Genomic DNA, 54152 nt, shown 5'->3' with positions numbered 1-54152 from the left:
GGGCGGCCAGGGCGGTTCGCTGTTTGGGTGAGGTGATGACGACCGGTGCGGCGTCGCTCGTGATCTCCAGGCGGCCGAGCACGCCGAAACGCAGACCAGGCGACGGTGTCATGTTGCCGTCCCGGAATTCCGTTTCCTGAAGGTGAACTCCTGAGAGGTCAGGAGACTGAGGGCATGGGACACGTGGTCAGGAGCCTTTCCCCCGTCGGCGATGAGCCGGTTCGTGTGGGCCGGCGCACCGGCACGATTGACGAACCCCCGTCATGCCCGGCGCGCCCGTGGACGACCTCAAGGGGAGCATAAACTGGTCTAGGCGGTATGTGTCAACCTGTGTTTGAGGATCCTTCGGCCGCCTCAAACAACAGTTGGGAGGTGTGGGGTGCAGGAAGAACGTCCTCGGACGCTGGCCGACAAGCTCAACCACCTGTTCGCGACCATTCACCCGGGCGGGCGGGGGCCGTACTCGAACACCGAGGTCGCGGCGGGAATCACCGCGAACGGCGGAGCGATCACGGACGCCTACGTCGGGCTCCTGCGCAGCGGCAAGCGCAGCAACCCGACCTACAACCACCTCAAGGGCCTGGCCGAGTTCTTCGGCGTCAGCGTCAACTACTTCTTCGACGACGAGGTCGCCGCGCGGATCGACTCCGAGCTCGAACTCGTGGTCGCGATGCGCGACAACGACGTGCAGCAGATCGCCCTGCGCAGCAAGGACCTGACGCCGCAGAACCGTACGGCGATCCTCACCATCATCGACCAGATCCGGCAGATGCAGGGTCTGCCTCCTTCCACGTAGGGGGCGGGCCGTTGGGGTGGAGACTGCGCAGGACCTGCTCGGCCAAGTTGCGCGAGCTCGACCTTCCGTCGCCCTTGACCGTGCCGGGCCTGCGCGCCCATCTGGAGGAGACCAGGCGACGGCCGATCACCCTCATGCCCCTGCGCGGGCTCGAACTCGGCGGCCCCTGCGGCATCTGGGTCGCGACCCAGGAGACCGACTTCATCCTCTACCGCGACAACACCTCGCCGGTGCATCAGTCGCACATCATCCTGCACGAACTCTCGCATCTCATCTTCGAGCACTCGCACGGCCTCGAAGGCGACTACCGCCAACTGCTGCTGCCGAACCTCGGGACCGCCGCGATCCAGCACATCCTGGGCCGGTCGGCCTACGCCGTACGCGAGGAGCGGGAGGCGGAGACGCTGGCGTCCCTGCTGGCCCAGCGCATCACCCAGACGCCGGAGAACGCGGGCGGCCGGGATGCGGCGCAGGATCGAACACTGCGCGACCTCCTCGAATGACCCGGACCTCCCCTGAACGACCCGGATCACCTTGAACGGCCCGGACCTCCAGAACGACCCGGACAATTCCCCGAATGACGCGGACAGAGCGGACCCACTGTTCTTGATCTTCCTGCATCTCGCCATCGCCGTGCTCTGCTGGCTCGTCCTGGCACTGAAGACGGCCGACCTGGTCAGGCAACCACGGAACCCGGGTCTGCGCTGCCTGGTCGTGGTCTGCCTGGGCCTGAGCATCGCCCTGACGGTGGGGCTCGCGCCGGTCTACTCCTGGATCGACCGGCTGGCCCAGATCCCGAACGTGGCCAAGCTGATCCAGCACCTCGCCACCATCAGCGCCTGTGGCGCCGTCAGCGTCATGCTCGTCCACCTCGACCGCGATCGGCCCGGCGCACCCACGCGGGCACGGTGGCGGATGGCCCTCGCCGGTGGCGTCGCGATCGTGATGGCGGTGCTGTTCTCCCTCGCCCCCGTGGACGTTTCCGAGACGGTGCTCTTCGCCGAGCGCTACTCGACGGCGCCGTTCATTCCGGCCTACATGTCCCTGTTCCTCGCCATGATCGCGCTGGCCTGCGCGGACATCGCGGTCTCGACCTGGAGACACGGGCGGCGGGCGCGGCAGGGGGCGACTCCCTACGTGCGGGTCAGCGTCCGGCTGGTCTCCGCCGCCGCGTTCTCCGGAGTCGTCTACTGCCTCTTCAAGGGGCTCTACGTCGCCGTCCGGTTCTTCGGGTTCTCCCCGTCGACAGGGGAGAACACCGTCTCGACGCCGCTGGCGCTAACGGCCGTCATCCTCGGCGCCACCGGCCTGGCCCTGCCCAAGGCGGGTACGGCGATCGAGGCGTTCCGCAGGCGGCTCGGATTCCTGCGCGCCTACCGGCGGCTGTATCCGTTGTGGTCCGCCCTGCGGGCCGCCACGCCGGAGATAGCCCTGCACCGGCCGCGCGGGCGGGAGCCGTTCGCCATCCTCGACATCGAGTACCGGCTGTACCGCCGCGTCATCGAGATCAACGACGGGCTGCTCGCCCAGGGCCTCGCCGACCAGCCCGCCCAGCCGGACCGATCGCTGGACGACGAGATCAGACGGCTCCTCGTGATCGCCGACGCCTGCCGCTGAACGAGGACCGCGCTGAACGAGGACCGCCCTGAACAAGGATCGCGAACGGGCGGCGATCAGGGCCGCCGGTCGGGGTGCCGGCGGACGCGGTTCGCCTCGCGGGCGAGGGCCCAGGCATCCGCGACCGGGCCGACGTGGCCGAGCTTGTCGGGGTTGATCACCGTACGGATGGTCTGGACCTGCCCGTCGAGTACGTCGAGAACGAGGACGGTGAGCACCTTGCCGTCCCGGTCGCGGAAGATCGCGCCCGGCTGGCCGTTCACCTCGTGGGGCTCCACGACGATGCCGATCGCGACGAACGGCGCGACGAAGGCGGCGAGCACCCGCGCCACGTTGTCGGAGCCGACGATCTCCCTGGCGATCTGCGGGGCCTTGCCGCCGCCGTCGGCGACCATCCGGACGTCGGCGGCGAGCAGCTCCCGCAGCCCGTCGACGTCGCCCTCCCTGAAGGCGTCGAAGAAGCGCCCGGCCAGCTCGTCGCGTTCCCTGCGGTCGGCCTCGAACCTGGGCCGTCCCGCGTCCATGTGGCGGCGGGCCCGCACCGCGAGCTGGCGGCACGCGGCCTCGGACCGCCCCACGGCCGACGCGATCTCCGGGAAGCCGAACCCGAACACCTCCCGCAGCACGAAGACCGCCCGCTCCGGCGGGGTCAGCCGTTCGAGCAGCAGCAGCGCGGCCATCGACAGCGAGTCGGCCAGCTCGGCCGAGCGCTCCGGGTCGTCGTACGGGTCGCTCAGCAGCGGCTCGGGGAACCACGGCCCGACGTACTCCTCCCGCCGTACGCGGGCCGACCGCAGCACGTCGATCGAGATCCGGGTCACCACCGACGAGAGGAACGCCTTGACCGACCTGGGCTCCTCCGATGCGCCCTCGTAACGCAGCCAGGTCTCCTGGACCGCGTCCTCGGCCTCGGTCACGCTGCCCAGGATCCGGTACGCGATCGCGAACAGCAGCGGGCGCAGCCCCTCGAACTCCTCCGTCCGGCTCATGCGCGCCCCCCGATCCCACCGGTCACGAACTCCCCCATGGCCGCCACTTCCTGACTCCCGAGTCGGGCTCCCCTACCTGAGACGAGACAGCGCGGCCGTCTGTGACAAGGGCGGGACGGCCGTGTCCGCCCGCCACCCTCCAGGACGCTCCGCGGTCCGGAGCCGCCGAGCGGGCAGACCCGCGTCAGACCGCTCCCGGCCGCTGTCACAGCCCGCCGGGGCCACCTCGTCTCCAGAGGTGTCATCACCGACCCCAAAGGGAGATCACCATGGAAGCCCGGCTGAACCACCTCACCAACCCGCTCTCGGCGAAGCTCCTGAAGCACCTGGTCTCCGCGGGCAGGATCGTGTCGGACTCGGCTCTGCCCGCCGCGACGCAGCAACTGGCGGCGCTGCGGGTCAGCCAGATCAACGGCTGCGCCGTCTGCGTCGACATGCACACCAAGGACGCCGCGCACGCGGGGGAAACGTCGGTGCGGCTCAACCTGGTCGCGGTCTGGCGGGAGGCGACGGTCTTCACCGAGGCCGAGCGGGCCGCGCTGGAGCTGGCCGAGCAGGGCACCCGCGTCGCCGACGGCGCCGGGGGCGTCAGTGACGAGGTCTGGGCGAACGCCGCCGAGCACTACGACGAGGACCAGCTCACCGCCCTCGTGCTCCTCGTCGCCTTGATGAACGCCGTCAACCGGCTGAACGTCATCACCCAGCAGCCCGCCGGCGACTACCAGCCCGGCCAGTTCCAGGCGGCCCACTCCGCACACCACTGAAGGGTCTCACGGACGTGCGGCCCGCCCGCCGCCGGGTCGTACCGCGCGGCCGGGGGTCCTACTCGTGGGGGAGCAGGTAACGCCACGACAGCGCGATGGGCTCGCCGGTCGACGTCCGATAGACGTGCCAGGATCCGTCACCCGGGATCAGCCGGGCGATCGCGTGCGCCTTGCGGCCCTTGTAGTCCTCGCGGTTCGCGCTCGCCGAGTGCCCCTGCGTCTCGGGTGGCAGGGGCACGCCCTCCGGCAGGGGCTCGGCGTTCGCCGCAGGGGTCGTGACCCGCTCGGCGGACAGCCGAACGCGGTCGGCGGAGTAGCTCCGGCCCCGCGCGGCGACGCGGTCGGCCAGGCCGGCGAGGCGATCGCGGGCGGTGACGATCGCGGCGTCGTAGCGGTCCGCGCCGGCGTCCAGGTACGGCACGTGCACCTCACGCATCCCGCCGCCGTCGTCGACGCCGAGAACCGTCGTGGGCATGTCATGGACCCGCACCGATCCCGGCCGCGGCGAAGCGGTGGCGGGCTGCCCTGCCAGGTCGTGGTCCAGGGCCTCGACCAGGGTTTCGACCTCGGCAGGTGGCAGGCGCAGCTCGTACGCGGCGTCCACGACGGCCAGGCCGTCGGCATAGACCACCAGCCTCGGAGGGCGGACGGCCGGCAGGCCGGGGGCCACCCGACCACCCACACGCAGCCACTCGGCGACAGGACGCCGCGCGGGGCCGGACGAGACCGGCTCGGGAGCGGGCCGGCCCGTCCGCTCCGGACTCGTCCCGGTCCCGGCCTCCTGAACTCCCGGTCCGCCGCACGCCGCGAGCGCCAGCACCAGTACGACGACCCAACTCCATCTCATACCCCAGAAGACGATCACCGTCGGGGCCCGGTTCACCCGTCGGGTCACGACGCCGTGCTCTGGACGTCCCTACGTGCTCAACGTGCCATGCCGCCCCTGAACGTCACGGCCGGAGCAGGGCGCGGACGGCCCGCTCGGCCTCCGGGGGAGCGGTGGCGATGACCGCGTCCAGCGTGGTGCGGGCTGGTCGCCGGCTCCCTCGCGGTGTCGGCGGTCGGCTTCCTCCTGTTGGCGCTGCTCGACCAGGAAGCGGGCCTGCCCCTCCTGATCGCCGGCATCGTCGTCGTGTACGTCGGCCAGGGCCCGATCATGGCGTTGGGCACCGACCTCGTCGTGGGCTCCGCTCCTCCCGAGAAGGCCGGGTCCGCCGCCGCCATGTCGGAAACGAGCACCGAACTCGGCCTCGCCCTGGGCGTCGCCGCCCTGGGGAGCGTCGGGGCCGCCGTCTACCGGCACACCGTGCCCGGCGCCCTTCCCGCCGACCTGCCGCCGGAGACGGCCTCCGCCGTCCGCGACTCGATCGAGGCCGCCGTCGCCGCCACCGCGCACCTTCCGCCCGCCCTGGCGCAAGCAGTCATGAGCTCCGCCAGGGCGGCCTTCTCCTCCGGCCTCAATCTCGTCGCCGGGATCGGGGCGGCCGTCACCCTGGTCCTGGTCGTTCTCGCTCTGGCACTCCTCCGCACGCGGACCCCCGTTCCCGAGCCCGGCCCTGCCGAAGCTCTCGACCAGGGCGTCGGACCCGCCCAAGAGCCGCGTGATCAAACCCGGTGAACGCCTGGCAGGGCCCGTTCGGCAACCGGCCAGGACCGGTGTGCTCGCTTCGGCGGCCGGCGAGGGCGCCAGGTCTGTGCGGCGAGCAGGAGGCCACGTCGTACGGCTCGACGCATGAACGCGAGAGCCTCCGCTCGTTTACGGCCTGGGGCTCGGGGCAGTGGCCCGTCCATGGCTACCCTCCTCTGGATCATCGCTGTCATCCTCGTCGTCTCCGGCATCTACGTACTCCTGGCCCGTCGCGACCTCCTTTGGGGCATCGTTCTGATCGTCGTCGGGCTGCTGGTCGGTCCCGGCGGGGTGAGCATCTTCAACGTCTGACCCCCACCCAGGCCCCGGCCGCCTTCCTCCAAGTGCGGCCGAGGACCTGGCGCCCAACCCGCTCGGCGTGGAGGGCTGCGCCAGAGGGCATACGGCTGACGCCGGTCATGGAGAGGTGGTGAAAGCCTTCGACAGGCCGGTCACGTCCAGGACCCTGCGCAACATGCCGTGTACGTGGGTCAGCTCCATGTGACCGCCCGCCGCGAGGAGGCAGCTCTGCGCGTGGAGCAGGGCCTCCAGCCCGTTGGAGTCGCAGAATTCGAGGCCTGCGGTGTCGATGGTGAGGCACGTGCAGCCCTTCTCCAGGGCGGTGTCCACGAGCGGTTGGAGAAGCGGCGAGGAGGAGAGGTCGAGATCGCCGTCCAGAATCAGCGCACCGGCAGGGGCATGGACGACCAGGCGTAGGTCCAGTGTGTTCATCGAAGACATCACCTCGTGATGTGGCGTCGCGTACGGGTGTGTCCCCGTACGGACCGAACCACCCCTACAGGCTACGCCTCGGCGTTCCTCACCATGGAAGCTCTACCGCGCGGATCGTTTACTTCGGGCACGCCGGGTAGTGGACCCGCGAAAAGGCTCCCCAAAGGGAAAGGAAACCGCCTGGAGCTGACCGATATGCAGGTGTTCAATTCTCTGAAAAAGAGGACATCATGATCATCGTTGGGATAATCCTCTTGCTGCTGGGGTGGCTGCTAGGCATCTCGGTGCTGTACACCATCGGTGTCATCGCCATCGTCATCGGCCTGGTCCTGCTCCTCCTGGGCTTCATCGGCCATCCAGTCGCCGGCCGACGGCACTGGTTCTGACGATCAGGCCCGACCCGGGCCCGGCCTCCCCGATCGACGCGCGAAGCCGCCCCTACCCCGGTAGGGGCCGGGACAGGAGGTCTCCCCCTGTCCCGCCCCCGCCCCGCCCCTCTGCCTGCGGCCGACGAAGAGCGGTTGGACTACCTACCTGAGGGTCGTCGCTCGCGCCTTGGCCGCGTTCTTGGACGACGTCTTACCGGTCATGGGAAGGCAGGGCGGCGTCTGGAAGACGACGCCGTCCAGGAAGTTGCCGATCGCCGGGTTGCCGCCGGCGGCCGACACCGACTCGAAGGCGAAGCGGGTGACGGTCTGGCCGGCAGGGACGACGTACGTGCCGGTGTAGTGGCCCCAGGCGGTGTTGCCGTCGGAGATGTCGGGGGAGGAGGCCCCGTCCGGGGTTTGCGCGGTGGTGGCGCCCGGCGCGCCGATGAGGACGCGCATCACGTCGGTCCCCGCCCTGCCTCGGTGGTACAGCGACCAGGTCATCACGGTTCCTGGAACGGTGGGGACGTCCTGGTAGAGCGTGGAGACCTCGTTGGCGTTGAGTTCGGCGAACTGCTGGCCGTCCGCGGCCGGGACGCCGCTGGAGCTGTTCCAGAACTCCAGCTTGCGGTCGGAGGCGGTGGTGTGCCAGCCGACACTGGGGTTGGTGGAGGCGTCGGGGATGTTCCAGTCGTACCGGTTCACGGCGGGTGCCTCGAAGCTGCCGTTGACCAGGTTGATGGGCTTGCGGGTGCAGGTGACCGTGACGGTGACCGTGGCGGTGCTGGTGCCGCAGGCGGTCTCGATGGTGTACGTGAAGGTGTCGGTGCCGGCGCGGTCCTTGTCGGGCGTGTAGACCAGTTTGTCGCCGGAGATCTTCACGGTGCCGTGGGCGGGCTGGGTGACCCTGCTGATCGTCGGGGCCGTCCCGGTGTCGTTGGCCAGCACGGGCACGGTGACGGCGGTGTCCTCCGTGGTGGTGGCGGTGTCGTCGGCGGCCCTGGTGGGTGAGATCGACTGCCCGTCGACGATCTGGATCGCGGGCGCGGCGGTGTTGTTGCCGAGCTGGCCGGGAGCGGCGACGACGCTGCTGATCCCGCTCGGCCGGATGGTCATGCTGCGCCCGACGGTGCCCTGCCTGACCTGGAAGGTGATGACCGTCGGCGCCGGGTCGGTCTTGGTGCCCGGCGACTGGACGCTCAGGGTGTTGCCGCTGAGGGCGCCGTTCCGCACCTGCCCCACCACCTGGGCGTTGGCCAGCAGGGACGACAGGTCCCACATGGTGGTGTAGGTGCGGACGAGCAGCGGCCACTGGGCCGTGCGGTGCGTCAGCGTGAGGGTGAAGGTGCCGCCCGGCGCGATCTGGCCGCCCCACAGGGAGGGGGAGGTGGTGACCGAGATGGAACCGCTGCCCAGGCGCATGCCGAGCGCGTTCTTCCAGTAGTACTCGACCGGGTAGTTGGCCTGTCCCTGCCGGACGCAGGGCGTGCCCGCGGCTTGGTGGACCGGCTTGCGCGGGGTGGCGTCGGCGACCGCCCGCGTCTGGGACGCGGCGGGGGCCGCCGCGAGCAGGGGGATCATGAGGGCGCCGGTGAGGGCTGCCGCCGCCAGGGCCTTGACCCGGGTGGGAAGGCCGCGCGGGGGACGTGGTGTGGGGTTCAACTAGCCATCCTCGCTGTGAGTAGTTGGCAAATAACTATCTGTAGTCATCGGGGGAACGCAAGAGATTTCGCGAGTCGCTATCAAGCGCCTGGCGGTACGGCGGTCAGGAGCGGGGAAGGAGCGGCCCGAGGGGACCGAGGTCGATGTTGAGGTCGGCCGGAGTCAGGTCGAAGCGCTCGCACAGCTCCGCCATGGCCTCCTCCAGACGCATCAGCGTCAGGCCCAGCACCTCCACCTGCTCGTCCGACAGGTCCCCCTGCTCCATCCGCCGGATGGACTGGCGTTCCACGAGCTGGCGGATGAGTTCGACGAGTGTCAGGACGAGGCGGGACAGGTCCCGCTCCACGGCCTCGCGGTCGGCCTCGATGTGCAGCCGCCTCGACGGCACGCGGTCCGCCCGGCGGGCGCTCTCCACGTTCCTGATCTCATTCACCGCGACGCGCGCCCACGATCGTGTCGGACTCCCGCACGGACATGACCAGGGCGCGCAGGGAGATGCGGACGAGGTCGATGTCGGCGATCGACAGCACGAGGTCGCCGCTGACGACCACACCGCCCGCGAGCAGCCGATCCAGCAGGTCCACAAGTGCCACCCGCTCGGAGGGCAGACGGCCCTCACGGGCGAGCACGCCGCCGCGCGGCTCAGGGTACGTCATCACGCGCCTCGCTCTCCGCGCTCTCCAACGGCTCGACCGGCGTGGTGAAGGAGTAGGGCGCCCACGGACCCGTCAGCTCGACGTCGACGCCCTCCCCGCGCAGTTCCTGGACGAGTCGTCCGAGCTCCTGGGATCGTGCCGCGTCGACCAGGTAGGCGCCGTTGAGGACCATCCACTCCGCGCGGCCGGTGAGCTGCGGGTCCTGGGCACGGTGGCGGCAGCTCGCCACGGCGACGGCGCTCAACGTGTCATGGATCCGTTCGGCCCGCGCGACCGCCTGGCGCCAGGCTTCCTCGCGAGTCTGGAGGCTGGCCTGCCGCCTCTTCAGGTACGCCGTGCCCGGACTGCTCGCAGCGGCCGTCTCCTCCGCCGAGGGCGCCGCCGATGGGGCGACGAACACCTTGACCCCCCATTCGTCGTGACCGGCGATGCGGGACAGCACCTCGACGAAGTCGTCATGCCGCCGCTCCAGAAGCTCTCGGACCTGTGCTTCGTCGCGGTAGACCGTGACCAGCCGAACCGGAGCGGTCGGCGCCCTCTCCGCCACCGCCTCCACCACCCGGTGGTGGGCGCGGGCGGTCTCACCGAGCCAGTCGAGGTCCTCCAGCGACTCCCGCAGCGGCTCCTCGCCGAACTCCGTCAGCGAAACGGCGCTCACGTACGCCGCGAGACCGGCGTGGGAGATGGCCCGCACCGGCCCGCCCGCCACCCCGGTCAGGCCCTCCAACGGCGGGGCGTCCCGCGCCAGGGCGACCGCGTAGAGGTAGGTGCCCACCACGTCATTCATCGGGCCGCTCCTCCCACCGGGGCTTCCTGACGCGTTCCGGCTGCTCCGGCTCGCGGGGCCGCGTCCTGGCGCTCTCCACTCTCCCCGGCAGCGCGCGGCGCGTGCCCTCCGCGGTGGCGAGCTCCCTGCGGAGCCTGCGGTTCTCCTCCAGCAGTTCCTGGTTCTTCCCGGTCAGCCAGGGGTCGTGCTCCCACCAGTCGATGCCCATCTCCCTGGCCGTGTCGACCGATGCGATGATCAACCGGAGCTTGATGGTCAGCAGCTCGATGTCCAGGAGGTTCACGCGGATGTCACCCGCGATCACGATCCCCCGGTCGAGGACCCGCTCCAGAATGTCGCCAAGGTTCGCCGGCTCCCGGCTGGTGGGACCGTAGGAGTGGCGAATCATCGGGCTCGATTCGGTCATGTCGCCGTTGCCTCACGCGTTGTCGCTGCTCCCGCGCCTGTAGCGCCGCTTTCTCTGGTAGGCGATCAGATTTCCCTCCCTGTCCAGCTCGGCCTGGTAGAGCGCGAGGATGTCGCCGGACGAGGGGATGCGACGATCCTCGACCACCTCGACGTCGACCATCCAGCCGTTCTCGACCGCCTGCACCCGTGTGGCGCCTTCCACCTCCCTGGCGGTCAGGTCGGAGATGTGCCGCAGCCCGGCCGCTCCGGCGGCCATCGCCGACAGGACGCGGGTGCCCACGCCGGCCCGCTCCTTGCGCTCCGCCTCGTCGCGTCTGGCAGGCACACGATCATCCCCTCTCCTGTCCGCCGGTCACCGTGCCGGCACCCACGGGACCCGATCGGCCGGTCATCTGCCGGAGGAGCAGCTCCATCTCGCGGGCCGCGTCCTCCTCCGACATCGCGCCGACGGCCTTGAGTCGTTCGATCTCCTCCAACCGGTGCCGGACCACGACCGGGTCCCGCACCTCGCGCTCGACCTGTTCCCGGATCAGCTCGCCCAGCTTGACCACGCCCTTGACGGGAGCCGCCGGCCAGCCGAAGAGCAGGCTGATCAGCCCCATCAGACACCTCCCCGCGCGGACGCCACGAAGTCGTACGCGGCCATCGGGCCCAGCAGACGGAAGTCCACCCGTCCCGCCCACCGCCCGGCGAAGTCCGCCACGACCTGCTCGAGCTCGGCCTGCCGGTCCTTCTCCATGAGAAGCGCCAGGTGGATGGCGTCCTCCTCGTGGGAGGGCGCCCGCACGGCGGCGAGCACGCTCACCGGCTCCACCGCCTCGAGGACCGCGTCCGTGTCGGCCTCGCGCTTGGCGGCGATCGCATCGTCGACCAGTTCCCCGAGTTCCACCCGCAGGTCTCGGGCCGCTTCTTCGCCCACCTCGCGGATCTGGTCGCGAAGTTTCGCGGCCTCGGGGTACTCGTCGAGCACCTCCCACAGCACGGCCTCCTCGACGTAACGGCCCTTGACGACGTACTGGGCCCGTCCCTCCATCTCCTGCAGCGCGTGGAGGAACTCGTCGTGATGAGGGGCGAGCAGCTCGTCGACGACCGCCTCCGGGCTCGATACGACCGAGCCGAACCGCAACGGCAGCACGGGGACCTCGGCCGCCGTGGCATCCAGCAGCTCTTCGTGCCCGAGGAGGTCCTCGGGGGTGCCGAGCGGGCGGTCGAGCGCGACGTCGCTCACCAGAGCGGCGATCTCGCCGTGTGGGATGGACGTGACCTTGGCCTTCGCGCCGTCGCCGACGCCTTGAGCGTCCTCGGCCACCTCGACATCCTCCGGGACGAGGCCGTAGACGTACACGCCGACGGCTGGTTCGGTGGCGGCACCCATGTCAGCGCTCCTCTCTCTCCTGCCACCGCGCTTCCCGGCGTTCCTCTCCGCGGTCGCCGACGAGGTCGTGCAGCTTCTCTCCGGCCGCCTCGAGCACGCCTTGAGCGATGTCCTTGCTCCTGCTGCCGATCTGTCCCTGTTTCGCGGCCTGCACCATCTCGGGAACGCCTGGCGGCTTCGACTCGGCGAGGTCCAGCCGGTTCACGGCCTCGGCGAAGCGCAGGTAGGTGTCCACGCTGGCGACGACGATGCGCGCGTCGATGGTCAGAATCTCGATGCCGACGAGCGAAGCTCTGACATACGCATCGATGACGAGCCCCTTGTCCAGGATCGTGTCGATGACGTCGGCCAGACTCGATGCAGATGGGCCTCTGGCCACTCCCCCCGCCGCGGGTTGGACAGTCATGCCTCTCCCTCTTCCTCATGATCTGTCGCCGGCGGTGTCCTGTCATTACCGCCGTTCTGTCATGACCGCCGGGCGACCGGCCTGCGACGTACCGGTCGTGACGTGGGTCCCTCCGCGTGGACCGGCCGTTCCGGCCGCTCTTCGCGTTCCATCCGCGGACGGCGCTCCCGGGCGGTCTCTTCCTCTCCCCCTTCCGCTTCCGGTTCCTCCTCTGCCATCGCCTGCGGCTCTTCCTCCTCAGGCTCCTCTTCTTCCTCGGCTTCTTCGCCCTCTTCCGCCGGCACTTCCTGCTCTTCGGCCCGCTCCTCCTTCAGAGCGGTCTCGTGGTCCTTGACGACCTCGCCATCGTGGATCTCGCCGCGCCAGCCGTCGTCCACCGCCTCGTCCGGGTGCATCATGGTCGCGGTCATCACGTGCCGCGCGAAGTGCTTGAGCTCCAGGCGCGCCCGCCTGCCCTGGGCCCGCCACAGGTTGCCGACATGCTCGACGACGCCCTGCGGGTGATACTCGAGTACGAGCACGACCCGGGTCAGCTCAGGCGCGAGCTCGTGGAAGGTCACGGCGCCGTCGACACGGCCCTTGGCGCCCTTGGACCGCCAGATGATCCGCTGGTCGGGCACCTGCTCGACGATCGTCGACTCCCACGTCCGCCGGGAGAAGAAGACGCGCGCCTGCCACATGAGTTTCTCGTCGGAGGACTGCTCCACCATCTCGACCTTCTTCATGAAGTTCGGGAACTGCTGGAACCGCGTCCACTGGTTGTAGACGACCCGCACCGGGGCGCCGATGTCGACCTCTTCGACGATGTTGGTGAGCTTGAGCTTCTTGGCCTTGTCCTTGCCCTTCTTCCCGCCACCGGTCAGCAGTTGCCGGCCGCGCTCGAAGAGCCCGCGGGCCACTCCCTTGACGGCTCCCGTGACGGCGTCCTTCGATACCGACCCGCCGCCCGGCTTCCCGGTGAGCGCGGACACGAGGCCCGTTCCGGTTCCCTCCGCGTAGTCGGTCAACCGGCCGGTGACGCCCTCGACCTTGTCCGCCAGGGACACCAGCGACCGTTCCGCCACGGCCTGGGCCAGGTTTCGCAACTCGTTCGTCAAGTGCTGCGTCGGCAACTCCCGGACCAGCTCCCGGACCGGGCCGGCCTTCGTTTCCTGAGTCACCCGACTCACCTCCGGTTCCTGCCGGCCAGGCGCGACTCTCGCAGGGTCTTGACCGCCTCTTCGCGCATACTCCCGCGGGAAGGCTTCCGCTCGGGTGCCTCCTCCTCGTAAGGCTCTTCTCGTGCGTACTTCTCGCGTGTCTCCCTCTCTCCCTCGTCTCCGGCTCTCTGCCTGGGGACGGAGGGAGCGCGCAACGACTCCGCGCGATCGTGGAGTTTCGAGCTGAGAGTGTCGATCTGCTTGCTCGTCGCGGCGACGGCGGCCGCCTTGCCGACCTCCAAGAGGTCGCCGCGGAGACGCCCGACGATGTTCTCGATCTCGGGCGACGTGCCGAGCACCTTCATTCCCTGCTCAAGCAGGCCGCCATCGCCCTGTCGCCGCATCTTCCCCGCCACGCCTGCCGCGACCAGAGCGGTCGCCAACCGCAGCTTGTGACGCCGGCCGAGGTAGTACCCGGCGATGATGGCCAGTGCCACGCGGATGCTGTCTTTCATGATTGGTGCTCCTCGCTCTCCTGCCTCGCCCGTCCCGGCGGCACGCCGTGCGGGGAGAAACCTGGGCAGGAGTGCTGCTTGTGGAGAGATCAACCAGAGCCCTGTGAGCCCTGCAACCAAGTACCGCCTCTACCCGTCAATCCGGACAAACAAACACATATCGGTCATCCTGGATACAGGTCAGGCGCTGCCGCCCTCCTGGTCCCGCGCCGCCCGGGCGCGTAACGGCCCGTTGCCCGGGCAGTGAGGATTTGTCGATCCCCGGACTCCGGACAACACGCAGTGACAAGGAGGCCGATATGGCTCGGAACGAAAAGATCAAGGGCAAGGCCGAAGAGGTCGAGGGCAGGGCCAAGGAACGTCTCGGTGAGGCCACCGGCAACGAATCCCTGCAGGCCAGAGGGCATGGGAAAAAGGTCAAGGGCAATCTCAGGCAGGCAAAGGAGAAGGTGAAGGACGCCTTCGAGAAGAAGTGATCCGGCTGCCGTACAGGCCGTGGGGGGGGGGGGGGGGGGGGGGGGGGGGGGGGGGGGGGGGGGGGGGGGGGGGGGGGGGGGGGGGGGGGGGGGGGGCGGGGGGGGGGCCCCCCGGGGCGGTGCCCCCGGCCGGGGCGACGGCCCGGGCCGGCCCCCCGCCGCCCCCCCCGGCCTCCCCAAACCCCCGCCCGGCCCCCCCCCCACGGCCTGTTCAAGATGAGCGGGTCGGATGGGCCGGTCGCGGGCTGAGCGGCGTGGCTTCTGGGGGCTCGGCGTCGATTAGGCCTTCGGTGCAGGGGGAAGTCCATGTTCGTGTCCCCCCGGCAGTCGGCGGGAGGGGGACATGTCGTGGCCGGGATCGACGAGCAGCCGGTGCCCGCGACCCCTGTGCGGGCCGGTCGCCGGGCCAGGGCCGGGCGGTTGATCGTTTCTTGGCTGTCCACCACCGACCACAAGGTGGTCGGGTATCTCTACCTCACGACCAGCTTCACGTTCTTCCTCCTGGCCGGTGTCATGGCGATGGTGATCCGCGCCGAGTTGCTCGGTCCGGGGCTGCAGGTGGTCACGCGGGAGCAGTTCAACCAGCTCTTCAGCATCCATGGCACGATCATGCTGCTGCTGTTCGCGACGCCGCTCTTCGCCGGGTTCGCCAACTTCGTCATGCCCCTGCAGATCGGCGCCCCGGATGTCGCCTTCCCCCGGCTGAACATGGTGGGTTACTGGTTGTTCCTGTTCGGCGGGCTCATCGTGGTCAGCGGCTTCCTGGTGCCCGGCGGGGCCGCCCCCTTCGGCTGGACCGCCTACACTCCGCTGTCGACGCTCGAGTTCACCCCCAGCCCCGGCATCGGCGGGGACCTGTGGGTGATGGGGCTGGCACTCAGCGGGCTGGGCACCATCCTCGCCTCCGTCAACTTCATCACCACCATCATCTGCATGCGAGCGCCGGGCATGACCATGTTCCGGATGCCGATCTTCACCTGGAACACCCTGCTGACCAGCATGATGGTGCTGCTGGCGTTCCCGGTGCTGGCGGCGGCGCTGCTGGTGCTGGAGTCGGACCGCAAGCTCGGCACCCATGTCTTCGACGCGGCCAGCGGTGGCGCGATCCTGTGGCAGCACCTGTTCTGGTTCTTCGGCCACCCCGAGGTGTACATCATCGCGCTGCCGTTCTTCGGCATCGTGACCGAGGTGATCCCGGTGTTCAGCAGAAAACCGCTGTTCGGCTACCTCGGGATGATCGGCGCCACCATCGCGATCGCCGGGCTGTCCATGACCGTGTGGGCCCACCACATGTTCGTCACCGGGCAGGTGCTGCTGCCGTTCTTCTCGCTCCTGACGTTCCTCATCGCGGTGCCGACCGGGGTGAAGTTCTTCAACTGGACCGGCACCATGTGGCGCGGGCACCTGTCCTTCGAGACGCCGATGCTGTTCTCCGTCGGCTTTCTCGTGACCTTCCTGCTCGGCGGGCTGACCGGCGTCATCCTCGCCTCACCGCCGCTGGACTTCCACATCAGCGACACCTATTTCGTCGTCGCCCACTTCCACTACACGGTCTTCGGCACCGTGGTGTTCGCGATGTTCGCCGGGTTCTACTTCTGGTGGCCGAAGATGACCGGCAGGATTCTGGGCGACAGGCTGGGCAAGCTGCACTTCTGGGCGCTGTTCATCGGATTCCACACGACGTTTCTCATCCAGCACTGGCTCGGCATGGTCGGCTTCCCGCGCCGGTACGCCGACTACAGCCCGGCCGACGGATTCACCACGCTCAACGCGATCTCGTCGAGTGGCGCGTTCCTGCTCGGGGCCTCGACCCTGGTGTTCCTCCACAACGTCTACCGGACCTACCGCCACGCCCCCGCGGTGACCGTGGACGACCCGTGGGGCTTCGGGAACTCCCTGGAATGGGCCACGTCCTGCCCGCCGCCGCGGCACAACTTCACCTCGCTGCCCCGCATCGGCTCCGAGCGCCCGGCCTTCGACCTGCACCATCCCCACACCCGCGGACCACAACTGTCCGCGGAGCCACAGGCGGAGATCCCGCCGACGTGACCGGCCGCCGCGACGCCGGAACCCGGCCGCACGTCCCGTGGCCGGGGCGGCGCCGCCGCCCCGGCCCGGACCGTCAGTCCTCGACCCACCCGTGCTTGCGGGCGAGAACGAGGAGGTTGTCCGCGAGCCGTACGATCTGCCCGCCCGTCAGGTCGGGCAGGCCGCTGAGCAGCGTCTCGATCAGCTCCTGGCGGAACTCCTCCGGTGCGAGCACGTCGCACATCCCGTCGTCGTCGTCCGCGTGCGCGGACGCGTGAACGGGCGTGTGCACGGGCACCGGCGTCACCACGGCGGGGGAGCCGGCCCCCTGCGTCAGGCGTACGTCGTACGCCTTGAGGCCCCGATCGCTCTCCAGGACCTCGAACTCGACCCGGGTGCCGGCCGTGAAGGCGGCCTTGTCGTCGAGCAGATCGTTCGCGTGGACGAAGACATCCTGCCCGCCGTGATCAGGGACGATGAACCCGAAGCCGCGAATATCGTCGAATCGCAGCATTCTTCCAGATTGCGCCACAACAACCCCCAGCCAAACCAACTCACCAGAACCAACGCGTTTTGCGGCGGAACGGGCCGGTGTCGCGAGCATTGCGGCCACCCGGCCGATCCCGATGGTATCCCCATCCGCCCACCTCGTGTCACACCTCTGCGCCCGGCCGGAACGGCCGGAACGGGCGTGCGCCCGGCCGGAACGGGCGGGGCCGCCGGGCAGGACGTAGGGTCCATCTCAGCAACCGGGTCCGGCCGCGACCAGGCCGCACGGTGAGATGGGAGCCTGAATGTCCGTCACCCCAGCGCACCTTCGCACCCTCGCGAGCCGCGCCGAGGCGCTGACCGCCGAGGTCCGGGCCCTGTGCGAGAGCGTCCCCGCGGGATCGCCCGAGAGCGAGCCGCTCGCCGAGGCGCGGCAGGCGGCGCAGTGGCTGGCCAGGGGCGCGGAGGACCTGGAGCGGGCCGCCGCCGACCTGGCCAGGTCCCAGGTGCGGCCGTGCGGGATGCCGTGGAGCGTCTGTCCCGAGCACGGCAACACGCTCTCCTCCGCCGCGGGCGTCTCCACCTGCCGGGTGTGCGGCCGAACCTGGAACTACACCCGGATGGGCGGGCCGTGCCAGGAGCCGGTGACCTGGAAGGTGATCGACCGGGCGGGCACCGAGACGCGGATGTGCGACGGGCACGTGCTCGGCGCCCGCGCCGCCGCCCAGGGCGCCACCTTCGTCCGCCTCGACCCGGCCGCCCCGCACCCATGACCCCGGGGCGGGGCGGCACACCGCCGGTCACCGGGCCGGCGCGTACTCCCCGATCAGGGCGACGAACTGGGCGGGCGTCACCGTACGGATGCGCACCAGGCGGTCCTGCCACTTGCCGTACAACGTCACCATGTCGGCCACGCCCCCGGTCATGGGCATGACGAGACGCCCGCCCTCGGCGAGCTGGGCGACCAGCGGTCCCGGCACCTTCGGCGCGGCGGCCGAGACGATCACCGCGTCGAACGGCGCCCGTTCCGGCAGCCCGGCGGTGCCGTCGCCGACGACCACCTCCACGTTCCGCACGCCCGCCGCCGCCAGGTTGGCCCGCGCGTGCTCGGCCAGGTCGGCGAGCCGCTCCACGGAGTACACCCGGCGGGCCATGCGCGCCAGCAGCGCGGTCTGGTAGCCGTAGCCGGTGCCGACCTCCAGGACGCTCTCACCGCCCGCCAGCCGCAGCGCGTCGATCATCTGGGCGACCAGGGACGGCTGGGAGGTGGGCAGCCCGTGCCCGATCGGGATCGGCTGGTCGAACCGGGCGCGCGCCGCCGAGCGCGCGGGCACGAACAGGTCGCGCCCGATCGCCGCTATCGCGCCCAGCAGACGGGGGTCGCTCACCCCCATCCGCCGGGCGGCCTCCACCAGGTTCCCCGCCATCGGGTTCCCCCAGACGTGCCGTTCAGGCCGTTCAGGGGGTGAGCTCGACGCGGCGCCGGCCCCGGCCCTCCGTACGCGGGACGCGTACGGTCAGGACGCCGTCGCGCAGCGTGGCCTCAGCATTGTCCGTGTCCACGTCGGAGGGGAGCGAGGCGTAGTAGGAGAACTGCCCGCTGTGGCGGCGCAGGACGTCCCCCCGCTGCTCCTCCGAGATGTGACCGCTGATGCTGATGCGACGGTCGTCGAGGTCGATGCTGACGTCGTCCTTCTTGATGCCCGGCAGCTCGGCCCTGATCAGGTACGCGTCGCGCTCCTCGTCCATCTCCACCGCGGGCACCCAGTTCTTGCGCCCCTGCGCGGCCTGCTCGAACAGCGAACCCATCCGGTTCCACATGCGCTCGAACTCCTCGAACGGGTCCTGCCACCACGTCGCGTCGCCGCCCCGGCGGCGCTGCTGCGCCTCGTTCCTGCGCTTGCGTACTGGAAGATGCATGATCGACCTCCCTCTGTCCAGCGCGGTCCCTCTACCCCGAATCAACGGCTATCCACCAGCGGATTCCGGGGCGCCCCGCCCCTTGATCGACCCGCCTCCGGCGCCCACCATCGAGCCAGGAACCCCCCCACGAGGAAGGACCGTCATGATCCGCCGCGCACTCCTGGCCACGATCCTCGGCCTGGCCGCCGTCACCGCCGTGACCACCGGCCCCGCGCAGGCCCGCGCCTGCCAGCTCGGCTACACCTGCGTCACCACCTACTACAGCGACTCCGCGCACACCGCCGTGGTCGGCGGCAAGTTCGAGGACTGCGAGGGGAACGCGTCCACGTGGGGCGTGCGCAGCGGCTACTCGACCTTCGACGAGAGCCCCTGCTGATCCCCTGAGGCCGGGCGCGGGCGTGTTTGGGCAGGTCGTGACGGGCAGGGGGGCGGGGTGACCGTCACGCTCGCGCTGGCGGGCGACACGATGCTCGGCAGGGGTGTCGCCGACCTGCTGGCGCGGTCCGCCGACCTGGAGGCGTACGTCTCGGACGGCGTCCGCGCGTACCTCTCCGAGGCCGACGTCACGCTGCTGAACCTCGAATGCTGCCTGTCCGATCGCGGCAGCCCGTGGCCCGCGCCCGGCAAGCTCTTCCACTTCCGCGCCCCGCCGCGGGCCGCCGGACTGCTGGCCGGGCTGGGCGTGGACTGTGTCACGCTGGCCAACAACCACGCGCTCGACTACGGCCGCGACGCCCTGCTGGACACCCGCGCCCACCTCGCGCGGGCCGGGATCCGCGCGGCGGGCGCGGGCCCCGACCTGGAGCGGGCGCGCGAGCCGGTCGTCCTCGACGTACGCGGGCTGCGGCTGGCCGTCGTCTCCGTCACCGACCACCCGGCCGGCTACGCGGCCACGCGCGAACGGCCCGGCGTGGCCCACGCCGACCTGTCCTCGGGGGTGCCGCCGTGGCTGACGGACACGATCGCCCGGGCGCGTACGACGGCCGACGCCGTGGTGGTCAGCCCTCATTGGGGCCCGAACATGACGACAGAGCCGCCGCCGTACGTCCGGGCCGCGGCGACCGTCCTGGCCGACGCCGGGGCCACGCTCGTCGCCGGCCACTCCGCGCACGTGCCGCACGGGGTCGCGCCGCCCGTCCTGTTCGACCTGGGCGACTTCCTCGACGACTACGCCGTGGACCCGGAGCTGCGCAACGACCTGTCGCTGCTGTTCCTGGTGACCCTGGACGCGCTCGGCCCGGTACGGCTGCGGGCGGTGCCGCTCAAGCTCGACTACTGCCGTACGGTCCTGGCCCGCGGTGCGGACCGCGCCTGGATGGGCAGCCGCTTCATCGGCGCGTCCGCCCAGCTCGGCACCCCGGTCACCTGGCAGAACGGCGTGCTCACCGCGGACCTGCGGTGACCGGCCCGTCCTACGTCGCGCTCCCGGACGGCTCGGGGTCGCGGGGACGGACGAGCCCGTGCAGCACCGACGCCAGGCAGGCCGTCATGGCCTCGTCGCCGACCTCGGCGGGGTCGGCGCCGTGTTCGAGGGTCAGGCCGTGGCGCAGCGCCTGGACGGTGAGCGCCGCCTGCGGGACGGGGATCGTGAACTCGACGCCGAACTCCCTGGCCGTGTCGTCCAGCAGCATGGCCATCTGGTCGCGTATCGGGCGGCGGACCCCGGCGTACGCGGCCCGTACGTCGGCGTCGTCGGCCGCGTGCAGCGCCAGCTCGATCATCAGCCGGCCCCAGGGCAGCCGCTCGACGATCCGCCGGGCCAGGACCTGGGCGAACCCGTCGGCCGTCGCCGGATGGCCCGCGGCGTCGCGTCCCGCGAGTTCGGCGGAGACCAGGGCCAGGCGGGCGGCGTCGTGCTCGCGAACGAGGTCGGCGAGCAGGGCGTGCTTGCTGTCGAAGTTCGAGTAGACCGCGCCCTTGGTGAACCCGGCCTCGCGGGCGATCTGGGCGAGCGTGGCGGCCCGGTAGCCGCGTTCGGCGAACACCCGCGCCGCCGCGTCGAGCAGCCGGCGGCGCACGTCGTGCCGGGGCACCCGTGGTATCGGAGCGCCCGGCCCGGGCCCTCCCGGATGACTCATCGCCCTACCCCCGTGCCGTCCGGCCGGCGATACCGTCAGAACCCGGTACCACCAGAACTCGGTACTAAAGGTATCGCAGGCGCCGTCACGCGGCCGCCTCCGACTGGGTGTGCCCGTGGCGGGCCTTGGCGCGGGCGAGCGTCCGGATCGACCACCAGCCCCAGGCGAGGCTCACGGGGGCGCCGAGGGCGAAGTCGGCGATGCCCAGCAGCCAGATCTCGTTCGCCAGGTAGAGCGGGACCATGACGGTCAGGCGCGCGCAGCACACCAGCGCCGCCGCCGCCGTCACCACGACGTGCGCCCGGTAGGGGGCGCCGGTGACCCGCCCCACGGCCCGCCGCCAGGACGACGGCAGGAACGACAGCCCGGCCCGGTCGATGAACCGCGTGACGGGCCTGCCCAGCAGCACCGACCCGCCGAGCACGGCCGCCGTCGCGCCGACCCGGACCAGCTTCAGCGCGAAGAAGTTCCTGGCCTCCCCGGTCAGCAGGGCCACCGCCACGGCCAGCCCGACCATGCCCGTGGCCGTGAGGACGACGCGAACCCCGTCGCCGCGCAGCAGGCGCACCCCCACCAGGACGGCCGCGGCCCCCATCGCCGCCGCCCCTCCCGCGCCGAGCCCCGCCCAGGAGTATCCGGCCAGGAAGCCCAGGACCGGCACCGCCGTGTCGACCACGGGCGCGACCCACCGCCGCTCCCCGCCCTGACCCTCATCGGTATCCATGACATGCGACGATACCAACGGCATCCAATACCTCCGGTATCCTACGGATGTCGCGATCCTCCACCGCCGCGAGAAACCACCGCACCGGCCCTCTTTGAGCCTGGGGTTGACTTTCGGCAGTGGGAGCCCGCGACGGGCGTGGATAACGTGGCCCGGCATGAGGGGAAGGGCAAGGCGCGTCGGTGACGTCCTGGTGGTGGCGGGGCTGGGGTCGCCGGTGCTGTGGGCCGGGTTCGTGTCCGGCGGCGACCACCGGCTCGCCTGGTGGCAGGGACCGGCGCTCCTGGCTGGGATCGCCGCTGGGGTGGCGTCGGCGCGGGTGAAGGCGTGGGCGGCCATGCCGGTCGGGGTCGCGCTGTGGGTGGCGGCGGTGGTGGCCGGGAACCCGTTCGTGGCGTTCGCGGCGATGGCGGTGCTGGCGTATCTGGGCGGCGTACGGGACGGGCGGCGCGGGGCGTCCGCGACGGCGGCGGGGAGCGCAGGGGTGGGCGTGGCCGTGCCGGTGCTGACCGGCGACGCGGGCACGTGGTTCGTGGCGGCGGCGGGCGTCCTGCTGGGCGCGGTCGTGCCGTGGCTGGCCGGCCGCGCCCGGCGCCAGTACGCGGCGATGGCCCGCGAGGGCTGGCAGCGGGCCGAGGAACTGGAACGGGCCCAGCGGGTGATCGCCGAACAGGCGCGGGCGCGCGAACGCACCCGGATCGCTGGAGACATGCACGACCTGCTCGGCCACGAGCTGAGCCTGGTCGCGCTGCGCATCGGCGGGCTGGAGGTGGCGCCCGGCCTCCCGGAGCCCTACCGGGAGGCCACCGGCGAGGCGCGCCGGGCCGTGACCGCCGCCTCGCAGCGCCTCCAGGACATCGTGAGCCTGCTGCACCAGGACGCCGAGCCCACCACCGAGGACGTGCCGGACCTGGTGGCCAGGGCCGAGGCGGCGGGTCTGCCGGTGGAGCTGCGTACGGAAGGGGACGGGCCGCCCCCGGAGGCCATGGCGGAGCGCGCCCTGCGGCGGGTCGTCCAGGAGGGCCTGACGAACGCGGCCAGACACGCCCCCGGCGCCCCCGTGAGCATCGTGGTCGAGCACCGTGCGGACGAGAGCGCGGTCACGGTGACCACGCACACCCCGCCCCGGCCCGGAGAACGCGGAGATGATGGTGGGGCTGGGCCGGTGAGTCCCGGCGGTGGGAACGGGCTGGCCGGGTTGGGGGAGCGGGTGCGCTTGTGCGGGGGGAGGCTGTGGGCCGGGGCGACGGCCGACGGGTTCGAGGTGCGCGCCAGGGTGCCCCGTGAGCCGTGCCGCCCCCTCGGTGACGAGCCGGACCGGCCTCCGGTGTCGGTGTCGGTGTCGGGGTCGGTGTCTGCGTCTGCGTCTGCGTCTGCGTCGGTGTCGGTGTCGGCGTCGCGGCTGGGCAGGGCGCGTCGCCGGGCGCACCGCAGCCGGTTCGCCGCCCTCACCACCGCCGTGGCGGCGACGGCCACGGTCACGGCGCTGGTGCTGGGCTTCATGGTCTACGACTCGGTCACCTCGGCGCTGTCCCCCGCCGTCTTCCACGGCCTGCGGTTAGGGGAGGCGCAGGCGGTGGTGGACGCCGCCCTGCCCGCCCGTACCCGCCTGGACGCCGCGCCGCCCGGCGAGCCGCCGAGGCCTTACGGAGCCCGCTGCCGCTTCTACGGCGCCCACGCCGATCCGTTCGACGGCGTCCGTGGCGAGCTGTTCCGGCTGTGCTTCCGTGACGGCCGCCTGGTCGCCAAGGATTTCCTGCCCAGCGCCCCGGACGCGTGATGTGCGACCCCGCGAAGGAGGTGTGAACGTGCTGCGAGTGGTCCTGGCCGACGACGAGGCGGCCGTCCGCGCCGGGGTGCGGCTGATCCTCTCGGCCGACCCGGACATCGAGGTGGTCGCCGAGGCCGCCGACGGCCGCGCCCTGATCGAGTCCGTCCGCGCGCACCGCCCCCACGTCGCGCTCGTCGACATCCGCATGCCCCGCCTCGACGGCCTGACCGCGACGGCCGAACTGCGTTCTGTCGCCCCGGCCACCGCCGTGCTGATCATGACGACGTTCGGGTCGGACGCCTACATCGCCCGCGCGCTGGGCGACGGCGCGGCCGGGTTCCTGCTCAAGACTGGTGACCCGCGTGAGTTCGCGCTGGGCGTACGGGCCGTGGCCGAGGGCGGGGCCTACCTCTCGCCCGCCGTGGCCGCCCGGGTGATCAGGGAGTTGACCGGCGGCCACCTGGCCAGGACGGTGGCGGCCCGCGACCGCGTCGCCGCGCTGACGCAGCGCGAACGGGACGTCCTGGCCCTGATCGGCCTGGGCCTGTCCAACGCCGAGATCGCCCGCCGCCTGCACCTGGCCGAAGGCAGCGTGAAGACCTGCACCAGCACGATCCTGGGCCGCCTCGGGGTGGCCAACCGTGTCCAGGCCGCCGTGATCGCCCACGACGCCGGGCTGGTGCCGCGCGAGTGACCCCGCCGCAGACTGACCCCGCCGCACCGGGGGATCACCGCCGATCGGCCGGGCCCGAGGCGAAGCCGGGCGCCTCCAGCAGCGGTCGCGACCAGGTTAGGCCGCGCAGCCGCAGCACCAGCGTCGTCACCGGCCCACGCAGCGCCAGCACCAGCATCGGGGCCAGCAGCCCGCCCAGCAGCAGCCCGCCGATCACGTCGTGCGGGTAGTGGACCCCGACGAACACCCGCGAGCCCCCTCCCAGCAAGGCCAGCCCCACCGCGTACGGCGCCAGCGCCCGCCAGGCCAGCACCAGCCCGGCCGCCGCCGCGGCCACCAGCGTGGCGTGGTTGCTGGGCCACGACCAGTCGCCGTAGGCGGGGCACGGCACGATCGTGGTCACCCCGCCCAGTCCCCGGCACGGCCGGTCCTCCCGCACCACCGCCTTGGCCAGCTCGCTGACCACGTAGCAGGCGACCACGGCGACCGGCGCGAGCAGCGCCGCGGCCATCCCCTCGGCCCGCGCCCGGCGGGCCCGCCACCACGCCGCCGCCATCAGCGCGGCGAACACCACCAGCACCCCGTCCGTCCCCGCCTCCGCCAGCGACCGCACCCACCCGGGCGCGGCGGCGGCGATCTCCACGACGTCCCGATACAGCCCGTCGTCCACCGCACTCTCCTCGTCTCTCCTGATCAACGGCCCTGCAAAGGTAGAAATCAGGAGGTGCGGCACACGGTCCCCGATCGTCGCCGGCCACCCTTGACTTTCGTCAATGGGCGGAGGCCGTGGTACGGGGAGCCCGAGCAGTCCGCCCGTCAGGTCCAGGTCGCGCCCGCGGGCTCCTTGACGGTGGCGTTGATGCGGTTGAAGAAGTTCGTGATGGAGATCGTCAGGATGATGGCCGAGAGCTGCTTCTCGTCGAAGTGGCCGGCGACCTCGTCCCAGAGGGCGTCCGGTACGGCGTCACCCGGCCGGTCGGCCACGCGGGTGACGGCCTCGGTCAGCTCCAGCGCGGCCCGTTCGACGTCGCTGTAGAACGGCGCCTCCCGCCAGGCCGCCACGTTGCCCACCCGCTCGTCCGACTCGCCCGACTTCTTGAGGTTGAGCACGTGCGCGTGCACACAGGCGCTGCACCCGTTGATCTGGCTGGCGCGCAGGGCGATGATCTCCAGCAGCTCCTGGGGGACGCCGCCCTGGTAGATGGACTTGTAGATGGTCTGGATGCCCTTCACCGTGTCGGGGAGGACGAAAGCGGGGTTCTTCATCCGTGCTTCCATGCCGATGGTCCCTTCCTTCCTGCTGTCTCGCTGACCTGGTTCTCAGCATGCGAGGCGGGATTGATACATTCGCGATGCGTCCGCTATGGGCGTTCTGTGGGGCCTGGAGGAGACGGGGTTGGACGTACGGTTCGCGGTCCTGGGGCCGGTTCGGGTCACGGCCGGAGACCGCGAGCTGACCGGTCTGGCGCCCCGGCACCGGGCGGTGCTGGCGTACCTGCTGCTGCATTCCGGCGCCGTGCTCAGCGCCGATCAGCTCATCGACGCGTTGTGGGGGCCGACGCCGCCCGACACCGCGCGCGCCCAGATCCAGGCCGCCGTCACCGCGATCCGCCGGGTGCTGCGCGAGGTGGGGGCGGAGCGGCTGCTCGCGACCCGGGCGGGTGGGTACGTGATCGACCCGCCCTGGCTCGACCTGCGCGAGTTCACCGGCCGGATGGCCGCGGTCCAGGACAGCGCGCACGGGGACGTCGCGGCCGTCAATGGGGACCTTCACGAAAGCCCGCAAGGAGACGGTCAGGCGAGCGCGAGCGTCGCCGACCCCGGCACCGCCGCGCGGCGGATACGCGAGGCGCTCGCCCTGTGGCAGGGCCGCCCGCTCGCGGACGTGCACGCCGACTACATGGAAAGCGCCCGCACCCGGCTCGAACAGCGGCGGCTGTCCGCCGTCGAACGCCTGGCCGACGCCGAGCTGTCACTGGGCCGCCACGCCGAGCTGATCGACGAGCTGTCCGCGCACGTGGCCGCCCACCCTCTGCGGGAGCGGCTGGCGGGCCGCCTCATGCTCGCCCTGCACCGCGCCGGACAGCAGGCCGAGGCACTGTCGGTGGCCAGGTCGCTGCGCGAGGCGCTGGTGGAGCAGCAGGGGCTCGACCCCGGGCGCGAGTTCGCCGCGCTGGAGCAGGCCATCCTGCGCGACGACCCCGCCCTCCAGGCGCCCCGGCCACAGCCCCAGGCCCAGGCCGAGGCGCGGCAACCGGCCCGCCGGGCGAACTTCCTGCCGTACGACATCCCCGACTTCGCCGGTCGCGCGGCCGAACTGGAACGCATCGCCGCGCACCGGCCCGACGTGCCGATCCTGGCGATCGACGGGATGGCCGGCATCGGCAAGACGGCCCTGGTGATCCACGCCGCCCACCGGCTGGCCGACCGCTACCCCGACGGGCAGCTCTTCGTCGACCTCCAGGCGCACACCGCCGGGCACGAGCCGGTCGAGCCGGGCACCGCCCTGGAGACGTTGCTGCGCCAGCTCGGGGTGCCGGCCGAGCGCGTCCCCGCCTCCGACGCGGCGCGGGCGGCGCTGTGGCGGGCCGAGCTGGCCGGTCGCCGCGCGGTGGTCGTGCTGGACAACGCGTCCGGCACCGCCCACGTACGGCCCTTGCTGCCCGGCGCCCCCGGCAGCCTCGTCCTGATCACCAGCCGCCACCGCCTGATCGACCTCGACGGGGCCCACGCGGTCTCCATCGACGTGCTCCCGGCCAGGGACGGCGTCGGGCTGTTCGCCTCGATCGTGGGGGAGCGGGCCGAGGCCGAGCCGGACGCCGTCCTCGACGTGCTGCAACTGTGCGGGTTCCTGCCGCTGGCCGTACGCATCGCCGCCGCGCGGCTGCGGCACCGCCCGCGCTGGAGCGTCGCCTACCTGGCCGGCCGGCTGCGTGACGAGCGCCGGCGGCTGGCCGAGCTGTCCACGCCCGACCGGGGGGTGGGGGCCGCGTTCTCGCTCTCGTACGCGCATCTGGACGCCGACCGGCGGCGTATGTTCCGGCTGCTGGGCCTGCACCCGGGCCGCGACCTCGACACCCACGCCGCCGCCGCGCTGGCCGGGATCCCCGCCGACGAGGCGGAGACGCTGCTGGAGGACCTGCTGGACGCCCACGTCCTGATGCAGCACGTGCCCGGCCGCTATACCTTCCACGACCTGCTGCGCGAGCACGCGCGCGGCACGGCGGCGGCAGAGGAGAGCGCCGAGTCGCGGCGCGAGGCGCTCACCCGGCTCTTCGACCACTACCGGCACACCGCCGTCGCCGCGACCGGCCTGCTCTATCCCTTCGGCAGACTCCGCAGGCCCGACCTTCCCGGCACGGCGCCGGAGCCCCCGCCGTTCGAGGACGCCGCGGGGGCCGTCGCGTGGCTGGACGCCGAGCGGGCCAACCTTGTCGCCGCGGGCGGGCACGCGGCCGGTGACGGCTGGCCGGCGCACGCCGGTCACCTCGCCACCACCCTGCACCCCTACCTCGACGACCACGCCCACCACGCCGACGCGGTCACCCTGCACACCAAGGCGCTGGCCGCCGCCCGCGGCCGGGGCGACCGGGCCGCCGAGGCGCTGGCGCTGCTCGACCTGGCGTGGACGTACTGGCGGCAGGGACGCTACGACGAGGCGTACGAGACCTGCCGCCCAGCGCTCGACCTGTGCCGCGAGGCCGGTGACCCGCTCGGCCAGTCGCGGGCGCACAACACGCTCGGCAACGTGTGCCTGCGCCAGCACGCGTACGAACGGGCCGACCACCATCTCGGCCAGGCGCTCGCCCTCAGCCGCGAGATCGGCAACCGGGTGGGGGAGGCGTACGCGCTGAGCAACCTCGGCATCAGCCACGAGCGGCAGGACCGCCACACCGAGGCGCTCGACCACCAGCTCCGCGCCCTCGACCTGCACCGTTCGCTGGGCAGCCGCAACGGCGAGGCGCGCGTGCTCGACCTCCTCGGCCGGGTCCACCAGCGGCTGGGCCGCTACGAGCAGGCCCGCGAGCACCACCGGCAGGCCCTCGACCTCTGCCGTGAGCTGGGGAACCGCGGCGACGAGCCCGCGCCGCTGAACGGGCTGGGCGAGGCCGCCCGCGCCCTCGGCGACCACGGCCGGGCCGCCGCCTGCCACGAGGAGGCCCTCGCCGTCGCGCGCGAGCTGGGCGACCGGCCGGAGGAGGCCCGCGCCCACGAAGGGCTGGCGCGCGTCCACCGCGACCGCGGTGACAGTGGCGACCGTGAGCAGGCCCGCGAGCACGCAGAACGCGCCCTCGACCTCTTCACCGGGCTCGGCGTGCCCGACGCGGACGGCATCGAGGAGTTCCTGGCCAAGCTCGCCTGAGCCGGGTCTCCCGCTGCGACGGGTGGGCGCGCGTGCCCGCCCGCCGCGAACTTCGCCGTCGTATTCCCTTCGCCGGCCGGCTTTTTGCGGTAGACAGTGGTGTGCCTTTCCCGGCCGGAGCCGGTGACGCCCCCTCGGCGTGATCACCGGCGCTCCGGCCGACGGGCCGCCGCCGTACGGGAGCGTCAATGACGACGCCGTTCTCGCCATGGGGCCGCCGCTGACGGGCCTTGCCCCGGCACGACCGCAAGCGGTTTTTCCCGGCATGACAGGGCATCGGGCGGCCAGGAACGCGGGCCACGACAATTCCCTCCGTGACGGCGACGCCGGCCCGCGCGTCCGACTCGTCGGGGTGCCCGGCGGATCATACTACGACTCCCGGCGGCCAATGGCTGAAGTGCCGTCACCTGCTTTGAATTGGAATTCAAAAGAGCGGATTCATCGGCCTCGGCGGCCGGACGATCATCAAGCCCGCCCCAATAAGGGAAGCCGGAAGGCCGGACGCGGGCGGCGAAGGCGCCACGCGCACCCGCCGGGAGGCGCCTACGACCGCCGAGCGGACTGACTCGCAGGTTAGGCGCGTCCGCCCGGCCTCGGACGATACGGCTCCCCACGCCCGGCCCGCCGCCGGGGAGAAGGTCTGATGGGCCGATGAATGCCAACCCCCGACAACTGCCAGAACTGCGCCGGATAGCCTTATGCCGTCCTAGTCCTGGACCGGCTCGTGAAGCTCCTTTGTACGGGCACGGGGCCGGGAGGAGGTGCATCATCTGCTGAATCGGGCTACAGTACCTGCAACCTGACGTAAATGGAGCACCCTTATGGCGAAGCGCATTGTTGAGTCCTTTCTCGATGACCTCGACGGCAGTGATGCCGACGGCACGACAAGGTTCGCTCTCGATGGCACGAACTACGAGATCGACCTCTCGGGGCCGAACAGGGAGAAGCTGGAGAAGGCTCTCGCCCCGTTTATCACCAAGGCGCGCGCGGTCCGGGCCGAGCGCACCGTGCGTGGCCGTCGTGGCCTCTCGTCCAGGACGGTGAGCCGTGAGCGGGCCACTGAGATCCGGAGGTGGGCCAAGGCCCAGGGCCTGCCGGTCAGCGAGCGCGGCCGCATCGCCGCCACCGTCGTGGAGCAGTACGAGGCCGCTCACTGATCGAGCGGACCCCGGAAGGGGCTCGCCTGTCGTCACCGCGGTCGCGGGGTACACCCGTCACCCCGCACCGCCAAGCTGAACCACGCACACCCGTCGCCAGGACTGAGTCGTCAGGGCGAAGATCACACCATCGAGTGACGCGCCGCCGTGAGCGCGGCCACCACACAGAGCGGCATGCGTTTCCCGCTCTCCGCGCCGATCGCCGCCCGGACCCTGCGGAACGTCCAGCCACTGGACCTCGCACTCGCGGTCGCACTGGCCTGCCGCTGACCTCCGGGACCCTGACGAAACCGCTATTTCGACAATCCGCTCCTCGACGTCGGCCTCATGGCCGGTGCGCTGCGCCTGGTACGCGAGACCGCTCCGGACGTCGTGCTCATGGACCTCCGGGTGCCGGGGATGAACGGCATCGAGGCCGTACGCCGGATCTCCGCCGCGGGCGCCACCCGGGCCATCATGATCACCACGTTCGACCTGGACGCCTACGTGTACGACGCGCTGGCCGCGGGCGCGTCGGGATTCCTCCTGAAGGACGTCACGGCCGCCGAGCTGACCACCGCCGTGCGGGTGGTGGCCCGGGGTGACGCCCTGCTCGCGCCCGGCGACACCCCCACAGGCTGATCGCCCGGTTCGCCCGACCGGGGTCGCCCGCGCCGAGCGCGTACGAGCGGTTGACCGCGCGGGAGCTCGAAGTTCTGCGCCTGCTGGCGCGCGGCCTGTCCAACACCGAGATCGCCGCCGCCCTCGTGGTCACCGAGCACACGGTCAAGAACCACGTCACCCGCGTGCTGGCCAAGCTCGGCCTGCGCGACCGGGCTCAGGCCATCGTGCACGCCTACGAGACGGGCCTGGTCGCTCCGGCGGCCGGGCCCGCCGGGTCCGTTCTCATGGGCGATCCGCGAGGCGCAGATAGTGCTCGATCGCGGCGCTGACCCGGTCGAGGTCGCCGGTGGCGAGCAGGTCGAGGAGCGCGCCGCGAAGCACGGCCAGGGCGAGCGTGCGTTCCGCAGCCGCCGCCGTCGTGGCGGGGCCCTCGGGCTGGGCCGTGGCCAGCAGCGCGAGCCAGTCCTCGACCGTCTGCCGGGCGAACCGCGCCCACGGGCCGTCCGGCTCGACCATCGAGCGCGCGTACGCCTCGACCCAGAGCTTCAGCAGCGGCCGGGTGGGCTCTCCTGAGAGCCAGTGCCAGATGGTGCGTACGGTCGTGGCCAGGTCGGCCCGTTCCCCGAGGTCCTGGGCCTGGGCCCGGGTGCGGGCGAGGAAGTCCAGCTCGTCGCTGCGCGCTCGGGCCAGCAAGGCCCTGATCAGCTCCTCCTTCGAGCCGAAGAGGAACAGCAGCACGCGCGGGCTGGAGCCGATGGCGGTCGCCAGCGGCCGCAGGGACAGCCCCACCAGCCCCTGCTCCAGAACGTAGCGGTAGGCGCGTTCGAGGAGTTCGTGCTTGCGGGCGGACGAGGGTCGCGCGGTCTGGCTCATGAGGCTACTCTGGCACTGAAACGACTGTTTCAGTGCCCGGGGCACCGAGACCCGCGCCACAGGGAGGGCCTATGAGCGAGAGTCCGATCAAGTCAGCGACGGAGACGGAGACGGCGGTGATCCGCCGCCTGGGACGGCCGGGCGACCTCGGCTGGGTGGTGATGGCCCACGGCGAGATCTACGTCGCCGAGTTCGGCTGGGACTCCTCCTTCGAGGCGCTCGTCGCCCGCATCGTCGCCGACTATGCGACCGGTCACGACCCGGCCCGCGAGGCCGCCTGGATCGCCGAGCTGGACGGCCGCCGCGTCGGCTGCGTGTTCTGCGTCGACGCAGGTCAGGCGACGGCCCAGTTGCGGATTCTGCTGGTCGACCCGGCGGCGCGGGGGCACCGGGTCGGCGCGCGGCTGGTGGACGAGTGCCTCGCCTTCGCCCGCCGGTCCGGCTACGAACGCATGAGGCTGTGGACCAACCACCCGCTCTTCGCCGCCCGCAAGATCTATCTCGCGCGGGGGTTCCGCCAGGTCGAGGAGGAACGGCACCACAGCTTCGGCGTGGACCTCGTCGGCCAGGTCCTCGAGCTGGACCTGCGCGCGGCGGTGACCGCGACCGGCGACGCGTTCGGCGACCAGGTCGGCGACCAGGTCGGCGACCAGGTCGGCGACCCGCTCGCGGAAGGCGCCCGGTGACCTCGGCCATCGGCCTCGACCGGTTCGCCGAGATCCTGGCGTCGCCCGGCCACGCGCCCGAGCAGAGCTGGCGGCCGTGCCTGGTGCGGCTGGCGGCCGGTGAGCACCCCCGGTTCAGCGCGCTGTGCCGCGACCACGGCATCGCGCTCCTCGACACCATCGGCCGCCAGCTCGACGAGCTTGCCGGGCTGGGCTCACCGGACGGCGAACGGTCACGGCCTGGCGAGGCGGACCTGGCGGCGTACGGATGCTGGGCCTACCTGCCCTGGACCGCGCAGGTCGCGCACCTGCTGCCCCCCGACGAGTACCTCCAGGTCGTGACCGACCGCAACCGCGACAAGATCACCCGCGCCGAGCAGCGGCTCCTGCGCACCAAGCGCGTCGGCGTGCTCGGGCTGTCGGTGGGCGCGGAGGCGGCGGTCGTGATCGCCCAGGAACACCTGTGCGGGCACCTCGTGCTGGCCGACTTCGACCGGCTGGAGCTGTCCAACCTCAACCGGATCGGGGCCGGGCACGCCGACATCGGCCTGCCCAAGACGCGTATCGCCGCCCGCCGCATCGCCGCGATCGATCCGTACCTGGAGGTCAGCCTGGTCGAGGACGAGATCACCAGGGACAACGCCGAGCACTTCCTGCACGGCCTCGACCTCCTGGTGGAGGAGTGCGACAGCGCCGCGGCCAAGTACGACACCCGCACGGCCGCCCGCGAACTCGGCCTGAACGTGGTCTACGCGGCCGACGAGCGCGGGTTCCTCAGCGTGGAGCCCTACGCCACCCACCCCGGCCTGCCCCCGTTCCACGGGCTGGTCGGCCCCGACCTCGCGGCCTCGGCCGACCGCCTCACCGCCCTGGTCGAGTGGCTGGGCGGCTCGTCGGCCCTGTCCGAACGCTCCAGGCGCTCGGTCGGCCTCATTGGCGGCGAGCTGTCCGGATATCCCCAGCTCGCCGGTGAAGCCCGCTACGCCGCCGGGCAGGTCGCCCACGTCGCCCGCCGCCTCCTCCTGGGCGAACACCTCCCGCCCTTCCACGGCCACCTGGACCTGACCGGGCTCATCACCTGACTGGGCTCGTCACCTGGCCTCCGGCCGGTTCTGGGGGTGAGACGCGGGCGGCCGCCCGTGCGCCGTCGCCCGGACCGGCCCGGCGGCGGCGCGGGCGGGCAGGCGCAGGACGAACCGGGCCCCGCGGGGGCTGTCCTGCAGGGTCAGGCTGCCGCCGTGGGCCTGGGCGATCTGCCGGGCGATCGGCAGGCCGAGCCCGGTGCCGCCCGGGTCCCTGACGCGGGACGCCTCCAGGCGGGTGAACCGCTGGAAGACGACCTCCCGCTGCTCGGGGGCGATGCCTTCGCCGTCGTCGCGTACCTCCAGCACCGCGACGCCGGGCTCCAGCGTCAGGGTGACGGTGACGGTCGAGACGGCGTGCCGTTCGGCGTTGTCCAGCAGGTTGTTCAGCAGCCGGGTCAGCGCGGTCCGCGAGCCGTCGGCCAGCACGCCGGGCGTGAGGCGGTGGCGCAGCTCTGTCGTGGCGGTGCGGCGTTCCAGCTCGCCGGCCACCAGTTCGGTCAGGTCGATCGTCTCGTGGCGGTCGGTGACGCCGGCGTCCAGCCGGGCCACCTGGAGCAGGTCGCCGATCAGGGCCTGCATGCGTCCCACGCTGTCGAGCAGCGCGTCGGCGGTACGGGGCCAGTCAGTCTCCCTCGGGTCCATCAGCGCGTCCTCCAGGCGGGTGCGCATGGCGGTCAGCGGGCTGCGCAGGTCGTGGGAGGCGTCGGAGGCGAACCGGAGCTGCTTGTCCACGGCCGATTGGGCGCGTTCCAGCGTCCGGTTCGCGGTCTCGGCCAGGTTCCGCAGCTCGTCGCGGTATTTCGGCACGGGCACCCGGTGTGACAGGTCGCTGGAGGCGGTGATCTGGGAGAGGTTGCCGCTGATGGCGTCCACCGGCTGCAGCGTCTTGCCCACCAGGCGGTAGCCGCCCGCCGCGGTCGCGGCGACCAGCAGCGCGCAGCCGCCGACGAGCGGGAAGATCAGTGCCGGGCCGACGTACCAGGGGACGGCGGGGACGGCCAGGTCGAGCTGCCACACGCCGTTCTGACGGTGGAAGGGGTAGGCGACCACGATCATGCACCCGTGGGGGAAGACCCGCTCGTCACAGGAGACAGTGGTGTAGTAGGCGTCGGGATCGGGGCGCACGTTCGTCATCGGTGGTCTGTCCGCCATGTCGGGGGTGGCGGCGACCATGGTGCCGTTCTGGTCGAACACCTGGATCGCCCGCCCCGGGGCGCTCTCGCTCAGATCGGGGACGTGCCGGCGCGTCTGAGCGCCCAAGGTTGTCGCCTCGACGAAGAGCCGGTCGGAGCGGGCGTTGGTGGTCGCCTGCCGGACCATGACCACGATGAACACGGCCATGGCGGCGCACAGCAGCGCCACGACGGCGCTCGCCAGCACGGCCAGGCGGGTCCTGATCGAGCAGCGTTGCCACCAGCTCACTCTGATCACCCCCCGTCGTGATCAGAAGCACCGAGGTACTCCCACCTCGATCCTTGCCGGTTCCGGGAAGAGCAACTACCAAAAAGTGGCAAACGTCAGTTTTGCTGAATGAAAGTCCCATGACATGGCATGCCGCCGGGCTCGGGCCGGGTGGCCGCCATCAGCTCGGCCCGCAGCCCGGCGTCGGTGATGGCGACGATCGCGGTGTCGGCCGTGGACGCCCGCAGCCGCGCGTCGTGGTCGGGGAAGATCGCGTCTTCCTTGGACCGGTAGTGGCGGAAGAACGTGCTGCGGCTCATCCCCGCGCGGGCCGCGATGGGATCGAGATCAAGGACAGGACCTGACCGGAACTTGGCAGGACCTCTGTCAGGGCGCAGAGGTCACCGAACCGGGCCCGTTCATCACAACCTGCTGTGAAGTCCCGCGAGACGGACAGATACAAACCCACCATATGGTACGAGTGGGGTACGTGCCGTGCACGGTACTCGTTCCCCCACCTGGGCGTGCGGGCGCCGGCGCGGGCACGAAGTCTCTGTCCGGAAAGCTTTGTCGTAGAGCAGTCAGGAAATCAGGTAAATGCGGATCTTGGTCCTCGGCGGTGATGGGTATCTCGGGTGGCCCACCGCACTGCATCTCTCTCAGTGCGGTCACGACGTCGCCGTCGCCGACAACTTCGTCCGACGGCAGTACGACTTCGAACTCGGCATGGACAGCCTCGTGCCGATCGAGTCGCTGCAAACCAGAGTCTCGACGTGGCAGGACCTGACCGGCAAGACCATCAAGGTCTACGTGGGCGACCTGACGGAAGCCGACTTCACCTACGAGATGATCCGCGACTTCGGTCCGGAGGCGGTGGTGCACTTCGCCGAGCAGCGGGCCGCGCCCTACTCCATGATCGACCGCAAGCACGCGGTGTACACGCAGGTCAACAACGTGGTGGGCACGCTGAACCTGCTGTACGCGATCGCCGAGATCGACCCGGAGATCCACCTGGTCAAGCTCGGCACCATGGGCGAGTACGGCACGCCCAACATCGACATCGAGGAGGGGTGGCTGGAGGTCGAGCACAAGGGCCGTACGGACCGCATGCTCTACCCCAAGCGGCCCGGCTCCTTCTACCACCTGTCGAAGGTGCACGACAGCCACAACATGGAGTTCGCCTGCCGGATCTGGGGCCTGCGCGCGACAGACCTCAACCAGGGCGTCGTGTACGGCCAGCAGACCGCCGAGACCATGCTCGACGACCGGCTGGCCACCAGGTTCGACTACGACGCGGTGTTCGGCACGGTGCTCAACCGCTTCGTCGTCCAGGCGGTGCTCGGCCACCCCCTCACCGTCTACGGCACGGGCGGCCAGACCCGGGGCATCATCGACATCCGCGACACCGTCCGCTGCATCCAGCTCGCCTGCGAGAACCCGGCCGAGCGCGGCGAGTTCCGGGTGTTCAACCAGATGACCGAGTCCCTGTCGGTCGCCGACATCGCCGCGACGGTCGCCAAGAGCTACCCCGGCGAGGTGAGCGTCCACAACCTCGACAACCCGCGGGTCGAGAAGGAGGAGCACTACTACAAGGTGGTCCACAGCGGCCTGGTCGAGCTGGGTCTCGAGCCGCACCTGCTCTCCGACACGCTGATCACCTCGCTGTTCGACGTGGCCAAGCGCTACTCTGACCGGGTCGATCTGAACGCCATGCAGCCTCGGGTGAACTGGCGGGGAGCCCTGGACGGAGTGACACGGTGAGCGCTGCGGAGGGTGCCGCGGAGGGCGCGTTCGCCCGTGCCACGGGCCGCAGCGCGGAGCGCGAGGACGGCGGCCCCGACAAGCCCCGCTACCGCCGCTACCAGCACGACCTGATCGCCCCGCACTGCGGGCGCAGCGTGCTGGAGGTGGGGGCCGGGCTGGGGGAGTTCGCGAGCCAGTTCACCGGCCTCGACCGGCTCGTGGTCACCGACGTCGACCCCGACGCCGTCGAGGTGATGAGGGCCCGCTTCGCGGGGCGCGGCGAGGTCGAGGCGGCGCAGTTCGACCTGGCCCACGGCTCCAGCCTGGAGCGCCCGGTCGAGACCGCGATCGCGATCAACGTGCTGGAGCACTTCGAGGACGACGCGGCCGTGCTCACCCTGCTCGCCCGCTCCGTCGTCCCCGGCGGCACCATCGTCCTGTGGGTACCCGCCTACCAGAGCCTGTACGGCGAGTTCGACCGCAAGGTCGGGCACTTCCGCCGCTACACGCCCGCCACGCTCACCGACGCCGCCCGGCGCGCCGGGCTGGGCGTCGAGCTGGCCCGCCCCGTCAACCTGCTGGGCGGGCTCGCCTGGTGGGCCGCGGTGCGCATGGGCAAGGCGGGCTCTCCCAAGGCCGGGGCGGTGGGCCTCTACGACCGGGTCGTCGTCCCGGTCACCCGGGTGCTCGACCGGGTGCTCCCGGTGCCCTTCGGCCAGTCGGTCCTGGGCGTCGTCCGGGTGCCCGGCCGTTCGGGGCGTTCGGCGTCGTGATCCGTCTCCGCAGTCTCCTGAAGAGCGCGATGGGGCGTATTTTCGGGCGGTACGCGATCGGCTCGGTGGTGGCGGCCGTGGTGAGCGAGCTGACCCTGCTGACGACCTACGGGCTGGAGCTGCTCAGCCCGCAGGCCGCGTCGGTCGCCGCCTGGGCGCTCGGCGCCGTCGTGAACTACGTGCTCAACCGGTGGTGGGCCTGGCAACTGCGCGGGCGGCCCAAGGCGCTGCGGGAGCTGCTGCCGTACTGGCTGGCCGCGGTGGCCGGGCTGCTCGTCTCCTCCTGGGCGACCGGGGTCGCCGACCGGATGGGGCAGCAGATCTTCACGACGGACGGCCCCCGCGTGGTGTTCGTGGGGGCCGTCTTCCTCGGGGTCTACGGCGTGCTGTTCATCGCGAAGTTCGTCCTGTTCCACTACTTCGTCTTCGCCGGCACCGGCACGGGTTCCGCCCCTGCCCCGGCGGACGCAGGCGCGGGTGAGGACGAGGAGGCGCGGCGGCGTTCGCGCAGCCAGGTCCCGACCACGACCCGCGTGTAGCGGTAGCCGTAGACGAGGTTCCCGCCCTTCTTGGTCGTGCCGGCGGCGCGCAGTCGCATCGTCGCCGGCACCTCCATCACCCGGAAGCCGTGCGAGATCACGCCGATCAGCAGCTCGGACGCCTGGTACTGGGGCTGGGCGAGCGTCACCGCCCCGGTGACCTCCGCGCGCATCGCGCGCAGGCCGAAGGAGGTGTCGGTGATCCGCTGCCCGGTCATCCGGCTGATCAGCCACGCGAACACGTGCACGCCGAGGCGGCGGACCTTGTCGTGGGTCTCCTGCCGGCCCAGGATGCGGGAGCCGGTGGCGAAGTCGGCCTCGCCGCGTACGACCGGGGCGAGCACGCGCGTGATGTCGGCGGGGTCGTACTGGCCGTCGGCGTCCGTCGTCACGACGTAGCGCGCGCCGCCCTGGCGGGCGAGGCGGTAGCCCAGCCGCAGCGCGGCGCCCTGCCCGCGGTTCACCGGCACGTCGCAGACCATGGCCCCGGCCGCGCGCGCCTCGGCCGCCGTCCGGTCGGTGGAGCCGTCGACGACCACGATGGTCGCGGTCTCCATCCCGTCGATCACCGCCGGGATCCCGGCCAGCGCCTCGCCGATGCCGTTCTCCTCGTTGTAGGCGGCGATGACGATCGCGACGGGCGGCAGGTCCGAGCCGTACTGGGCGGCGAACTCCACCATCGCGGCGGTGTCGGGGTCCGCCAAAGTCTCCGGGCCTGTCATGCGGCATCCTCCGTTGGGTCTCTTCGGTCCGCAGGCGATTCTGCGGGGGACGGCGCGAAGTCGGGCCAGACCGTGGCCAGGCCCGAGGTCAGGTCGTGGCGGGGCCGGTAGCCCAGCGCGCGCGCCGCCGAGATGTCGAGCACCACCGCCGGCATCTCGCCCTGCTTCGCGGGCACGTGCTCGACGGGGATGGGCGCCCCGGTGACCTTCCTGGCCGCCTCGATCAGCTCGTTCACGCTCACGGACGTGCCCGAGCCGACGATCAGGGGCCCGTTGTGCCCCTGGTGCCAGGCGGTCGACACGGCCTGGACGACGTCGTCGACGTGGACGTAGTCGCGCAACTGGGCGCCGTCGCCGTACACCTCGACGCCGTCGCCCGCCGCGGCGGCCCGCATCAGCCTCGGGACGAAGCTGTCCTTGTGCAGCATGCCCGGCCCGTACACGTTGGCGAAGCGCAGCGCGCTCGTGAGCATGCCGTACACCCCGGAATAGGCGCTGAGCAGCATCTCCGCCGCCGCCTTGGTCGCGCCGTACGGCGTCAGCGGGCGCAGCGCGAGGCTCTCGGAGATCCGGGCGCCGCCCACGTCGCCGGTCACGGCGTTCGTCGAGGCCAGCACGAAACGGGGCACCTCGTGCCGCCTGGCGAGCTCCAGCAGCCCCGCGGTGGCCTCGACGTTGACCTCGTACGTCCCCGCCGGGTCCGCCACCGAGCGGAGCACCGAGGTGACCGCGGCGAGGTGAACCACCCCGTCCAGCCCGGCCGAGACGGCGCTCTCGCGCACCTGGGGATCACGCAGGTCGCCCACGACCGACCGCACCGCCGGATCCGGGTGGGCGTTCAGGTCGACCACCGTCACCTCGGCCTTCTCGGCGAGCAACGTCGCGACCAACCGCCTCCCGATGAAGCCCGCGCCACCCGTGACGAGTACGCGCGCTCCAGCCAACTCCGGCATGCCCGGTCTCCCTTCCTTCACGTCCCAGCGACCCTACCGCCACGGGACGAACCTCTCTCATCGGACTCAGGAGACCCACAGCTCATTTCCAGGCAACGTTCTGCAGTTCATGCGTAAGCTACGGTCTTGTTGTCTCGCGGACGGCCCCTACGGCGAAGAGACACGCGCACCCGGTCAGAAGGAGAAGAGTGAGCTCGGCCCTGGTGATAGCCCCCCTGCTGGCGGCCGGGCTCGTGCTGGCCGTGCTCGCCCAGCGCAGGGGATGGGCGCCCCCGCTGTGGGCGGCGCTGTGCGCCGGGGCCGTGCTGCGGATCGCGGCCATGGCCTGGGCCGTGGCCGACCAGAGCCAGCCGTACGACTTCGCCAACGACTTCCCCGAAGCGGCCGGCAAGGTGCTCGACGGGCTGAACCCGACGATGCACATGCGCGAGGGCGGCTGGCACTTCCTGCCGTTCCTCGCCTACGTGCTGGCGGGTCAGATGGGGCTGGGCGAACTGCTGGGGCTCTCCTGGGGGGTGAGCGGCCGAATCGTCCCCGTCCTGGCCGACCTGGCGCTGATCCCGCTGGTGGCCAGGCTCGCCGACGAGCGCGGGGCGCTGCGTGCGTTCCAGTACGCGTGCGTGCCCCTCGGCATCATGGTGAGCGGCATCCACGGCCAGTTCCCGCCGATCACGCTGGCGCTGGGGGTGGGCGCGCTGGTCGCCGCCCGCGCCGGTCGCGCCCACTGGGCCGGGCTGCTCATCGGCCTCTCGGTGACCTGCGCCAACTGGTCGGTGCTGCTCGTTCCCGGCGTGCTGCTGGCCGCCCGGGCGGGCGACGCCGGTCGGCCGGGCACTGCGCGTCCGGCAGGGGCTGCGCGGCCGGCGGGGACCGCGTGGCGGCAACGCCTGGTGGTGCTCGGCTGGACGGCGGCCGTTCCCGGGGCGTTCCTGGTCAGCAGCACGGTGTTCCTGGACACCCCGGTCACCGGGCTCGTCGAGCTGGGGAAGGCCGTCATGTCCACCCGTCCCGTGGTGGGCGACTGGGGTTGGACGGCCGTGGCGACGGGCGGCACCATGACGGTCTCGCCGGCCCTCGGCCAGATCGGCCTGCCGGTGCTGCTCATCGGGCTGCTCGCGGCAGGATGGTGGTGGCGGAAGGCCGATCCGGTCGCGCTGACCGCGGTCCTGATCCTCGTCTTCCTCGTCGTGACGTACCGGCTCGGGGCCCAATACCTGATGTGGCCGGTGCCGTACCTCATCGCGCGCCCGCCCCGTTTCGTGTGGCCGGCGATCACGGCGGCCAGCGCCTGGGCCGCCGCCGGTTACCTGCACGCCGAGACGCTCCTCGGGATGACGTGGTGGCAGTTCCACACCTTCTGGTCCCTGTCCTCCCTGCTGGTCATCGCGCTGCTGGTCGCCGCGCTGCCGTCGAGGGAGGCGGCGGCTCGCGGCCCTCTCCGCCGCGACCCCGCCCCCGTGGAGCGGCCGCCGAACGCGGCGAGAACAGAATCTACATTGTAAAGGCCGCGCGCTTCGATCCTGGTGAACCCTGACCCGTCCGTCTTGCGTCAGGCGGGCTCCTCCTGTCCCCTGGAGGGGGCGGGCCTCACCAAGGGCGGTCCGGGCGGGCGGGGTCGGCTCGTCCGCCGGGCCTCTTCCGCCGGGAAGGGGAGCGGGGTGGGCGAGACAGTACGGTGGCCGGAGGGCAAGCTCGTGCTGGGGATGGTCCACCTCCAGCCGCTGCCCGGCACGCCCTACCACCGGGAGGGCAGCCTTCAGGAGATCGTCGAGACGGCCGTCGAGTCGGCGCGCGCCCTGCGGGACGGGGGCGCCGGCGGCTGCCTGGTGCAGACGGTCGACCGGGTGTACTCCACGGGCGAGGACGTGGATCCGGCCCGGCTGGCCGCGCTCACGCTGGTCGTCCGTGCCGTCGTCGCGGCGACCGGGCCGGAGTTCCTGGTCGGCGTGCAGGTGATGCGGAACGCGGTGCGCGCCTCGCTGGCGGTGGCGAAGGTGACGGGGGCGGGCTTCGTACGGGTGGGCGCGCTCGTCGGGGCGACGCTGACCTCGCACGGCCTGGTGCAGCCTGACCCGCTGGCGGTGATGGAGTACCGGCGCAAGATCGGCGCGTGGGACGTCCGGATCATCGCCGACATCGAGTCCATGCACTTCACCTGGCTGGGCGGCGGGAAGCCGGTGGCGGAGGTGGCCGCGGCGGCCCGCCGGGCGGGGGCGGACGCGGTGGCCGTGTCCAGCCCGCGCGAGGAGGTGGCCCTCGACCTGGTCGCCCAGGTGCGTACGGCGGTGCCGGGCCTGCCGATCCTGCTGGCCGGGCACACGAACCACGACAACGCGGCACGGCTGCTGGGCTCCCCTCAGGGCGCCGACGGCGCGTTCGTCGGCACCTGCCTGGAACGCGCCGGGTGGGGCAGCCCGATCGACGCCGGCTTGGTGGAGACGTACCTGCGGGCGGTGCGCGGGCGGCCCGGCGGCTGAAGGAGACCGGCTGAAGGAGGCGGCGATGGCGTACGTGCTGGAGGAGATGGCGGCGCAGGTCGACGCGCTCGGCGGCGACGTACGCGCCCTGCACGGCCCCGTGCTGGCCGCGGCGCGGCGGATCGCCGCCGGGTGGGCGAAAGTCGAGCACGTCTACGTGACGGGCAGCGGCGACTCCCACCACGCCGCCCTCGCGGCGGAGATGGCCTTCACGGAGCTGGCGGGCGTCGTCTGCCTGCCGCTGAGCGCGCTGCGCCTGCTGAAGTACGGCCTGCCACGCGCGGAGACGGCCCGCGCCGCGCTGGTGGTGGGGGTGTCGGCGTCGGGCGGTCACCCGCTGGTCGCCGAGGCGCTCCGGCAGGCGGACGCCCGCGGCGCCCGCACGCTGGCGGTCACCTCGACGGCGGGTTCGCCGGTGACGGGGGCGGCCGAGGCGGCGCTGGTGACGCCGTTGCCGAGCCTGCGTCCCTGCCCAGGGCTGCGGACCTACCAGGCCAGCCTGCTGGCGCTGCTGCTGTCGGCGGTCGAGCTGGGCCGGGTGCGCGGCCGCGCCGCGCCTGGCCGGGACGACCTGGCCCGCGAGCTGCGAGAAGTGGCGGGAGCCGTGGAGGAGACGGCCGCCGCCACATGGCCGCGGGCCGGGCACGTGGCCGAGCTGATCGCGGCGGCGCCGGTGACCATGGTGCTGGGCAGCGGGCCGGGGCTCGGCGGCGCGCTGTTCGCCGCGGCCAAGCTCGTCGAGGCGGCGGGGGCGTTCGCGACGGGGCAGGACCTGGAGGAGTGGGAGCACGTCGAGGCGCTGGCGCGCCCCTCCGGCCTGCCGACGCTGGTGATCGCCGCGCCGGGACGCAGCCGTGCCCGCGCCGTCCAGGTGGCGGCGCGGGCACGCGAACGCGGCCGGCCCGTCGTGGTCGTCGCCGACGACCGTGACGGGCCGGCCGCGTTCGCCGACCTGGTGTTGCCGCTTCGCGGCACGGTCCGGGAGGAGTTCTCGGCGTTGCGGTCGAGCGTGTTCGCCGGCGCGGTGGCGTTCGAGCTGGCGTCCCGGCTGGGCGTGGCGCCCTTCTCGACGCGTACGGCCTGAGCCCGGCAGGGCGTCAGGGCCGCACGTGCGCCACCTCGACGCCGAGCAGGTCGGCGACCGCGCGCAGGTCGGCCAGGCGGTGCCCGGTGCCCAGCGCCCAGTGGTGGGAGATGCCGGTGGCGCTCCACTCGTCGGTCCACTCGCCCGGGTCGCAGCCGAAGTCCACCCGGGAGGTCGTGTTGCCGATCTGCAGCAGCGGCCCCTCCACCACCTCGCCCTCCGAGACGACGAAGCCGTAGCTGCCGTCGCGGGACTGGCGCAGCCCGAACGCGGTCACCGGCCCGCGCGTCACGTCGAACTCCACCGACACGCCCCACCCGCGCTTGCCGTGGTAGACGCCCAGCCCGCGCAGCAGCGGCTTGCGGGAGCTGATCGCCAGGTGGGCGGGGCCGTCATGGCCCATCTCCACGTGGCCGCGGGCGAAGTCGAGCGCCTGCAACTCGGTGAACGAGCCGCCGCCGCCCAGCCGGTCCATGATGAGCATGGCCAGCGAGGTGCGCAGCTCGTACTCCCCGGCGGCCGGGACGCCCCGCGCGGTGAGCAGGGACGAGCCGAGGATCATGCCCGCCCCGAGCCGCTCGTGGATCTCGCCGTCCAGGCCCCGGTGGTAGTAGGCCAGGCTGTCCAGCGCGAAGTCCTCGACCAGGCGGTCCAGCCCGACCGACACGCGGGCGGCCCATTCGAGGTCCTCCTCGTTGACCGAGTCGGCCAGCTCGAACACCTCACGGGTCAGCGCGACCCGCTCGGCGGTCTCGGCGCCGGTGACCTTCTCCGTGCGGACCCGCAGGTCGTCGAACTCCAGCACCTCGACGTGCCCGCCGAGGTTCGCGCTGACCAGGGTCAGGTCGGTGGAGACGTCCAGCATGCCGGGGTAGAGGTGGCCCATCAGACCGTGCCGCCCGTGCCGGAGCGCGGAGCGTACGCCCGCGGCCCGCACCCAGCGGCCGATGCGCTCCCATGCCCGCTCGTCCTCCAGGTAGCCGGAGACCGAGCGGAACGGGATGCCGGAGCGGGTGAAGGCGTTGGCCATCTCCGGCAGCGGGCAGGCGCCGCAGTAGGCCAGCCACTGTCCGGTGTCGAACGTGGCGTGGTCCATCGACTCCGTGGGCTGCAGGTTGATCAGGAGCACGGGGGCGCCGCTGCGCTGGGCGATCGGCACGAGCATGGTCGCCGTCATGTACGTCGTCAGGAACCCGACGATCAGATCGCAGCCGGCGGCCCGCAGCTTCTCGGCCGCCTCGGCCCCTTCCTGGGCGTCGGAGATGAAACCGACGTCCACGACCTCCGCGTCCAGTTCGCGCATACGCTCGGACACGCGGTCGGCCGAGCGCTGGAGCTGGGGGAGGAGGTCGGGGAACTGCGGCCAGTAGGCTCCCAGCCCTCCGGCGACCAGCCCCACTTTGGTGCGGCGCGGGGTGATGCGGGGGAACGTGCTCATGATGTCCTTCCTAGCGGGCTTCGACCTCGATGATGCGCGTGTAGTCGTTGGCGCCGTTCGACGCGAGCGCCACGATGCGCACGGCGTCGGTGGTGACCGGCGCGAAGTCCGAACGCGCGGTGCCGGCGGTGTTGCCGCGCACCTGGGCCACCGTCTGCCACTGGCCGCCGACCTGGACCTGCACGTCCCAGTCGCGCAGGCCGTGCCGGGAGGCGGGGTAGCGCTCGGTGTCCAGGGTATACAGGTCCACCCTGGACACCTGCCGGGCGTTCCCGAGCGCGATGGCCACGGTGTCCGGCCAGGCCCTGGCGGTGGCGTCGTTCCAGCCGTTGCCGCCGGCCCAGCCGTTGGAGGAGCGGTCGCCGTCGACGATGCTGCACGGAGGGTAGTTGGCGTTGGTGTGCTGGGAGGAGGCGGTGACGGGGCGGCGCAGGGCGAGGTTGCCGCCGTTGTCGAGCCCGTCCACGGGCACCACCTCGACCGGCACCTTCAGCGTGCTTCCCGACGCGCTGAGGCGCAGGTCGTACGTGCCCTGCTCGGTGCCGGGCGGCACGGCCACGAGCAGCTTGGCGCGGACCTCGTAGCCGGGCGGCAGGTAGCTGGTCAGCATGGGGCGGGAGGCCGTCAGCGGCGGGTCCACCGCCACCTGCATGGTCGCGTAGGCGGCCTTCTTGGCGTCGCTGCGCAGGCCGATCTGGAGCGTGGCCGGGCAGGCGGGGTCGACGCCGATCGGGGCGACCAGCTTGTCCGCTCCGGCGATCGGGGCGTACGAGCCGGTCCCCTTGGAGCGGCCCGACTCGACCTTGACCGACAGGGCCGGGGGTGACGGCTCGGGGTCGCGGGCGGCGGTGGTGGCGCCGGCGGACGTCGCGGCGGTGAGCGTGGAGGTGACGGTGACGGCGGCGGCCAGCGCGGCGGCGAGAGTACGCATGATCCCGTTCCTTTCTAGAGCGCGTGCAGGCCGGGGGCGCCGTCGAGGCTGACCAGGGAGGCCCGGGTCGAGACGGGGGCGCCGGGGCGGTCGACGTACGGGACGATCTTGAAGTCGGAACGCCACTGGTCGCGGGTGACCTCGCAGGAGACGTAACCGCGCTGGTAGCTGGAGAAGCGCAGGTGCGGGTTGGTCGCGTCGGTGCCGCCCGGGGGCACGCCGGTGCTGGCGTTGCCGTTGCCGCCGCTGCTGATCGAGGTGCACACGAACTCCACGCCGACGACGGGCGTGGCGGAATCGTCGAAGTTCGTCCTCAGCTCGCCGGCGAGGTTGTAGTGGATGTCGCCGGTGAGCACCACGGGGTTGCTGACCTGGCGGTCGACCATGCCGGTGAGCAGGCGGTCCTTGGCGGCCTTGTAGCCGTCCCACAGGTCCATGCTGAGCCGCTGGGCCGGGCCCGCGTCGTAGTCGAGCTGCATCATGGCGATCTGCTGGGCGAGCACGTTCCACTTGGCGCGGGAGGCGCCGAGGCCGTCGAGCAGCCAGGTCTCCTGCTCGGCGCCGAGCATCTGCCTGGAGGGCTCCAGCCGGTCGGCGCAGTCGATCTGCTGGCCGTCGCCGCAGACCTGGTCGTCGCGGTACTGGCGGGTGTCGAGCACGTTGAACTCGGCCAGGTCGCCGAAGGTGAACCGGCGGTAGATGCGGGCGTCGGGGCCCTCGATCGTGGGGACGCGGACGGGCATGTTCTCCCAGAACGCCCGGAAGGCGTTGGCCCGGATGACCAGGTAGTCCTGCTCGGTCACGTCGCCGCCGGGGCCGAAGCGGCCGGCCCAGTTGTCGAGCACCTCGTGGTCGTCCCAGGTGACGATCCAGGGGGCGCTCTGGTGGGCGGCCTGCAGGTCGGGGTCGCTCTTGTAGAGGCCGTACTGGACGCGGTAGCGGTCGAGCGTGTCGCACTGCACCCGGAACTGCTCGGGCACGGGGGTGTTGCGGGTGCCGCCCATCGGGACGATGCCGTACTCGTAGATGTAGTCGCCCAGGTGGAAGACCACGTCGGGGCGCTCGTCGGCGAGGTGGCGGTAGGCGGTGTAGTAGCCGTCCTGCCACGACGCGCACGAGGCGAAGGCCAGGCGCAGCGCGTCGGGGCTGGTGCGCGGCGCGGGCGCGGTCTTGGTGCGGCCGACGGGGCTGATCTCGCCGCCGGTGCGGAAGCGGTAGTAGTACTCGCGGCCCGGGCGCAGGCCCTTGGCGTCCACGTGCACCGAGTGGCCGTACTCGGGGGTGGCCCAGGTGGAGCCGTGGCGGACGCGGCGGGTGAAGTTCTCGTCCTCGGAGATCTCCCAGTCGACGCGGAACTTGGCGAACGGCAGCCCGCCGAGCGGCTCCAGCGGCTTGGGCGCCAGGCGGGTCCAGAGGATCACGCGGTCGGATAACGGGTCACCGGAGGCGACGCCGAGCTGGAAGGGGTTGTCGGCCATGGTCGCGGCCCGCGCGGGAGCGGTCCACGGGTCGGCCAGGTCGGTGGTGAAGGCGAGCGCGAAGGCGGCGCCGCCCAGACCGAGAAGACCTCGGCGGGAGAGTTCAGGCATGCTGCTTCCCATGTAGGGGGACGAAAGCCCTCACTTTCTAGCAAGCAGCCAAGCTCTTAACAAGATGCAAGTTACAAATCACGCTTCCAGACGTTACAAGTCTGCGACACGGACGTCCGCGTGGTGGTCGCGCAGTCGCTGCAGCAGTTCCGCGGGGGCGTTGGCGTCGACCACGATCACGTCGAAGTCGTCGAGCGGGGCCACCCGGTGCAGCGCCACGCGGGCCAGCTTGGAGCCGTCGACGGCCAGCACCCGCCGCGACGCCGCGCGCAGCATGGCCCGCTTGACCAGCACGATCTCCTGCTCCTGGTGGTAGGCGTACTGGTCGGAGACGGCCGAGGTGGAGACCACCACGAGGTCGGTGTTCATGGCCTCGACGGCGTCGACGCAGCCGAGGCCGAGGAACGAGTCGTGCGTGGGGCGGTACTCGCCGCCGAGCGCGATCAGCCGGACGTCGGGGCGGCCGGCCAGCAGCCTGATCGCCTCCAGGAAGTTCGTCACCACGGTCAGCGGGCCGAGTTCGTCCAGGTGGCGGGCGACGGCCAGGGCGGTCGTGGAGTCGTCGAGCATCACCGAGCTGCCCGGCTCGATCAGCCCCGCCACGACCCGGGCGATGGCGTCCTTCTCGGCCGTGTGCGCCCTGAGCCGGTAGGCGATGTTGCTCTCCCACACGTTGCTGGCCTGGGCCGTCGCACCGCCTCTGACCTTGCGCACCATGCCCTGGCGCTCCAGCTCGTCGAGGTCGCGGTGGACGGTCATCAGGCTCACGCCGAAGGTCTCGGCGAGCTCGGTGACGGAGGCGGAGCCCTGCCGCACGATGTGCTCGGTCATGCTCTGCCACCGCACTGACCTGCTGGAGGTATGCTGACGCGAATTCACCAAAGTCTCCACCTTGCCGGACGGCTGCGCATCCTACCCTTGACACCCCGGTCGGGCGACTCATACCCTCCCGGCAACCACCTTTTTAACACATTTGTTTGTTAACTTAACGATCGATTAAAACGTTCGCATTGGTGCCGGGCCTGGTCAGCATGGCCGTGTCAGGCACCATCGGGCGGGATCTCAGCCTTCCGCACGATGAGGAGACAGCGACATGACCGACCTGTTGCACAACGCCAGGGTCAGCCGCGGCCAGTTCCTGCGCATGATGGGCGGTCTGGCCGTGGCCACGCTGGCCACGGCCTGCTCCACCAGGCCGGAGACCACCGCCACCACCGGCGGCAGCGGCGGCGGCGCCACGACCGACCTCAAGTTCATCGGCGTGGCCGACCAGAAGACCCCGATGGACGAGCTGACGGCGGCCTACCAGAAGGTCAAGGCGTCCGTCCGCGTCACGGTGTCCTACGCCCCCACCGACCAGGTGCAGACCTCGCTGCGCACCCAGCTCGGCGCGGGCAACGCCCCCGACCTGCACGTCGTCTACCCCGGCAGCGGCAGCGCCATGTCGATGTCCGAGATCGCCAAGGCGGGCCTGCTGGCCGACCTGTCCGCGCAGCCGTGGACCCAGACGATCCCCACCGGGTTCAAGCCCGCCTTCCAGCTCGACGGCAAGACCTACCTCTACTCGGCCGGGTCCTCGGTGATCGGCGCCGTCTACAACAAGAAGGTGTTCGAGAAGGCCGGCATCGCCGCGCCGCCCACCACGTGGAGCGAGTTCCTCGACGTGTGCGACAAGCTGAAGAAGTCGGGCGTGGTGCCGATCGCGCTGGGTGCCCAGACGCCGTGGGTCACCCAGCTCATCACGTACGCGCTGGTGCCCTCCACCGTCTACGCCAAGGACCCCACGTTCGACGACAAGCAGGCCGCCGGGCAGACGAGCTTCGCCCAGTCGGGCTGGCGCCAGGCCATGGAGATGTACCTGGAGCTGCAGAAGCGCGGCTTCTTCAACGACAACCCGAACGGCACCACGTTCGAGCAGCAGACCTCCATGGTGGCCACCGGCAAGGCGGCCATGGCCATCCAGGTCTCGGCCGTCCTGCCCGACTTCCGCAAGGCCGCCTCCTCGCCCGACGACCTGTCGATGTTCCCCGTGCCCGGCGCCGACGACGCCAACTCGGTGTGGATCCCGGCCGGCGTCGTCGTCGGCCTCGGCGCCTCCGCCAAGGGCCGCAACGCCGAGGAGGCCAAGGCGTTCATCGACTTCCTCGCCCGCCAGGAGAACATCAACGCCTGGGCCAAGGCCATCGCCGCCATCCCGCTCACCCAGGACGCCGGCTCCAGCATCGACCCGGCGGTGCAGTCGTTCCTGCCCTTCACCAAGGACCGGGCCGTGCCCTTCATGGACCAGCGCTGGCCGAACGCCGAGGTGCAGCCCGTGCACTTCGCGGTGATCCAGGAACTGCTGGCCGGCGACTCCACCATCGACGAGGCGCTGAAGAAGATGGACGAGGCTTACCGCAAGTGACTTCCGTGACCGCAGGCCGGGGCAAGTCGGCGCACGCCGCGCGGCGGCGCCGCCGCTCCGACCCGGCCTCCCCACCCTGGTTCTTCGCCGCGCCCGCCCTGGCCGTGTACGCGCTGATCGTGCTCTACCCGGCGGTCGCCGGCGTGGTGTACGCGTTCACCGACTGGAGCGGGATCGGCCAGGACATGTCCTTCGTGGGCCTGGCGAACTTCGTCACCCTGCTGGGTGACGAGCAGGCCATGGGCTCGATCGGCAACACGCTGCTGCTCACCGTGGCGATCGTGGTCGTGCAGAACGGCGTCGGGCTGCTGCTGGCGCTCGGCGTGCACGTCAAGCTGAAGAGCCGGGCGCTGCTTCGCGTGATCTTCTTCGCGCCCGTCGTCGTCAGCCCGGTCATGGTGGCCTTCCTGTGGAAGTACCTCTTCAACCCCGACCCGTCCTCCGGGCTCAACGGGCTGCTCGGCCTGCGCGTCGACTGGCTCGGTGACCCGTCGGTCGCGCTGTGGTCGATCGCCGTCATGGTCGTGTGGCAGAACGCCGGCTACTCCATGGTCATCTTCCTGGCCGGTCTGGAGGGCGTGCCGGAGGAGCTGCAGGAGGCCGCGAAGATCGACGGCGCCGGCACCTGGGAACGCTTCCGCTACGTGACCTGGCCGCTGCTGGCACCGTCCTTGACGATCAACCTGATGCTCTCCACGATCGGCGGGCTCAAGCTCTTCGACCAGGTCTTCGCCGCCACCAACGGCGGCCCCGGCTACGCCACCGAGACGCTCTCGACCGTGCTGTACAAGCAGGCGTTCGTCTTCGGCAAGTTCGGCTACAGCACCGCCATCGCCCTGGTGCTGGCGCTGTTCGTGGCCGCCGTGTCGCTCATCCAGGTCTACTACCTGCGCAGCCGGGAGGTGACGGCGTGAGAAGGACGTTCCTGCTGGAAATCGTCATGATCGTGGTGGCGGTGGCGTTCCTGTTCCCCGTCTACACGCTGGTCTCGCTGTCGCTGAAGGACCCGGGGCAGATCGCGCAGTCGCCGCTGAGCCTGCCCGACCCGCCCACGTTCGAGAACTTCGGCAACGCCTGGTCGTCGGCGGCGCTCGGCCCGTCGCTGATGAACAGCACGGTGATCACCGCGGTCAGCCTGGCGGCGCTCATCGCGCTCGGCTCGTTCGCCGCGTACTTCCTGGCGCGCGTGCAGACCCGCCTCGGCTACGGCCTGTACGTGCTGTTCCTGCTCGGCATCGTGCTGCCGTTCCAGCTCGGCATGATCCCGCTGTTCGAGCTGGTGACCGACCTGGGGCTGATCGGCACGCACGCCGGGATGATCCTCTTCTACACCGGCATCCAGCTCCCCTTCACCGTATTCCTCTACACGGGCTTCATCCGGGCGCTGCCCCGCGAGTACGCCGCCGCCGCGATGCTCGACGGCGCCTCGCACCTGACGGCCTTCACCCGCGTGGTCTTCCCGCTGCTGCGGCCGATCACCGGCACGGTGCTGATCCTCAACGCCGTCTTCATCTGGAACGACTTCTTCACCCCGCTGGTCTACCTCGGCGGCTCCGGATACGAGACGGTCCCGGTCAGCGTGTTCGCCTACGTCGGCCAGTACGTCTCCCAGCACGGCCTCGTCTTCGCCGGCCTCGTGCTCGGCGCACTGCCGATCGTGCTGGTGTTCCTGGCCCTGCAGCGTTACGTCATCAAGGGCTTCGCCAGCGGTCTCAAGGGATAGGGATGAACGTCTTCGAGGTCTTCCGCGAACCGCCCAAGGCGTTCTCCCCGGCGGCCATCTGGTGGTGGAGCGGCGAGCCGCTGCGCCGCGACCGGCTGCGCTGGCAGATGGAGCGCCTGGTCGCCGGGGGTGTGCACAACCTCGTCATCCTCAACCTCGCGCCCTCGGGGCCGATGTTCGGGGCCGACGCCGACGAGCCGCCGTTCCTGTCGGAGGCGTGGTGGGAGCTGCTGGACGGCGTCTGCCAGGACGCCCACGACCTGGGCGCGTACCTGTGGTTCTACGACCAGCTCGGCTTCTCCGGCGCCGACCTGCAGGCGCGGCTCGTGCTCGAACGCCCCGAGTTCGCCGGGCACTGGCTGGCCGCCGACGGGACGGTGACGCGGCGCGGCTTCGACTACCTCTCGCGCGAGGCGTGCGCGGTGCTGCTGGACCGGGTGCACGGCGAGTTCGAACGGCGGGTCGGGCACTGGTTCGGCCGGGTGATCGCCGGGTCGTTCCAGGACGAGCTGCCGACGCTGCCCACCTGGTCGGCGGACTTCGCCGACGAGCACGCCGCCCGGCACGGCCGCCCGTTCCGGCTGGAGGACCCCGACTGGCGGTCCTACCAGCGCACCAGGGCCGAGCTGGCCGAGGAGGCGTTCTTCCGGCCGCTGGCCGAATGGCACGCCCGCCACGGGCTCGTGCACGGCTGCGACCAGCAGGACCCCGCCCGTGCCGGTGACCCGGTCGACGGCGTGCGGCTGTACGCCGACTACGCGCGTACGCACCGCTGGTTCAGCGCGCCCGGCTCCGACCACCACGGCGACGCGCGCCTGCACTCCTCCCTGGCCCACCTGTACGGCCGGCCGCGCACCTGGATCGAGGCGTTCCACTCCAGCGGGTGGGGCGGCACGCTGGAGGAGACGTTCGACTGGCTGCTGCCGTGGCTGCGCGCCGGGGCCACCCTCTACAACCCGCACGCGGTCTACTACACGACCAAGCGGGGCTGGTGGGAGTGGGCGCCGCCGTCCACCGACTGGCGGCAGCCGTACTGGGGGCACTACCGGGTCTTCGCCGAGGCGGTCACCCGGCTGTGCGCGGCGCTGTCGCTGGGCCGCCACGCGTGCGACGTCGCCGTGCTGCTGCCCACCGCGACCGCCCAGGCCGGCACCGGGCTCTCCGGCAGTGACCCGGCGGCCGACCGGGCCCAGGAGGTCTACCGCGAGCTGGTCGGCGACATGGCGTGGTTCGCCACCAAACCCGGCGTGGTGGACCGCCTCGGCCTCGACGCGGATGTCATCGACGACGACTCGGTGCGCCGCGCGGTCGTCAAGGACGGGCGGCTGGCGGTCTCCACCGAGGCGTACCGTGCCATCGTCCTGCCCGCCGTCACGGTGCTGGACGCGGACGTGGCCGCCCGGCTCGGGGAGTTCGCCGCGAACGGCGGGCTGGTGGTCACCGTGGGCACCCGGCCACAGGACATCCGCCTGGAGAACGCCGCGCAGGAGCCCGCCGCCGCGCAGGAGCCCGCCGCCGAGCGGGCCGGTGACGTCCTGCGGGACGCACTGTTCGTGGAGTCGGCCGGGCGGCTGGGCGAGGCGCTGGACGGGCTGGAGCGGCGGGTCGAGGCCCCCGTCCCCGCCCTGGTGCGCGAGGACGGCGAGACGACGCTGGTGTTCCTGCCCGCGGCGTTCCCCATGGCCAGCCGCGTCGGCGTCGGACGTCCCGAGGAACGCGGCGTCGACCTGGGCTGGCTGGACGCCGTCATCGACTTCGACCCCGCCCGCTACCGCCGCGAGATGCCGGTCGTCGTCCGCGGGGTGTCGGGCACGCCGCTGCTGCTGCGCCCCTTCACCGGGGGCGAGCCGGTGGCGCTGCCGCACACCAGGGACGGCGACGCCGTACGCGTCACGGTGCCGTTCGACGACGGGCCCGCGGCGCTGCTGGTGTTCGACGGAACGGTGGCCGAGCCGGTCGCGCGGCCCGCGTACCCGGTGGAGGTGCCGCTCGGGGACGAGTGGGACGTCGAGCTGGTGCCCACGCTCGACGACACCTGGTCCGACTTCGGCGGCGGCGCCGGGGTCGAGTGCCGCACGCTGCGCACCCCCGACGGGCGGCCGGTGGACGTGACGTACGGGCCGCACGGCGAACAGCGGGTCGGCGACGGGCCGTGGACGCCGTCGGAGTGGTCGTCCTCCCGCGGACTGCGCAAGGACCCGGTGCACCGCGAGACGCTGGGGCCGAAGGGGCGGGTGCCGCTGGAGTTCCTGTCCTTCGGGCACGTCCCCGAGGGCGGTGCGGCGCGGTTCCGCGCGGTCGTCACCGTGCCCTCGGCCGGACGGGTGATGATCGGGGCCGGGGCCGCGAAGACGCTCTGGCTCGACGGGGTCGAGCAGCCGCTCGACGACCGCGGGCACGCCGCCGTCTCCCGCGCGCCCGTCCCGCCCGGCGAGCACCTGCTGGAGCTGCTGCTGGTGCCCGAGGAGGAGCTGGACCTGCGGGCGTACGTGTGCGTGGTGGCCGAGCCACCGGCCCCGGCCCCGCCGGAGTGGATCGCGGGCGCGCTCCTGGAGACCGTCGTCCACGTGGGGGAGTGGGACGAGGACGCGCTGCTCCAGGTGGCCTCCACCTCCTTGTGCCGGGTGCTGGTCAACGGGATCGAGGCGGGCCGTCAGGGCGGCTTCGACCCGTACGCCGAGGCGGACATCCCGCGGGTGCGCCGCTACGACGTGACCGGCCTGGTGCGACCGGGCGCGAACACGGTACGCGTCGAGTCCGACGGCTGGGTGCTGGTGGACGGCCTGGCGGTGTCCGGGCCCGACTGGACGCGCGGCGACGGCGCGGACCGGCTCCCCGCCCGCGTACGGCGCCGCCAGCACGGCGACCCCGCCGCCCTCTGGCTGCTGCCCCGCCCGCACCCGCTGCCCGGGGCCGACTGGCTCGACGGCGGCCCCACCGCCCTGCCCGCCGTCTTCGCGGTCCCCGGCGCCAACCCGCGCGTCGAGCGGTTCCTGCTGGACGCGCCGCCCGGCGCGACCGGCATCGAGGTGCACGCCTCTGGACGCCTGGAGGTCTCCGCCGAGCTGGGAGGACACCGGCCGCAGGACGCCGGGACCCGTACGGGCGCGGAGGAGGCCGGTGGGCGCACGGGCCCGGGGGAGGTCGAGATCCGGGTCCACACCCGGCCGGGGGCTCAGGGGGGCGCGGCCTTCACCGGCCCCGTCCGGTTCACCTGCGGTCCAGGACGGATGCGGCTGGGCGACTGGGAGGAGCGCGGCCTGGCCGGGTACAGCGGCGGCGTGCGCTACCGCACCACGGTCGCCGCCCGCTCCGGCCCCGCCGTGCTCGACCTGGGCCGGGTCAGGGGAACGGCCGAGGTGACGGTGAACGGCAGGCCCTGCGGCGTGCGGGTGTGCTCGCCGTACGTCTTCGACGTCGAGCTGACGGACGGCGACAACGTGGTGGAGGTGCTCGTGCTCGGCACCCTGGCGCCGTACCTGGACGAGGCCGGGCCCACCCACTTCGTCTTCCCCGGCCAGCGCAGCACGGGCCTGTTCGGGCCGGTGCACCTGCGCCTGGAGGCCGACGAGGTCAGTGCTGGGTGAACGGCTGAGCGTCAGCGGGCCCTGACGCTCGAAGTGGTC

At 71.9% G+C, this 54152-nt stretch carries 58 protein-coding genes and 2 pseudogenes (1 of these 60 only partly in view); 29 read left to right on the top strand and 31 right to left on the bottom strand.

The annotated features are described in order from the left end of the window. Positions 1–112: the 5' end (the start) of an AfsR/SARP family transcriptional regulator gene (locus tag ACZ6S0_RS33610; RefSeq protein WP_465923334.1), read on the bottom strand. The gene continues 3113 nt to the left of window position 1, outside the view; 112 of the gene's 3225 nt are visible here — the first part of the coding sequence; its start codon is at positions 110–112; its stop codon lies beyond the left edge, outside the window. 267 nt (positions 113–379) lie between these two features. Here ACZ6S0_RS33610 and ACZ6S0_RS33605 point away from each other — a divergent pair, with 267 nt between their 5' ends. From ACZ6S0_RS33605 to ACZ6S0_RS33595, 3 genes are all read left to right on the top strand, one after another. After that, positions 380–796, top strand: a complete 417-nt coding sequence (locus tag ACZ6S0_RS33605) for a helix-turn-helix domain-containing protein (RefSeq protein WP_465923333.1) — start codon at positions 380–382, stop codon at positions 794–796. 11 nt (positions 797–807) lie between these two features. Continuing rightward, the gene (locus ACZ6S0_RS33600) at positions 808–1299 is read left to right on the top strand and encodes an ImmA/IrrE family metallo-endopeptidase (RefSeq protein ID WP_465923332.1); all 492 of its coding nucleotides are present in this window, start codon (positions 808–810) and stop codon (positions 1297–1299) included. A 103-nt stretch (positions 1300–1402) separates the two neighbouring features. Further along, the gene (locus ACZ6S0_RS33595) at positions 1403–2413 is read left to right on the top strand and encodes an MAB_1171c family putative transporter (protein ID WP_465923331.1); all 1011 of its coding nucleotides are present in this window, start codon (positions 1403–1405) and stop codon (positions 2411–2413) included. Positions 2414–2469: 56 nt separating this feature from the next. On the opposite strand, the gene ACZ6S0_RS33590 is transcribed toward ACZ6S0_RS33595, so the two are convergent. Beyond that, on the bottom strand, positions 2470–3402 hold the full coding sequence (locus ACZ6S0_RS33590; protein ID WP_465923330.1) for an RNA polymerase sigma-70 factor: 933 nt from the start codon (positions 3400–3402) through the stop codon (positions 2470–2472). A gap of 269 nt (positions 3403–3671) precedes the next feature. Here ACZ6S0_RS33590 and ACZ6S0_RS33585 point away from each other — a divergent pair, with 269 nt between their 5' ends. After that, positions 3672–4166 carry a carboxymuconolactone decarboxylase family protein gene (locus tag ACZ6S0_RS33585; protein WP_465923329.1) on the top strand — a complete coding sequence of 165 codons (495 nt, stop codon included), beginning with the start codon at positions 3672–3674 and terminating at the stop codon, positions 4164–4166. Between the two features lie 58 nt (positions 4167–4224). Here the strand turns inward: ACZ6S0_RS33585 and ACZ6S0_RS33580 are convergent, their stop codons facing one another. Continuing rightward, positions 4225–5013, bottom strand: coding sequence for a hypothetical protein (locus ACZ6S0_RS33580; RefSeq protein WP_465923328.1), 789 nt, complete (start codon positions 5011–5013; stop codon positions 4225–4227). 204 nt (positions 5014–5217) lie between these two features. On the opposite strand from ACZ6S0_RS33580, the gene ACZ6S0_RS33575 reads away from it, so the two are divergent. Both ACZ6S0_RS33575 and ACZ6S0_RS33570 read left to right on the top strand, forming a co-directional pair. Then, on the top strand, positions 5218–5784 hold the full coding sequence (locus ACZ6S0_RS33575) for a hypothetical protein (protein ID WP_465923327.1): 567 nt from the start codon (positions 5218–5220) through the stop codon (positions 5782–5784). A 171-nt stretch (positions 5785–5955) separates the two neighbouring features. Continuing rightward, positions 5956–6105, top strand: coding sequence for a GPGG-motif small membrane protein (locus ACZ6S0_RS33570; protein ID WP_465923326.1), 150 nt, complete (start codon positions 5956–5958; stop codon positions 6103–6105). Positions 6106–6210: 105 nt separating this feature from the next. Here the strand turns inward: ACZ6S0_RS33570 and ACZ6S0_RS33565 are convergent, their stop codons facing one another. Then, entirely contained in the window at positions 6211–6525 is a 315-nt protein-coding gene (locus ACZ6S0_RS33565; RefSeq protein ID WP_465923325.1) for an STAS domain-containing protein, read from the bottom strand. Between the two features lie 230 nt (positions 6526–6755). On the opposite strand from ACZ6S0_RS33565, the gene ACZ6S0_RS33560 reads away from it, so the two are divergent. Next, positions 6756–6911, top strand: coding sequence for a DUF6131 family protein (locus ACZ6S0_RS33560; RefSeq protein WP_465923324.1), 156 nt, complete (start codon positions 6756–6758; stop codon positions 6909–6911). A 144-nt stretch (positions 6912–7055) separates the two neighbouring features. Here ACZ6S0_RS33560 and ACZ6S0_RS33555 read toward each other — a convergent pair whose 3' ends face one another. The 11 genes from ACZ6S0_RS33555 to ACZ6S0_RS33505 all read right to left on the bottom strand — a co-directional run bounded on the left by ACZ6S0_RS33555 (position 7056) and on the right by ACZ6S0_RS33505 (position 13841). After that, positions 7056–8555, bottom strand: coding sequence for an Ig-like domain-containing protein (locus ACZ6S0_RS33555; protein ID WP_465923323.1), 1500 nt, complete (start codon positions 8553–8555; stop codon positions 7056–7058). A 103-nt stretch (positions 8556–8658) separates the two neighbouring features. Continuing rightward, the gene (locus ACZ6S0_RS33550) at positions 8659–8988 is read right to left on the bottom strand and encodes a gas vesicle protein K (protein ID WP_465923322.1); all 330 of its coding nucleotides are present in this window, start codon (positions 8986–8988) and stop codon (positions 8659–8661) included. Then, positions 8981–9211 (bottom strand): gas vesicle protein, encoded by a 231-nt coding sequence (locus ACZ6S0_RS33545; RefSeq protein WP_465923321.1) that lies wholly within the window; start codon positions 9209–9211, stop codon positions 8981–8983. The genes ACZ6S0_RS33550 and ACZ6S0_RS33545 overlap by 8 nt, the downstream gene beginning before the upstream one ends. Next, positions 9198–9998, bottom strand: a complete 801-nt coding sequence (locus ACZ6S0_RS33540; protein WP_465923320.1) for a GvpL/GvpF family gas vesicle protein — start codon at positions 9996–9998, stop codon at positions 9198–9200. The genes ACZ6S0_RS33545 and ACZ6S0_RS33540 overlap by 14 nt, the downstream gene beginning before the upstream one ends. Next, positions 9991–10404 (bottom strand): gas vesicle protein, encoded by a 414-nt coding sequence (locus ACZ6S0_RS33535; protein ID WP_465923319.1) that lies wholly within the window; start codon positions 10402–10404, stop codon positions 9991–9993. Before ACZ6S0_RS33535 ends, ACZ6S0_RS33540 begins: the two co-directional genes overlap by 8 nt. A 12-nt stretch (positions 10405–10416) precedes the next feature. After that, the gene (gene gvpO / locus ACZ6S0_RS33530; protein ID WP_465923318.1) at positions 10417–10731 is read right to left on the bottom strand and encodes a gas vesicle protein GvpO; all 315 of its coding nucleotides are present in this window, start codon (positions 10729–10731) and stop codon (positions 10417–10419) included. A gap of 4 nt (positions 10732–10735) precedes the next feature. Further along, complete coding sequence (locus tag ACZ6S0_RS33525) at positions 10736–11008, bottom strand: gas vesicle protein GvpG (RefSeq protein ID WP_465923317.1); 273 nt, start codon at positions 11006–11008, stop codon at positions 10736–10738. Further along, positions 11008–11781 carry a GvpL/GvpF family gas vesicle protein gene (locus tag ACZ6S0_RS33520; protein WP_465923316.1) on the bottom strand — a complete coding sequence of 258 codons (774 nt, stop codon included), beginning with the start codon at positions 11779–11781 and terminating at the stop codon, positions 11008–11010. Before ACZ6S0_RS33520 ends, ACZ6S0_RS33525 begins: the two co-directional genes overlap by 1 nt. A 1-nt stretch (position 11782) precedes the next feature. After that, on the bottom strand, positions 11783–12187 hold the full coding sequence (gene gvpJ, locus ACZ6S0_RS33515; RefSeq protein ID WP_465923315.1) for a gas vesicle protein GvpJ: 405 nt from the start codon (positions 12185–12187) through the stop codon (positions 11783–11785). 59 nt (positions 12188–12246) lie between these two features. After that, a complete protein-coding gene (locus ACZ6S0_RS33510; protein WP_465923314.1) occupies positions 12247–13347 on the bottom strand; it encodes an SRPBCC family protein in 1101 nt (366 codons plus the stop codon). Between the two features lie 5 nt (positions 13348–13352). Continuing rightward, complete coding sequence (locus tag ACZ6S0_RS33505; RefSeq protein WP_465923313.1) at positions 13353–13841, bottom strand: hypothetical protein; 489 nt, start codon at positions 13839–13841, stop codon at positions 13353–13355. 299 nt (positions 13842–14140) lie between these two features. Between ACZ6S0_RS33505 and ACZ6S0_RS33500 the strand changes: the two genes are divergently transcribed. Then, complete coding sequence (locus ACZ6S0_RS33500) at positions 14141–14317, top strand: CsbD family protein (protein ID WP_465923312.1); 177 nt, start codon at positions 14141–14143, stop codon at positions 14315–14317. Between the two features lie 306 nt (positions 14318–14623). Beyond that, positions 14624–16366 carry an aa3-type cytochrome oxidase subunit I gene (ctaD, locus tag ACZ6S0_RS33495; protein WP_465923311.1) on the top strand — a complete coding sequence of 581 codons (1743 nt, stop codon included), beginning with the start codon at positions 14624–14626 and terminating at the stop codon, positions 16364–16366. 73 nt (positions 16367–16439) lie between these two features. Here ctaD and ACZ6S0_RS33490 read toward each other — a convergent pair whose 3' ends face one another. Then, positions 16440–16859, bottom strand: coding sequence for a cold shock domain-containing protein (locus ACZ6S0_RS33490; RefSeq protein WP_465923310.1), 420 nt, complete (start codon positions 16857–16859; stop codon positions 16440–16442). Positions 16860–17139: 280 nt separating this feature from the next. Between ACZ6S0_RS33490 and ACZ6S0_RS33485 the strand changes: the two genes are divergently transcribed. Further along, positions 17140–17607, top strand: coding sequence for a hypothetical protein (locus ACZ6S0_RS33485; protein ID WP_465923309.1), 468 nt, complete (start codon positions 17140–17142; stop codon positions 17605–17607). Positions 17608–17634: 27 nt separating this feature from the next. Here ACZ6S0_RS33485 and ACZ6S0_RS33480 read toward each other — a convergent pair whose 3' ends face one another. Continuing rightward, entirely contained in the window at positions 17635–18261 is a 627-nt protein-coding gene (locus ACZ6S0_RS33480; protein ID WP_465923308.1) for a protein-L-isoaspartate(D-aspartate) O-methyltransferase, read from the bottom strand. Positions 18262–18292: 31 nt separating this feature from the next. Then, positions 18293–18754, bottom strand: coding sequence for an Hsp20/alpha crystallin family protein (locus tag ACZ6S0_RS33475; protein WP_465923307.1), 462 nt, complete (start codon positions 18752–18754; stop codon positions 18293–18295). A 145-nt stretch (positions 18755–18899) separates the two neighbouring features. Here ACZ6S0_RS33475 and ACZ6S0_RS33470 point away from each other — a divergent pair, with 145 nt between their 5' ends. After that, the gene (locus ACZ6S0_RS33470; RefSeq protein ID WP_465923306.1) at positions 18900–19133 is read left to right on the top strand and encodes a DUF6289 family protein; all 234 of its coding nucleotides are present in this window, start codon (positions 18900–18902) and stop codon (positions 19131–19133) included. Positions 19134–19190: 57 nt separating this feature from the next. Further along, entirely contained in the window at positions 19191–20159 is a 969-nt protein-coding gene (locus tag ACZ6S0_RS33465; protein WP_465923305.1) for a CapA family protein, read from the top strand. Positions 20160–20169: 10 nt separating this feature from the next. Here ACZ6S0_RS33465 and ACZ6S0_RS33460 read toward each other — a convergent pair whose 3' ends face one another. Together ACZ6S0_RS33460 and ACZ6S0_RS33455 are read right to left on the bottom strand one after the other, a co-directional pair. After that, complete coding sequence (locus ACZ6S0_RS33460; RefSeq protein WP_465923304.1) at positions 20170–20790, bottom strand: TetR family transcriptional regulator; 621 nt, start codon at positions 20788–20790, stop codon at positions 20170–20172. Between the two features lie 130 nt (positions 20791–20920). Further along, a complete protein-coding gene (locus ACZ6S0_RS33455; RefSeq protein ID WP_465923303.1) occupies positions 20921–21559 on the bottom strand; it encodes a DUF3159 domain-containing protein in 639 nt (212 codons plus the stop codon). Between the two features lie 157 nt (positions 21560–21716). On the opposite strand from ACZ6S0_RS33455, the gene ACZ6S0_RS33450 reads away from it, so the two are divergent. Both ACZ6S0_RS33450 and ACZ6S0_RS33445 read left to right on the top strand, forming a co-directional pair. Next, the gene (locus ACZ6S0_RS33450; RefSeq protein WP_465923302.1) at positions 21717–23339 is read left to right on the top strand and encodes a sensor histidine kinase; all 1623 of its coding nucleotides are present in this window, start codon (positions 21717–21719) and stop codon (positions 23337–23339) included. 28 nt (positions 23340–23367) lie between these two features. Further along, on the top strand, positions 23368–24024 hold the full coding sequence (locus ACZ6S0_RS33445) for a response regulator (RefSeq protein ID WP_465923508.1): 657 nt from the start codon (positions 23368–23370) through the stop codon (positions 24022–24024). Positions 24025–24058: 34 nt separating this feature from the next. On the opposite strand, the gene ACZ6S0_RS33440 is transcribed toward ACZ6S0_RS33445, so the two are convergent. Both ACZ6S0_RS33440 and ACZ6S0_RS33435 read right to left on the bottom strand, forming a co-directional pair. Beyond that, positions 24059–24673 carry a phosphatase PAP2 family protein gene (locus ACZ6S0_RS33440; protein WP_465923301.1) on the bottom strand — a complete coding sequence of 205 codons (615 nt, stop codon included), beginning with the start codon at positions 24671–24673 and terminating at the stop codon, positions 24059–24061. A 146-nt stretch (positions 24674–24819) separates the two neighbouring features. Beyond that, positions 24820–25269, bottom strand: a complete 450-nt coding sequence (locus ACZ6S0_RS33435; RefSeq protein WP_465923300.1) for a carboxymuconolactone decarboxylase family protein — start codon at positions 25267–25269, stop codon at positions 24820–24822. A gap of 97 nt (positions 25270–25366) precedes the next feature. Here ACZ6S0_RS33435 and ACZ6S0_RS33430 point away from each other — a divergent pair, with 97 nt between their 5' ends. The 3 genes and pseudogenes from ACZ6S0_RS33430 (at position 25367) to ACZ6S0_RS33420 (ending at position 30455) form a co-directional block, all read left to right on the top strand. After that, positions 25367–28366 (top strand): AfsR/SARP family transcriptional regulator, encoded by a 3000-nt coding sequence (locus ACZ6S0_RS33430; protein WP_465923299.1) that lies wholly within the window; start codon positions 25367–25369, stop codon positions 28364–28366. Between the two features lie 821 nt (positions 28367–29187). After that, positions 29188–29523: a histone-like nucleoid-structuring protein Lsr2 gene (locus ACZ6S0_RS33425; protein WP_465923298.1), complete on the top strand. Its 336-nt coding sequence runs from the start codon at positions 29188–29190 to the stop codon at positions 29521–29523. A 327-nt stretch (positions 29524–29850) separates the two neighbouring features. Beyond that, positions 29851–30455, top strand: a pseudogene (locus ACZ6S0_RS33420) (LuxR C-terminal-related transcriptional regulator). Here ACZ6S0_RS33420 and ACZ6S0_RS33415 read toward each other — a convergent pair. Continuing rightward, positions 30409–30999, bottom strand: coding sequence for a TetR/AcrR family transcriptional regulator (locus tag ACZ6S0_RS33415; protein WP_465923297.1), 591 nt, complete (start codon positions 30997–30999; stop codon positions 30409–30411). The pseudogene ACZ6S0_RS33420 and the gene ACZ6S0_RS33415 sit on opposite strands and share 47 nt — an antisense overlap. 71 nt (positions 31000–31070) lie before the next feature. Between ACZ6S0_RS33415 and ACZ6S0_RS33410 the strand changes: the two genes are divergently transcribed. Beyond that, positions 31071–31685, top strand: coding sequence for a GNAT family N-acetyltransferase (locus tag ACZ6S0_RS33410; RefSeq protein WP_465923296.1), 615 nt, complete (start codon positions 31071–31073; stop codon positions 31683–31685). Next, complete coding sequence (locus ACZ6S0_RS33405) at positions 31682–32746, top strand: ThiF family adenylyltransferase (protein WP_465923295.1); 1065 nt, start codon at positions 31682–31684, stop codon at positions 32744–32746. The genes ACZ6S0_RS33410 and ACZ6S0_RS33405 overlap by 4 nt, the downstream gene beginning before the upstream one ends. A 9-nt stretch (positions 32747–32755) precedes the next feature. On the opposite strand, the gene ACZ6S0_RS33400 is transcribed toward ACZ6S0_RS33405, so the two are convergent. Then, entirely contained in the window at positions 32756–34171 is a 1416-nt protein-coding gene (locus tag ACZ6S0_RS33400; RefSeq protein ID WP_465923294.1) for a sensor histidine kinase, read from the bottom strand. Positions 34172–34266: 95 nt separating this feature from the next. Further along, a complete protein-coding gene (locus tag ACZ6S0_RS33395) occupies positions 34267–34488 on the bottom strand; it encodes a hypothetical protein (RefSeq protein ID WP_465923507.1) in 222 nt (73 codons plus the stop codon). Positions 34489–34747: 259 nt separating this feature from the next. Between ACZ6S0_RS33395 and ACZ6S0_RS33390 the strand changes: the two genes are divergently transcribed. From ACZ6S0_RS33390 to ACZ6S0_RS33380, 3 genes and pseudogenes are all read left to right on the top strand, one after another. Next, a complete protein-coding gene (locus tag ACZ6S0_RS33390) occupies positions 34748–35911 on the top strand; it encodes an NAD-dependent epimerase/dehydratase family protein (RefSeq protein WP_465923293.1) in 1164 nt (387 codons plus the stop codon). Continuing rightward, on the top strand, positions 35908–36666 hold the full coding sequence (locus ACZ6S0_RS33385) for a class I SAM-dependent methyltransferase (protein WP_465923292.1): 759 nt from the start codon (positions 35908–35910) through the stop codon (positions 36664–36666). Before ACZ6S0_RS33390 ends, ACZ6S0_RS33385 begins: the two co-directional genes overlap by 4 nt. A gap of 29 nt (positions 36667–36695) precedes the next feature. Next, positions 36696–37034, top strand: a pseudogene (locus ACZ6S0_RS33380) (GtrA family protein); the annotation flags it as partial. A gap of 47 nt (positions 37035–37081) precedes the next feature. Here ACZ6S0_RS33380 and ACZ6S0_RS33375 read toward each other — a convergent pair. Continuing rightward, positions 37082–37927, bottom strand: a complete 846-nt coding sequence (locus ACZ6S0_RS33375) for a glycosyltransferase family 2 protein (RefSeq protein ID WP_465923291.1) — start codon at positions 37925–37927, stop codon at positions 37082–37084. Beyond that, positions 37924–38880 (bottom strand): NAD-dependent epimerase/dehydratase family protein, encoded by a 957-nt coding sequence (locus ACZ6S0_RS33370; protein ID WP_465923290.1) that lies wholly within the window; start codon positions 38878–38880, stop codon positions 37924–37926. The genes ACZ6S0_RS33375 and ACZ6S0_RS33370 overlap by 4 nt, the downstream gene beginning before the upstream one ends. Positions 38881–39068: 188 nt before the next feature. Between ACZ6S0_RS33370 and ACZ6S0_RS33365 the strand changes: the two genes are divergently transcribed. From ACZ6S0_RS33365 to ACZ6S0_RS33355, 3 genes are all read left to right on the top strand, one after another. Next, positions 39069–40382 carry a hypothetical protein gene (locus tag ACZ6S0_RS33365; RefSeq protein WP_465923289.1) on the top strand — a complete coding sequence of 438 codons (1314 nt, stop codon included), beginning with the start codon at positions 39069–39071 and terminating at the stop codon, positions 40380–40382. Positions 40383–40538: 156 nt separating this feature from the next. Further along, a complete protein-coding gene (locus ACZ6S0_RS33360) occupies positions 40539–41357 on the top strand; it encodes a BtpA/SgcQ family protein (RefSeq protein ID WP_465923288.1) in 819 nt (272 codons plus the stop codon). A 25-nt stretch (positions 41358–41382) separates the two neighbouring features. Next, the gene (locus ACZ6S0_RS33355) at positions 41383–42441 is read left to right on the top strand and encodes an SIS domain-containing protein (protein ID WP_465923287.1); all 1059 of its coding nucleotides are present in this window, start codon (positions 41383–41385) and stop codon (positions 42439–42441) included. A gap of 13 nt (positions 42442–42454) precedes the next feature. On the opposite strand, the gene ACZ6S0_RS33350 is transcribed toward ACZ6S0_RS33355, so the two are convergent. From ACZ6S0_RS33350 to ACZ6S0_RS33335, 4 genes are all read right to left on the bottom strand, one after another. Beyond that, on the bottom strand, positions 42455–43879 hold the full coding sequence (locus tag ACZ6S0_RS33350) for an arabinose isomerase (RefSeq protein WP_465923286.1): 1425 nt from the start codon (positions 43877–43879) through the stop codon (positions 42455–42457). 10 nt (positions 43880–43889) lie between these two features. After that, positions 43890–44810 carry a discoidin domain-containing protein gene (locus ACZ6S0_RS33345; protein WP_465923285.1) on the bottom strand — a complete coding sequence of 307 codons (921 nt, stop codon included), beginning with the start codon at positions 44808–44810 and terminating at the stop codon, positions 43890–43892. A gap of 14 nt (positions 44811–44824) precedes the next feature. Beyond that, positions 44825–46399: an alkaline phosphatase D family protein gene (locus tag ACZ6S0_RS33340; RefSeq protein WP_465923284.1), complete on the bottom strand. Its 1575-nt coding sequence runs from the start codon at positions 46397–46399 to the stop codon at positions 44825–44827. A 93-nt stretch (positions 46400–46492) separates the two neighbouring features. After that, positions 46493–47230 carry a DeoR/GlpR family DNA-binding transcription regulator gene (locus tag ACZ6S0_RS33335; protein WP_465923283.1) on the bottom strand — a complete coding sequence of 246 codons (738 nt, stop codon included), beginning with the start codon at positions 47228–47230 and terminating at the stop codon, positions 46493–46495. 262 nt (positions 47231–47492) lie between these two features. Here ACZ6S0_RS33335 and ACZ6S0_RS33330 point away from each other — a divergent pair, with 262 nt between their 5' ends. Genes ACZ6S0_RS33330 through ACZ6S0_RS33315 form a run of 4 tightly spaced genes read left to right on the top strand, consistent with a single transcriptional unit; the run spans position 47493 to position 54113 of the window. After that, positions 47493–48803 carry an extracellular solute-binding protein gene (locus tag ACZ6S0_RS33330; protein ID WP_465923282.1) on the top strand — a complete coding sequence of 437 codons (1311 nt, stop codon included), beginning with the start codon at positions 47493–47495 and terminating at the stop codon, positions 48801–48803. Between the two features lie 5 nt (positions 48804–48808). Further along, positions 48809–49717, top strand: coding sequence for a carbohydrate ABC transporter permease (locus tag ACZ6S0_RS33325; protein ID WP_465923281.1), 909 nt, complete (start codon positions 48809–48811; stop codon positions 49715–49717). Further along, on the top strand, positions 49714–50526 hold the full coding sequence (locus tag ACZ6S0_RS33320; protein ID WP_465923280.1) for a carbohydrate ABC transporter permease: 813 nt from the start codon (positions 49714–49716) through the stop codon (positions 50524–50526). Before ACZ6S0_RS33325 ends, ACZ6S0_RS33320 begins: the two co-directional genes overlap by 4 nt. 2 nt (positions 50527–50528) lie before the next feature. After that, the gene (locus ACZ6S0_RS33315; protein WP_465923279.1) at positions 50529–54113 is read left to right on the top strand and encodes a hypothetical protein; all 3585 of its coding nucleotides are present in this window, start codon (positions 50529–50531) and stop codon (positions 54111–54113) included. Positions 54114–54152: the final 39 nt, after the last annotated feature.

This window comes from Nonomuraea sp. NPDC051298, from assembly GCF_055586305.1.
This window is presented reverse-complemented; position numbering and strand designations above follow the sequence as displayed.

What these genes read in the sequence shown, in the direction of transcription:
- ACZ6S0_RS33590 (WP_465923330.1), bottom strand. Translation starts at nt 3,402, where the DNA reads ATGAGCCGGACGGAGGAGTTCGAGGGGCTGCGCCCGCTGCTGTTCGCG.
- ACZ6S0_RS33585 (WP_465923329.1), top strand. Translation starts at nt 3,672, where the DNA reads ATGGAAGCCCGGCTGAACCACCTCACCAACCCGCTCTCGGCGAAGCTC.
- ACZ6S0_RS33580 (WP_465923328.1), bottom strand. Translation starts at nt 5,013, where the DNA reads ATGAGATGGAGTTGGGTCGTCGTACTGGTGCTGGCGCTCGCGGCGTGC.
- ACZ6S0_RS33570 (WP_465923326.1), top strand. Translation starts at nt 5,956, where the DNA reads ATGGCTACCCTCCTCTGGATCATCGCTGTCATCCTCGTCGTCTCCGGC.
- ACZ6S0_RS33565 (WP_465923325.1), bottom strand. Translation starts at nt 6,525, where the DNA reads ATGAACACACTGGACCTACGCCTGGTCGTCCATGCCCCTGCCGGTGCG.
- ACZ6S0_RS33560 (WP_465923324.1), top strand. Translation starts at nt 6,756, where the DNA reads ATGATCATCGTTGGGATAATCCTCTTGCTGCTGGGGTGGCTGCTAGGC.
- ACZ6S0_RS33545 (WP_465923321.1), bottom strand. Translation starts at nt 9,211, where the DNA reads ATGACGTACCCTGAGCCGCGCGGCGGCGTGCTCGCCCGTGAGGGCCGT.
- ACZ6S0_RS33540 (WP_465923320.1), bottom strand. Translation starts at nt 9,998, where the DNA reads ATGAATGACGTGGTGGGCACCTACCTCTACGCGGTCGCCCTGGCGCGG.
- ACZ6S0_RS33535 (WP_465923319.1), bottom strand. Translation starts at nt 10,404, where the DNA reads ATGACCGAATCGAGCCCGATGATTCGCCACTCCTACGGTCCCACCAGC.
- ACZ6S0_RS33525 (WP_465923317.1), bottom strand. Translation starts at nt 11,008, where the DNA reads ATGGGGCTGATCAGCCTGCTCTTCGGCTGGCCGGCGGCTCCCGTCAAG.
- ACZ6S0_RS33520 (WP_465923316.1), bottom strand. Translation starts at nt 11,781, where the DNA reads ATGGGTGCCGCCACCGAACCAGCCGTCGGCGTGTACGTCTACGGCCTC.
- gvpJ (WP_465923315.1), bottom strand. Translation starts at nt 12,187, where the DNA reads ATGACTGTCCAACCCGCGGCGGGGGGAGTGGCCAGAGGCCCATCTGCA.
- ACZ6S0_RS33505 (WP_465923313.1), bottom strand. Translation starts at nt 13,841, where the DNA reads ATGAAAGACAGCATCCGCGTGGCACTGGCCATCATCGCCGGGTACTAC.
- ACZ6S0_RS33500 (WP_465923312.1), top strand. Translation starts at nt 14,141, where the DNA reads ATGGCTCGGAACGAAAAGATCAAGGGCAAGGCCGAAGAGGTCGAGGGC.
- ctaD (WP_465923311.1), top strand. Translation starts at nt 14,624, where the DNA reads ATGTTCGTGTCCCCCCGGCAGTCGGCGGGAGGGGGACATGTCGTGGCC.
- ACZ6S0_RS33490 (WP_465923310.1), bottom strand. Translation starts at nt 16,859, where the DNA reads ATGCTGCGATTCGACGATATTCGCGGCTTCGGGTTCATCGTCCCTGAT.
- ACZ6S0_RS33485 (WP_465923309.1), top strand. Translation starts at nt 17,140, where the DNA reads ATGTCCGTCACCCCAGCGCACCTTCGCACCCTCGCGAGCCGCGCCGAG.
- ACZ6S0_RS33480 (WP_465923308.1), bottom strand. Translation starts at nt 18,261, where the DNA reads ATGGCGGGGAACCTGGTGGAGGCCGCCCGGCGGATGGGGGTGAGCGAC.
- ACZ6S0_RS33475 (WP_465923307.1), bottom strand. Translation starts at nt 18,754, where the DNA reads ATGCATCTTCCAGTACGCAAGCGCAGGAACGAGGCGCAGCAGCGCCGC.
- ACZ6S0_RS33470 (WP_465923306.1), top strand. Translation starts at nt 18,900, where the DNA reads ATGATCCGCCGCGCACTCCTGGCCACGATCCTCGGCCTGGCCGCCGTC.
- ACZ6S0_RS33455 (WP_465923303.1), bottom strand. Translation starts at nt 21,559, where the DNA reads ATGGATACCGATGAGGGTCAGGGCGGGGAGCGGCGGTGGGTCGCGCCC.
- ACZ6S0_RS33450 (WP_465923302.1), top strand. Translation starts at nt 21,717, where the DNA reads ATGAGGGGAAGGGCAAGGCGCGTCGGTGACGTCCTGGTGGTGGCGGGG.
- ACZ6S0_RS33435 (WP_465923300.1), bottom strand. Translation starts at nt 25,269, where the DNA reads ATGAAGAACCCCGCTTTCGTCCTCCCCGACACGGTGAAGGGCATCCAG.
- ACZ6S0_RS33430 (WP_465923299.1), top strand. Translation starts at nt 25,367, where the DNA reads ATGGGCGTTCTGTGGGGCCTGGAGGAGACGGGGTTGGACGTACGGTTC.
- ACZ6S0_RS33425 (WP_465923298.1), top strand. Translation starts at nt 29,188, where the DNA reads ATGGCGAAGCGCATTGTTGAGTCCTTTCTCGATGACCTCGACGGCAGT.
- ACZ6S0_RS33415 (WP_465923297.1), bottom strand. Translation starts at nt 30,999, where the DNA reads ATGAGCCAGACCGCGCGACCCTCGTCCGCCCGCAAGCACGAACTCCTC.
- ACZ6S0_RS33410 (WP_465923296.1), top strand. Translation starts at nt 31,071, where the DNA reads ATGAGCGAGAGTCCGATCAAGTCAGCGACGGAGACGGAGACGGCGGTG.
- ACZ6S0_RS33390 (WP_465923293.1), top strand. Translation starts at nt 34,748, where the DNA reads ATGCGGATCTTGGTCCTCGGCGGTGATGGGTATCTCGGGTGGCCCACC.
- ACZ6S0_RS33375 (WP_465923291.1), bottom strand. Translation starts at nt 37,927, where the DNA reads ATGACAGGCCCGGAGACTTTGGCGGACCCCGACACCGCCGCGATGGTG.
- ACZ6S0_RS33370 (WP_465923290.1), bottom strand. Translation starts at nt 38,880, where the DNA reads ATGCCGGAGTTGGCTGGAGCGCGCGTACTCGTCACGGGTGGCGCGGGC.
- ACZ6S0_RS33355 (WP_465923287.1), top strand. Translation starts at nt 41,383, where the DNA reads ATGGCGTACGTGCTGGAGGAGATGGCGGCGCAGGTCGACGCGCTCGGC.
- ACZ6S0_RS33350 (WP_465923286.1), bottom strand. Translation starts at nt 43,879, where the DNA reads ATGAGCACGTTCCCCCGCATCACCCCGCGCCGCACCAAAGTGGGGCTG.
- ACZ6S0_RS33345 (WP_465923285.1), bottom strand. Translation starts at nt 44,810, where the DNA reads ATGCGTACTCTCGCCGCCGCGCTGGCCGCCGCCGTCACCGTCACCTCC.
- ACZ6S0_RS33340 (WP_465923284.1), bottom strand. Translation starts at nt 46,399, where the DNA reads ATGCCTGAACTCTCCCGCCGAGGTCTTCTCGGTCTGGGCGGCGCCGCC.
- ACZ6S0_RS33335 (WP_465923283.1), bottom strand. Translation starts at nt 47,230, where the DNA reads ATGACCGAGCACATCGTGCGGCAGGGCTCCGCCTCCGTCACCGAGCTC.
- ACZ6S0_RS33330 (WP_465923282.1), top strand. Translation starts at nt 47,493, where the DNA reads ATGACCGACCTGTTGCACAACGCCAGGGTCAGCCGCGGCCAGTTCCTG.
- ACZ6S0_RS33315 (WP_465923279.1), top strand. Translation starts at nt 50,529, where the DNA reads ATGAACGTCTTCGAGGTCTTCCGCGAACCGCCCAAGGCGTTCTCCCCG.